The 57,671-nt window shown below is 44.3% G+C and carries 51 protein-coding genes and 2 tRNA genes (1 of these 53 running past the window's edge); 13 read left to right on the top strand and 40 right to left on the bottom strand.

Features of this window, described 5'->3' with window-relative positions:
- The 10 genes from leuD to dhaS all read right to left on the bottom strand — a co-directional run.
- A protein-coding gene (gene leuD, locus NOL38_RS05955) for a 3-isopropylmalate dehydratase small subunit (RefSeq protein ID WP_277941668.1) crosses the window boundary here: on the bottom strand, positions 1-537 show its 5' portion. It extends 57 nt beyond the left edge of the window; only the first 537 of its 594 coding nucleotides appear in the window; the start codon lies at positions 535-537; its stop codon lies off the left edge, out of view.
- Entirely contained in the window at positions 537-1,916 is a 1,380-nt protein-coding gene (gene leuC, locus NOL38_RS05950; RefSeq protein WP_277941667.1) for a 3-isopropylmalate dehydratase large subunit, read from the bottom strand. The genes leuD and leuC overlap by 1 nt, the downstream gene beginning before the upstream one ends.
- Positions 1,917-1,918: 2 nt before the next feature.
- The gene (leuB, locus tag NOL38_RS05945) at positions 1,919-2,965 is read right to left on the bottom strand and encodes a 3-isopropylmalate dehydrogenase (protein WP_277941666.1); all 1,047 of its coding nucleotides are present in this window, start codon (positions 2,963-2,965) and stop codon (positions 1,919-1,921) included.
- A gap of 8 nt (positions 2,966-2,973) precedes the next feature.
- The gene (locus NOL38_RS05940) at positions 2,974-4,536 is read right to left on the bottom strand and encodes a 2-isopropylmalate synthase (protein WP_277941665.1); all 1,563 of its coding nucleotides are present in this window, start codon (positions 4,534-4,536) and stop codon (positions 2,974-2,976) included.
- Between the two features lie 546 nt (positions 4,537-5,082).
- On the bottom strand, positions 5,083-5,316 hold the full coding sequence (locus NOL38_RS05935; RefSeq protein WP_002938398.1) for a GlsB/YeaQ/YmgE family stress response membrane protein: 234 nt from the start codon (positions 5,314-5,316) through the stop codon (positions 5,083-5,085).
- 59 nt (positions 5,317-5,375) lie between these two features.
- Positions 5,376-6,617 (bottom strand): aminopeptidase, encoded by a 1,242-nt coding sequence (locus NOL38_RS05930; RefSeq protein WP_014736428.1) that lies wholly within the window; start codon positions 6,615-6,617, stop codon positions 5,376-5,378.
- Positions 6,618-6,780: 163 nt separating this feature from the next.
- Entirely contained in the window at positions 6,781-7,383 is a 603-nt protein-coding gene (locus tag NOL38_RS05925; protein ID WP_277941664.1) for a nitroreductase family protein, read from the bottom strand.
- Positions 7,384-7,526: 143 nt separating this feature from the next.
- Positions 7,527-11,918, bottom strand: coding sequence for a PolC-type DNA polymerase III (locus NOL38_RS05920; RefSeq protein ID WP_277941663.1), 4,392 nt, complete (start codon positions 11,916-11,918; stop codon positions 7,527-7,529).
- 124 nt (positions 11,919-12,042) lie between these two features.
- On the bottom strand, positions 12,043-13,032 hold the full coding sequence (gene dhaQ, locus NOL38_RS05915; protein ID WP_277941662.1) for a DhaKLM operon coactivator DhaQ: 990 nt from the start codon (positions 13,030-13,032) through the stop codon (positions 12,043-12,045).
- Positions 13,033-13,042: 10 nt separating this feature from the next.
- Positions 13,043-13,588: a dihydroxyacetone kinase transcriptional activator DhaS gene (dhaS, locus tag NOL38_RS05910; RefSeq protein WP_044680587.1), complete on the bottom strand. Its 546-nt coding sequence runs from the start codon at positions 13,586-13,588 to the stop codon at positions 13,043-13,045.
- A 146-nt stretch (positions 13,589-13,734) separates the two neighbouring features.
- Between dhaS and dhaK the strand changes: the two genes are divergently transcribed.
- Genes dhaK through NOL38_RS05890 form a run of 4 tightly spaced genes read left to right on the top strand, consistent with a single transcriptional unit; the run spans position 13,735 to position 16,401 of the window.
- Positions 13,735-14,724 carry a dihydroxyacetone kinase subunit DhaK gene (gene dhaK / locus NOL38_RS05905; RefSeq protein WP_277941661.1) on the top strand — a complete coding sequence of 330 codons (990 nt, stop codon included), beginning with the start codon at positions 13,735-13,737 and terminating at the stop codon, positions 14,722-14,724.
- Positions 14,725-14,734: 10 nt separating this feature from the next.
- Entirely contained in the window at positions 14,735-15,310 is a 576-nt protein-coding gene (gene dhaL / locus NOL38_RS05900; protein ID WP_277941660.1) for a dihydroxyacetone kinase subunit DhaL, read from the top strand.
- Positions 15,307-15,681, top strand: coding sequence for a dihydroxyacetone kinase phosphoryl donor subunit DhaM (dhaM, locus tag NOL38_RS05895; RefSeq protein WP_002938758.1), 375 nt, complete (start codon positions 15,307-15,309; stop codon positions 15,679-15,681). Before dhaL ends, dhaM begins: the two co-directional genes overlap by 4 nt.
- 9 nt (positions 15,682-15,690) lie before the next feature.
- Positions 15,691-16,401 (top strand): MIP/aquaporin family protein, encoded by a 711-nt coding sequence (locus NOL38_RS05890; protein ID WP_205028984.1) that lies wholly within the window; start codon positions 15,691-15,693, stop codon positions 16,399-16,401.
- Between the two features lie 78 nt (positions 16,402-16,479).
- On the opposite strand, the gene NOL38_RS05885 is transcribed toward NOL38_RS05890, so the two are convergent.
- From NOL38_RS05885 to NOL38_RS05855, 7 genes are all read right to left on the bottom strand, one after another.
- Positions 16,480-18,342, bottom strand: coding sequence for a proline--tRNA ligase (locus NOL38_RS05885; protein WP_277941659.1), 1,863 nt, complete (start codon positions 18,340-18,342; stop codon positions 16,480-16,482).
- Between the two features lie 334 nt (positions 18,343-18,676).
- Positions 18,677-19,936, bottom strand: coding sequence for an RIP metalloprotease RseP (rseP, locus tag NOL38_RS05880; protein ID WP_277941658.1), 1,260 nt, complete (start codon positions 19,934-19,936; stop codon positions 18,677-18,679).
- Positions 19,937-19,945: 9 nt separating this feature from the next.
- Positions 19,946-20,752, bottom strand: a complete 807-nt coding sequence (locus NOL38_RS05875) for a phosphatidate cytidylyltransferase (RefSeq protein WP_014638692.1) — start codon at positions 20,750-20,752, stop codon at positions 19,946-19,948.
- Between the two features lie 9 nt (positions 20,753-20,761).
- Positions 20,762-21,517 (bottom strand): undecaprenyl pyrophosphate synthase, encoded by a 756-nt coding sequence (gene uppS / locus NOL38_RS05870; protein WP_012775352.1) that lies wholly within the window; start codon positions 21,515-21,517, stop codon positions 20,762-20,764.
- Positions 21,518-21,630: 113 nt separating this feature from the next.
- Complete coding sequence (gene yajC / locus NOL38_RS05865) at positions 21,631-21,954, bottom strand: preprotein translocase subunit YajC (protein WP_002940126.1); 324 nt, start codon at positions 21,952-21,954, stop codon at positions 21,631-21,633.
- A 96-nt stretch (positions 21,955-22,050) separates the two neighbouring features.
- Positions 22,051-22,386: a hypothetical protein gene (locus NOL38_RS05860; protein WP_202105444.1), complete on the bottom strand. Its 336-nt coding sequence runs from the start codon at positions 22,384-22,386 to the stop codon at positions 22,051-22,053.
- A gap of 41 nt (positions 22,387-22,427) precedes the next feature.
- Positions 22,428-23,717 carry an adenylosuccinate synthase gene (locus tag NOL38_RS05855; protein WP_277941657.1) on the bottom strand — a complete coding sequence of 430 codons (1,290 nt, stop codon included), beginning with the start codon at positions 23,715-23,717 and terminating at the stop codon, positions 22,428-22,430.
- A gap of 362 nt (positions 23,718-24,079) precedes the next feature.
- Here NOL38_RS05855 and gshAB point away from each other — a divergent pair, with 362 nt between their 5' ends.
- From gshAB to dusB, 4 genes are all read left to right on the top strand, one after another.
- On the top strand, positions 24,080-26,311 hold the full coding sequence (gene gshAB, locus NOL38_RS05850) for a bifunctional glutamate--cysteine ligase GshA/glutathione synthetase GshB (protein WP_277941656.1): 2,232 nt from the start codon (positions 24,080-24,082) through the stop codon (positions 26,309-26,311).
- Between the two features lie 556 nt (positions 26,312-26,867).
- Positions 26,868-30,002, top strand: a complete 3,135-nt coding sequence (locus NOL38_RS05845) for a DUF8508 domain-containing protein (RefSeq protein WP_277941655.1) — start codon at positions 26,868-26,870, stop codon at positions 30,000-30,002.
- 79 nt (positions 30,003-30,081) lie between these two features.
- Positions 30,082-30,948 carry an Hsp33 family molecular chaperone HslO gene (gene hslO / locus NOL38_RS05840; RefSeq protein WP_013730589.1) on the top strand — a complete coding sequence of 289 codons (867 nt, stop codon included), beginning with the start codon at positions 30,082-30,084 and terminating at the stop codon, positions 30,946-30,948.
- Positions 30,941-31,945, top strand: a complete 1,005-nt coding sequence (gene dusB / locus NOL38_RS05835; protein WP_277941654.1) for a tRNA dihydrouridine synthase DusB — start codon at positions 30,941-30,943, stop codon at positions 31,943-31,945. Before hslO ends, dusB begins: the two co-directional genes overlap by 8 nt.
- 95 nt (positions 31,946-32,040) lie before the next feature.
- Here dusB and NOL38_RS05830 read toward each other — a convergent pair whose 3' ends face one another.
- The 3 genes from NOL38_RS05830 to NOL38_RS05820 all read right to left on the bottom strand — a co-directional run bounded on the left by NOL38_RS05830 (position 32,041) and on the right by NOL38_RS05820 (position 35,565).
- Positions 32,041-32,532, bottom strand: coding sequence for an adenylyltransferase/cytidyltransferase family protein (locus NOL38_RS05830; protein WP_277941653.1), 492 nt, complete (start codon positions 32,530-32,532; stop codon positions 32,041-32,043).
- Positions 32,533-32,649: 117 nt separating this feature from the next.
- Positions 32,650-35,103 (bottom strand): ATP-dependent Clp protease ATP-binding subunit, encoded by a 2,454-nt coding sequence (locus tag NOL38_RS05825; RefSeq protein WP_277941652.1) that lies wholly within the window; start codon positions 35,101-35,103, stop codon positions 32,650-32,652.
- Between the two features lie 3 nt (positions 35,104-35,106).
- On the bottom strand, positions 35,107-35,565 hold the full coding sequence (locus NOL38_RS05820; RefSeq protein WP_002937810.1) for a CtsR family transcriptional regulator: 459 nt from the start codon (positions 35,563-35,565) through the stop codon (positions 35,107-35,109).
- Between the two features lie 269 nt (positions 35,566-35,834).
- On the opposite strand from NOL38_RS05820, the gene NOL38_RS05815 reads away from it, so the two are divergent.
- Positions 35,835-36,173: a DUF6568 family protein gene (locus NOL38_RS05815; protein ID WP_277941651.1), complete on the top strand. Its 339-nt coding sequence runs from the start codon at positions 35,835-35,837 to the stop codon at positions 36,171-36,173.
- A 347-nt stretch (positions 36,174-36,520) separates the two neighbouring features.
- Here the strand turns inward: NOL38_RS05815 and tsf are convergent, their stop codons facing one another.
- The 3 genes from tsf to NOL38_RS05800 form a co-directional block, all read right to left on the bottom strand.
- Positions 36,521-37,561 carry a translation elongation factor Ts gene (tsf, locus tag NOL38_RS05810; protein ID WP_014638702.1) on the bottom strand — a complete coding sequence of 347 codons (1,041 nt, stop codon included), beginning with the start codon at positions 37,559-37,561 and terminating at the stop codon, positions 36,521-36,523.
- A 267-nt stretch (positions 37,562-37,828) separates the two neighbouring features.
- On the bottom strand, positions 37,829-38,605 hold the full coding sequence (gene rpsB, locus NOL38_RS05805; protein WP_012775356.1) for a 30S ribosomal protein S2: 777 nt from the start codon (positions 38,603-38,605) through the stop codon (positions 37,829-37,831).
- A 197-nt stretch (positions 38,606-38,802) separates the two neighbouring features.
- Complete coding sequence (locus NOL38_RS05800) at positions 38,803-39,795, bottom strand: DUF4767 domain-containing protein (RefSeq protein ID WP_277941650.1); 993 nt, start codon at positions 39,793-39,795, stop codon at positions 38,803-38,805.
- A 164-nt stretch (positions 39,796-39,959) separates the two neighbouring features.
- On the opposite strand from NOL38_RS05800, the gene NOL38_RS05795 reads away from it, so the two are divergent.
- Positions 39,960-40,030: transfer RNA gene (locus NOL38_RS05795), tRNA-Cys, on the top strand.
- A gap of 163 nt (positions 40,031-40,193) precedes the next feature.
- Here NOL38_RS05795 and nusG read toward each other — a convergent pair.
- The 4 genes from nusG to pbp2a form a co-directional block, all read right to left on the bottom strand.
- Positions 40,194-40,733: a transcription termination/antitermination protein NusG gene (gene nusG, locus NOL38_RS05790; RefSeq protein ID WP_002940254.1), complete on the bottom strand. Its 540-nt coding sequence runs from the start codon at positions 40,731-40,733 to the stop codon at positions 40,194-40,196.
- A gap of 110 nt (positions 40,734-40,843) precedes the next feature.
- Complete coding sequence (gene secE / locus NOL38_RS05785; RefSeq protein ID WP_044774946.1) at positions 40,844-41,020, bottom strand: preprotein translocase subunit SecE; 177 nt, start codon at positions 41,018-41,020, stop codon at positions 40,844-40,846.
- A gap of 9 nt (positions 41,021-41,029) precedes the next feature.
- Complete coding sequence (gene rpmG, locus NOL38_RS05780; protein ID WP_002940258.1) at positions 41,030-41,182, bottom strand: 50S ribosomal protein L33; 153 nt, start codon at positions 41,180-41,182, stop codon at positions 41,030-41,032.
- A gap of 33 nt (positions 41,183-41,215) precedes the next feature.
- Positions 41,216-43,429 carry a penicillin-binding protein PBP2A gene (pbp2a, locus tag NOL38_RS05775; RefSeq protein ID WP_277941649.1) on the bottom strand — a complete coding sequence of 738 codons (2,214 nt, stop codon included), beginning with the start codon at positions 43,427-43,429 and terminating at the stop codon, positions 41,216-41,218.
- A gap of 152 nt (positions 43,430-43,581) precedes the next feature.
- Between pbp2a and NOL38_RS05770 the strand changes: the two genes are divergently transcribed.
- Positions 43,582-44,550: an NAD(P)/FAD-dependent oxidoreductase gene (locus tag NOL38_RS05770; protein WP_277941648.1), complete on the top strand. Its 969-nt coding sequence runs from the start codon at positions 43,582-43,584 to the stop codon at positions 44,548-44,550.
- A gap of 1 nt (position 44,551) precedes the next feature.
- On the top strand, positions 44,552-45,415 hold the full coding sequence (locus NOL38_RS05765; protein ID WP_277941647.1) for an RluA family pseudouridine synthase: 864 nt from the start codon (positions 44,552-44,554) through the stop codon (positions 45,413-45,415).
- Positions 45,416-45,717: 302 nt separating this feature from the next.
- Here the strand turns inward: NOL38_RS05765 and NOL38_RS05760 are convergent, their stop codons facing one another.
- The 10 genes from NOL38_RS05760 to rsgA form a co-directional block, all read right to left on the bottom strand.
- Positions 45,718-46,239 (bottom strand): hypothetical protein, encoded by a 522-nt coding sequence (locus tag NOL38_RS05760; protein ID WP_277941646.1) that lies wholly within the window; start codon positions 46,237-46,239, stop codon positions 45,718-45,720.
- Between the two features lie 67 nt (positions 46,240-46,306).
- Positions 46,307-46,804: a DUF3592 domain-containing protein gene (locus NOL38_RS05755; protein ID WP_277941645.1), complete on the bottom strand. Its 498-nt coding sequence runs from the start codon at positions 46,802-46,804 to the stop codon at positions 46,307-46,309.
- Positions 46,805-46,806: 2 nt separating this feature from the next.
- Complete coding sequence (locus NOL38_RS05750) at positions 46,807-47,346, bottom strand: hypothetical protein (RefSeq protein ID WP_277941644.1); 540 nt, start codon at positions 47,344-47,346, stop codon at positions 46,807-46,809.
- Between the two features lie 282 nt (positions 47,347-47,628).
- Positions 47,629-48,441 (bottom strand): pur operon repressor, encoded by an 813-nt coding sequence (gene purR, locus NOL38_RS05745; RefSeq protein ID WP_277941643.1) that lies wholly within the window; start codon positions 48,439-48,441, stop codon positions 47,629-47,631.
- 100 nt (positions 48,442-48,541) lie between these two features.
- Positions 48,542-49,408, bottom strand: coding sequence for an aminoglycoside phosphotransferase family protein (locus tag NOL38_RS05740; protein ID WP_277941642.1), 867 nt, complete (start codon positions 49,406-49,408; stop codon positions 48,542-48,544).
- The gene (locus NOL38_RS05735) at positions 49,408-50,349 is read right to left on the bottom strand and encodes a 3'-5' exoribonuclease YhaM family protein (RefSeq protein ID WP_277941641.1); all 942 of its coding nucleotides are present in this window, start codon (positions 50,347-50,349) and stop codon (positions 49,408-49,410) included. The genes NOL38_RS05740 and NOL38_RS05735 overlap by 1 nt, the downstream gene beginning before the upstream one ends.
- Positions 50,339-51,577, bottom strand: coding sequence for a DNA recombination protein RmuC (locus NOL38_RS05730; protein ID WP_029177988.1), 1,239 nt, complete (start codon positions 51,575-51,577; stop codon positions 50,339-50,341). The genes NOL38_RS05735 and NOL38_RS05730 overlap by 11 nt, the downstream gene beginning before the upstream one ends.
- A complete protein-coding gene (locus tag NOL38_RS05725) occupies positions 51,578-52,210 on the bottom strand; it encodes a thiamine diphosphokinase (RefSeq protein ID WP_277941640.1) in 633 nt (210 codons plus the stop codon).
- Positions 52,203-52,862, bottom strand: a complete 660-nt coding sequence (gene rpe, locus NOL38_RS05720; RefSeq protein ID WP_277941639.1) for a ribulose-phosphate 3-epimerase — start codon at positions 52,860-52,862, stop codon at positions 52,203-52,205. The genes NOL38_RS05725 and rpe overlap by 8 nt, the downstream gene beginning before the upstream one ends.
- A gap of 14 nt (positions 52,863-52,876) precedes the next feature.
- Positions 52,877-53,752 (bottom strand): ribosome small subunit-dependent GTPase A, encoded by an 876-nt coding sequence (gene rsgA / locus NOL38_RS05715; protein WP_002940273.1) that lies wholly within the window; start codon positions 53,750-53,752, stop codon positions 52,877-52,879.
- Positions 53,753-54,087: 335 nt separating this feature from the next.
- On the opposite strand from rsgA, the gene NOL38_RS05710 reads away from it, so the two are divergent.
- A tRNA-Leu gene (locus NOL38_RS05710) sits at positions 54,088-54,169 on the top strand.
- A 50-nt stretch (positions 54,170-54,219) separates the two neighbouring features.
- On the opposite strand, the gene NOL38_RS05705 is transcribed toward NOL38_RS05710, so the two are convergent.
- The 3 genes from NOL38_RS05705 to NOL38_RS05695 all read right to left on the bottom strand — a co-directional run.
- Positions 54,220-55,812, bottom strand: a complete 1,593-nt coding sequence (locus NOL38_RS05705; RefSeq protein ID WP_277941638.1) for an ATP-binding cassette domain-containing protein — start codon at positions 55,810-55,812, stop codon at positions 54,220-54,222.
- Between the two features lie 34 nt (positions 55,813-55,846).
- On the bottom strand, positions 55,847-57,424 hold the full coding sequence (locus NOL38_RS05700; protein WP_277941637.1) for an ATP-binding cassette domain-containing protein: 1,578 nt from the start codon (positions 57,422-57,424) through the stop codon (positions 55,847-55,849).
- Between the two features lie 51 nt (positions 57,425-57,475).
- Positions 57,476-57,671, bottom strand: a 196-nt coding sequence (locus NOL38_RS05695; protein ID WP_277941636.1) for a hypothetical protein, incomplete at its 5' end; no start/stop codon positions are given.

Genomic DNA, 57,671 nt, shown 5'->3' with positions numbered 1-57,671 from the left:
CTGAAGGGTAATCCCAATATCATCTAGACCGTTGAGTAATTTGTGTTTCCAGTCCTGTTCGATGTCAAATGGGAATTCCCCAAAAGGCGTCCGTATCAACTGATCTGTCAAGTCAACCGTGATTTCCTGATCTGGAGCCAACTGAGCTAGTTGGTCCCTGACTTCTTTGGGCTGGATAATGGGCAGAATGCCATTGTTGAGGTCATTGTTGTAATGAATATCCCCAAAGGAGCCTGCAATGATGACCTTGAAGCCATAATCTGCCAGAGCCCAAGCAGCGTGTTCCCTAGAAGAACCTGCTCCGAAGTTATCCCCTGTAATCAAGATCGTTGCCTGACGATATGGTGCCGTATTAAAGATAAAATCAGGGTCCTCAGTGTACTTGTTATCCAAATAACGCCACTCATACATGAGGTACTTGCCAAAACCCTTCTTGTCAATCAGCTTGAGAAACTGCTTGGGCAAAATCTGGTCGGTATCAATGTTGTCATTCATGAGCGGAACGGTCGTCCCAGAGTAGATTGTAAACTTTTCCATCAGACCACCTCCAATTCACGAACATCTACAAAGCGACCTGCAATAGCTGCCGCTGCTGCCATGGCTGGGCTGCACAGGTGGGTTCGTGATCCAACACCCTGTCGATCCTCAAAGTTTCGGTTACTAGTTGATGCACAGTGGACACCTGTCGGCACCTTGTCTGGGTTCATCCCCAGACACATGGAGCAACCCGGATCCCGCCATTCAAAGCCAGCTTCCAAGAAGATCTTGTCTAAGCCTAGTGCTTCTGCGGCCGACTTAACCGGTCTCGATCCCGGAACCACAATTGCAGTCACATGATCTGCCACACGTTTGCCTTCAACAATCTTCGCGGCCACCTGCAAGTCAGAAAGACGGGCATTGGTACAGGACCCCAGGAAAACATAGCCAATTTCGATGTCCTTTGGACTTTGTCCAGGCTGTAAGTTCATGTACTTATACGCTCGTTCATCATTCATATCGCGAACTTCAGGAAAGGTCTCATCAAAGGAGACTCCCATGGAAGGGTTGGTTCCCCATGTTACCATCGGTGCTAGATTCGAAACATCCATCTCGATGACCTTGTCATAAACTGCGTCCGGGTCGGATACCAAGGTTTTCCAATCAGCAACCGCCGCCTCAAAGTCTTTGGGGCGTTTTTCCTTGTCCGCTAGATAATCAAAAGTGGTTTGATCTGGGTTCATAATCCCCATCTTGGATCCGAACTCGATAGACATGTTGCAAATCGTCATCCGTTCTTCCATGGTCAGAGCTTCAATAGCCTCACCCACATACTCGACTACATAGCCAACCCCCAGTGCCACACCATACTTAGCAATCAATGCTAAGACATAATCCTTGGAGTATATCCCCTTTTTCGGCTTACCAGTAAACCGTACTAAGAGCTTTTTGGGTTTGACCTGCCACAGGGTTTGAGTCGCAAAGACATGCTCTACTTCTGTTGTCCCAATCCCAAAGGCAATAGCCCCGAAAGCTCCGTGGGTTGCCGTATGGCTATCTCCACAGACGATGAATTTCCCAGGCTGGGTCAAGCCAGTCTCTGGACCCACCATATGGACAATGCCTTGATTGGCAGATCCATGTGGCGCATGTGGAATACCAAATTCCACCACATTGCGAGCTAAGGCATCCATCTGTGCCTTGGAAATGACATCACGAATATCATAAACATTAACCGTTGGAACATTATGGTCAAATGTACCAAAGGTCAATTCCGGCCGACGGACCTGACGTCCAGCCTCTCGCAGACCATCAAAGGCTTGGGGACTGGTTACCTCATGGATATAGTGCTGGTCTACATAAAGGAGCTGGGGCTGACCTTCCTGCCCTGTAATCACATGGCGGTCCCAGAGCTTATCAAAAATAGATTTGCCACTCATATCTACCCACCTCCAATCTGGGCAATAATGGCCTCAGTCATTTCTTTGGTAGAGGCAGCACCACCTAGATCTTTAGTAAAAATCCCCTGTGTAAAGACCGCTTCAACGGCTTGGCGAATGGTTTGACCAGCTTGGACCAAATCAAAACTTTCTTCCAGCATCATGGCAACAGATAGAATCATACTGACAGGATTGGCAATGCCCTGACCGGCAATATCCGGTGCCGAACCATGGATAGGTTCGTAGAGACTAGGACCTGCTACCGCATGACTAGCAGAAGGCAGAACCCCTAGCGTTCCTGTTAATACGCTGGCTTCATCCGACAAAATATCTCCGAAAAGATTTTCCGTCACCAAGACGTCAAATCGACTAGGATTGGTAATCAAAAGCATGGCTGCACTATCCACCAACTGGTGCTCCAAGGTCACATCTGGGTAGTCCTTAGCCACCTCATCCGCTACCTTCCGCCACAATTTTGACGTCGCCAGTACATTTTGTTTATCAATGCTGGTGACTTTTTTTCGTCTTTTTTGGGCTAGGTCAAAGGCAGAGCGGACAACTCGTTCGATTTCCTCAGCTTGATAGGTATTGCTATCGCTGGCTTGGTCTGTTTCCAGAATATGCTCTCCAAAATAAATCCCACCTGTCAACTCCCGTACCATGACCAAATCCACACCATCCAGCCGGTCGGCTTTCAGAGGAGAATAGTCTTTCAGGCTATCAAAAATTTTGACCGGACGGATATTGGCAAAGAGACCCAATTCCTTCCGAAGTTGAAGCAGGCCTTGTTCTGGTCGAACAGCTGCATTATCATATTGAGGACTACCGATAGCTGCTAACAAAATCGCATCCGCCTGACGGCAGGCTTGTAAGGTAGCATCTGGTAGAGGATGGCCAGCCGCATCAATCCCAGCGCCACCAAAAGCTCTCTCCTCAATCTCATAATCAAATCCTACTTGCCCAGCAACAGCATCGAGGACTGCTAGGCCAGCCTCCATGATTTCAGGACCGATTCCATCACCAGCCAAGGCTACAATTTTTTTCGTCATATTTCCTCCTAGCTAGTTGGCAACTCTTTCTCAGATAGTTTCTTATCCATCTGTCCGCTATTTTCTTTCTGTACCATGACATTGGCATGAATATAGGCAATTGCAGAAGCTTTCAATACGTCAAAGTCAATACCAGAGGCGTTAAAGACGGTTTCTGTTGGCTTGTTTTCTACAGCGACAAGCACACGCGCCTGGGCATCAATTCCATCGGTAATGGCGTCGATATGGTAGCGTTCTAAGCTGATTTCCTGCTGGAAGAATTGGTCAATGGCATTAAAGACAGCCTCAATCGAACCCTTGCCTGACTCCACAACAACCACTTCTTCCTCATCTTGATTGATGAAGATGACCTGAGCCTGAATACTTCCGTCAGACTGACTATCCAAACGCAAATCTTTAAATTGGAAACCATCACGATTGCTGATTTCTGTCCCAGCTACCAAGGCACGAATATCTGCGTCCGTGATTTTTTCTTTCTTGTCTGCCAGGTTTTTGAAACGAGCAAACAAGCTAGCAACGTCTCCTTCTTCAAAATACAAGTCTAATTCTTTCAGCTTTTCCACAAAGGCGTGGCGACCAGATAATTTACCTAGTGGCAGAGAATTTTTCTTGACCCCTACCAACTCAGGTGTAATGATTTCATAGGTCAATGGATTTTTCAAGACACCATCCTGATGGATACCAGATTCATGTGAGAAAGCATTTCCACCGACCACCGCCTTATTGCGTGGAATGGCAATCCCAGAAAAGCGAGAGACCAATTCCGAAGTATTTAGGGTTTCCTTAAGAACAATCGGACTAGTCACATCATAGAAATCTTTCCGAATCTCAAGGGCAACAGCTACTTCTTCAAGGGCCGCATTCCCTGCTCGCTCACCGATACCGTTGATAGTTCCCTCAACACGACCGGCACCGTTTTTAATGGCTGAAAGGGTATTGGCAACAGCCATTCCTAGGTCATTGTGGCAATGTGGACTGAAAATAATCTCACGGTCCGATTTGACGTTTGTTGTCAAGTAACGGAAAATTTCTCCGTAGTGCTGAGGTGTCGTAAAGCCGACTGTATCTGGAATGTTGATATAGGTCGCACCAGCATCTACCGCTGTCTGCACAACTTCTAGCAAATAATCCAACTCCGTCCGCGTCGCATCCTCTGGCGAGAATTCCACCACCTCAAAACGCTCACGGGCATAGCTGACATGTTCAGTGATTTGCGCCAAAATTTCTTCTTTGGACTTTTGAAGTTTAAATTCACGGTGAATGGGGCTGGTCGCAATGAAAACATGGATCTGCGGATACTTGGCATCTTTCAGAGCCTCATAACAAGCATCAATGTCTGATTTGACTGACCGAGCCAAACCTGTCACAGCCGTCTTGGTCATCGCTGCCGCAATCTGACGAACCGCTTCAAACGAATCAGGACTGGCCGCTGGGAAACCCGCTTCAATAGCAGAAATCCCCCATTTTTCCAACTGCTTGGCAATGGTCACTTTTTCCTTGATAGAAAAATTCACACCTGGCGTCTGTTCACCATCTCGTAAAGTCGTATCTAAAAATTCAATCATACGCATAAGAATACCTTTCTAAACAATACAAACTTTAAATGACATTAGGTTCTCTTTCTTAGTTTTCAAAGTATACTAAGAAAAAGAAAACACCTCGAGGACTATTACCTGCGAGATGTTGTCAACAGCGCCCGCTTGGTAAGCCAAACAGGACTAATGCATTCTTTCAGCACTAGCCCGACCGTCGCAACAACAAAGCAAAGAATTTTGTAGTGACAGGTTTCATTTGACTTTTTCCTTTCAGTATTCTGGAACCGGTATTCACAGTTCAGCACTTCCATCTAAGGCTAGTATTTCAGCTACTCATCGTTAGTTTTTTTCAAAATACGTCAGTATTCCCTCAAAAAACTGCCTTGATTAGCGAAAAACTATCTCTTATATACAAGCACTTCACTTGTGAATACAGGTTCTTAATTGTTTACAATGATACCTTACTTTTTTTCACTTGTCAACAGAAAAATGGAAATTTTCTGAAAAATCCGAACAATACGGCAATTCGTACAAATCCAGATAATAGAAAACCATGCTCCAATTGAAGCACGGTTCAGGTGTTTAATTCCGCCTTGAGCTGCTAAAAATCGCCACCAGCAATACTGCTCCAAAGACTGACGGTACCAGGGCCATACCAGCAAACTGTGGACCCCAATCACCAAAGAGCAACTGTCCAATCCACGAACCAGCAAGTCCAAGGATGATATTTCCAAGACAACCACGACGGTCGTCTGATGAAGTAAGAGCGCCTGCAATCAAGCCAATAATGGCACCTGCGATAATACTTGTTAACATCTTGTTTTCCTCCTATTCTTACAAAATAAGACTGGTTGCCCAGTCTTATACATATATCATTAAATCGCCCACTCACCATCACGGAAGATTGGCACACGGGTACCGTCTTCGCGGATACCGTCAATGTTCATCTTGTTAGAACCAATCATGAAGTCCACGTGAACATCTGAGCGGTTGAGACCAGCTTCTTTGAGCTCTTCTTGGCTCATTTCCGTACCACCTTCGATAGAGAAGGCATAGGCTTGACCAATCGCCAAGTGGTTTGAGGCATTTTCATCAAAGAGAGTATTGAAGAAGGTCACGCCTGATTGAGAAATCGGACTCTTATCTGGCACAAGTGCAACCTCACCGAGACCGCGAGCACCAGCATTATCAAAGACCAATTTCTTCATGACTTCATCGCCTTTTTCAGCCGTTACATCCACGATTTCACCATCTTTGAAGGTTACCTTGATGCCTTCGATGATGTTACCGTTGTAGCTGAGTGGTTTTGTAGACGTTACGTAACCGTCTGCCACACGGTAGTCAGGTGCTGTGAAGACCTCTTCTGTTGGCATGTTGGCAATAAAGTGTTCACCTTGGGCATTGACCGAACCAGCCGCTTCCCACAAGTGATTCTTCGGCATACCGAGAACGAGGTCAGTTCCTGGTGCTGTGTAGTGCAATTTGACAAACTGCTCGTCGTTAAGCACCTTAGCCTTAGCCACCAAGCGTGCTTCGTGCTCTTCCCAAGCCTTGATTGGATCTTCCTCGTAGATACGGCAAGTCTTGAAGATTTGGTCCCAAAGGAGGTCCACTGCCTCTTCGTCAGACGCTGCATTTGGGAAGACTTTTTTGGCCCATTCCAAACCAGAGGCTGCACCGAGTGTCCAGCTGATTTTGTTAGCTTGGGATGCTTGCCGCATTGGGTTCAAAGCCTGGCTGAGTGCACGAGCGTTGCGAGACAATTTCTCTGGATCAACGCCATCGTAAGCACCTGGATCTTCTGACAAGACAACCAAACGGCTGGCCTTACGCTCCAAGAGATAGTTCATTTCAGTGATACGTTGTGGATGAACTTGTTCCAAGAGTTCCACATCAACATTGACCAAACGTTCACGCGCAATCACATCGTCCAACCAGTTGACCAAGACTTCCTTAGCACCGTGAGCGTAAGCTTCTTTGACAATCAAACGAGCCAACTCAGCCTGTTCTACACCGATAGTCAATTGAACCGTGTGACCAGGTTGGACATTGATACCTGTTGAAACTAAGAGTTTAGCGTATTTTGCAAGATTTTCTTTAAAATTTGGTAGTACCATTTTTTTCTCCTTTGTACTTTGAAATACCCTATTATTGTATCATATTTTGAAGCTAGACTGACAAAAAAACTTCCTGCTGATACAGGAAGTCTCAGATTCTATCCGACAGTCTTACACTCACCTGGACAGACTGACAACGGATATTTCCAATTTTCGCAGAGTATTAGTTACCAAAAACTTTTACACGGTCAGCATCCGCCATGTAGTCTTTGTCTGCTGCTGGAGCTGCAATGCTACCGAATGGTGCTTGGGCACGGAGTTTCCAGTTAGCTGGGATACCGTATTTTTCAGCAACTTGTGCATCAACCAATGGGTTGTAGTGTTGTACATTCATACCGATATTTTTCTCAGCGAAAGCCAACCATACTGCGTACAAGTTGATACCGTGAGCTTGTTCAGACCAGATTGGGAAGTTTTCAGCGTAAAGTGGGAAGCTTTCTTGCAAGCCTTTGACAATATCTTGGTCCTCGAAGAACAAGATAGTACCAGCACCAGCCGCAAAGCCAGCTAAGCGACCTTTTGTAGCTTCGAACGCTTCTGCAGGTGTTACTTTTTCCAATTCGCTGTAGGCAATTTCGTTCCAGAATGCGTCTGATTCTGCACCGAACAATACAACGGCCCGGCTAGATTGTGAGTTGAAAGCTGATGGAGCTTCTTTCATGGCTTTCTCAACAAGTGCGACCACTTCTTCATTTGATACTGGCAAGTCTTTACCAAGTGCGTAGATTGAACGGCGAGTTTCTTGAAGTTTTGCAAAATTTGACATATAGTTTCCTCTTTTCTTATTGTTACTACATAGTAGTTTTTATCACTATGTAGAGATTATATACCTATCAACAACATTAGTCAAGAGGTTTGACTTCATTTTTAAAAAAAATTCACTGCTTCCAAAAGAAACAGTGAACAAGTTTAAAACAAATCATCAAAGAGACTGAGCTGGTTGTCCTCTGGCATTTTACCGAGGATGCCCATTTCATCCATTTTTTCGACCAGTGTACCTGACAATCCACCACGCTTACGGAGTTCTGTCTTGGAGAGGAATTCTCCCTCTGCACGCGCAGCAACCACCTGCTTAGCAACGTTCTCCCCAAGGCCATCCATGGCAACAAATGGTGGGATGAGAGTATCATCTTCAATCAAGAAGTCGGTCGCATGAGACTTGTAAAGGTCCAATTTCCCGAACTTGAAGCCACGTTCCAGCATTTCATTTACCAATTCTAAGGTGGTGTAAAGGTCCTGCTCAACGTTCGAAGCTTCATTGTTTTTCTTCTTGAGGGCGATTTCTTCCATCTTGGCCTTGACTCGTTCCAAGCCACCTGACATGGTTGCCAAATCAAAGGCCTTGGCACGAATGGAGAAATAGGCACAGTAATAGTAGATTGGATAATGAACCTTGAAGTAGGCAACCCGCAGGGCCATCATAACGTAGGCAGCCGCGTGGGCTTTAGGGAACATGTACTTGATTTTTCCACAGGATTCGATGTACCAGTCTGGCACCTTGTTATCCTTCATGGCTTGAATGTAGCCATTTCGCTCTTCCTCAGAAATCTTGAGCCACATCCCTTTCCGCACCCGTTCCATGATGTTAAAAGCCATCTTGGGTGGCAAACCTGCGTGCATGAGATAAACCATGATATCATCCCGACAACCGATAACCGTGGATAGATCGGCAATTCCTGCCTTAATCAAGTCCTGGGCATTGCCCAACCATACGTCTGTACCGTGGGATAGACCAGACAGCTGCAAGAGTTCCGAAAAGGTGGTCGGCTTGGTTTCCTCCACCATTCCACGTACAAAGTTGGTTCCAAACTCAGGAATGCCTAGCATACCTGTCGGTGTCCCAATCTGCTCTGGAGTAACTCCCAGAATTTCCGTACCCGAAAAGAGGGCCATTACTCCCTTGTCGTCAGCAGGAATGGTCTGCGGATCGATACCTGACAAGTCCTGCAACTTGCGAACCATGGTCGGATCATCGTGTCCCAGGACATCAAGCTTCAAGACGTTTTCATCAATATCGTGGAAGTTAAAGTGGGTAGTCTGCCAGTTGGCCGTCACATCATCGGCAGGATACTGAACAGGTGTAAAGTCATAGACATCCATGTAGTCAGGGAATACGATAATTCCCCCTGGGTGCTGACCAGTCGTCCGTTTGACCCCAGCCGCACCAGCAGCCAAGCGTTCTACTTCTACATCACGGTAGAATTTGCCATAATCCCGCTCATAGCCTCGGACAAAACCATAGGCAGTCTTAGCAGCTACCGTACCTACCGTTCCTGCACGGAAGGCATTTTCTTCACCGAAAATATCCCGAACATCCAAATGGGCAGAAGGTTGGTCATCCCCTGAGAAGTTCAAGTCAATATCGGGAACCTTGTCTCCATCGAAACCAAGGAAGGTCTCGAAAGGAATGTCCTGTCCATCTTTTTTATACTTAGTCCCACACTTTTCACAATCCTTGTCTGGCAGGTCAAAACCTGAACCATAGGAACCATCTGTGATAAATTCACTGTGTTGACAATTTGGACAGACATAGTGAGGAGGCATAGGGTTTACTTCGGTAATCCCAATCATGGTTGCAACGAAACTGGAGCCGACAGACCCCCGTGAACCCACCAGGTAGCCCCGCTCGTTGGAACGGTGCACCAACATCTGCGACGCCAAGTAAATCACGGCGAATCCATTACCCAGAATGGACGTCAATTCCTTCTCAATCCGCAGGTCGATAATATCTGGAAGAGGATTGCCATAAATTTCAAAGGCTTTCTGATAGGTCAATTCCGCAACCGTTTCCTCGGCCTTTTCGATATAAGGCGTATAGAGGTCGGTCTTAACCACCTGAACATCTTCAAACCGATCCAGCATGGCATTGGGATTGGTAATGACAATCTCACGGGCCAGACTTTCTCCCAAGAATGCAAACTCGTCCAACATCTCGCTAGTCGTTCTAAAGTGAGCCTTAGGCAGTGGAGCTGGCTGAGCGTTTTCACCATTTCCGATGGTCCAGTTAATCGGTGCCCCTTGACCTAGAGCACGAACAATGATTTCCCGATAAATTTCCTCTTCTGGGTCAATATAGTGGACATTTCCAGTCGCCAGAACAGGCAGACCTGCCCTACGTCCTACCTCAATCAACTGCTTGATAGTCTCTTCAATCTCTGCCATGTCCTTAAACTGCTCCTTGGCAATCATGGGAGCATATAGGGCAGGTGGCATAACTTCGATAAAATCATAATAGGCTGCCGTTTTAACCGCTTCATCTATCCCTTTGGAGAGCAAGTCATCGAAGACCTCACCCTCTTGACAGGCTGTTCCCAATATTAAACCTTCACGATGGGCATTGAGAACGGTCCGTGGAATACGTGGAACTCCCTCAAAATACTTGGTATTGGAAAGAGAGACCAGTTTGAACATATTTTTCAAACCAACCTGGTTAATCACATAGAGCGTGGCATGCTTGACACGAGCCTTCTTATAGGAATCCTCCGCAATCAGCTCCGTATTTAGCTGGTTGAGATTGGTCAAATTGTGCTTCTCCAGAGCATCTTTTAGGAAGATGAAGAGCAGGCGCCCTGTCGCCTCCGCATCGTAGTTGGCCATGTGGTGGTGTTCAAGAGCAACACCAAACCGCTTGGTGAGAGGACCTAAACCATGACGCTTAAAGTCGGGGTAAAGGTTACGAGCAAATTCCAAGGTATCAATGACAGGCTGGCTAATAAGAGGTAAGCCTGCTCGTTCATAGTTGACATTCATAAAGCCAACGTCAAAGGTCGCGTTGTGGGCAACCATGACGGAATCTTGACAGAAATCTTGAAACTCACGCAGGACTTGTTCTAGAGGTTTAGAACCACGCACATGCTCATCTGTGATTCCTGTCAGATCTGTTGTAAATTGACTGAGCGGATGACCTGGATCGATAAACTCATCAAATTCTGCAATGATATTGCCCTTGTGCATCTTAGACGCCGCAATCTGAATCAGGGCATTGTTGACTGCAGAGAGGCCGGTTGTTTCCACGTCAAAGACCACATAGGTGGCATCAGACAGGACTACATCTGCTTCGTTGTAAGCAATGGGCACAGAGTCCTCGACAATATTAGCCTCCATCCCGAAGAGGGGCTTAATCCCAGCTTTACGGGCAGCATGATAGCCATGGGGGAAGGACTGGACATTGCCGTGGTCGGTAATGGCCACCGCCTTGTGTCCCCAGGCTGCCGCACGCGCCACCAAGTCCTCAACAGCAGGCAGGGCATCCATAGTGGACATGTTGGTATGGGCATGAAACTCAACCCGCTTCTCACCCTCAGGCATGAGATCTTTGCGAATTTCCTTCTTGACCTCTTGGACCTCCTGTACGTTCATAGTCAAATCTCGGGTGAAATTATTGGTTTCCACATTTCCACGTACCCGCAGCCAGTTTCCCTTTTTGACCATATCAAACTTCTGAGCCTCTTCCTCATTCTTAGCCCACTTCTGCAAGGTGAAGGACGAAGTATAGTCGGTCATCTTAAAGTTGATAATGACCCGCCCCGTCTTGGTCGTCTTCTGCTCGACCTCAAAGACGAGACCCTCAAAGACAATCCGATTCTCCTCGCTATCCACCTCAATCATAGGCGTAATCTCAGCCTTTTCAATATTGACCTTGGCCGGACGATTTTTCTTATATTCTGGGACAAATGGCTGAGCTGCCTCTGGTGGTGGCGCCATTTGAGCTAGTTGTTCAAGGGCCGCCAAGTTTTCTTCATTAGCCTGCTGGTAAATTTCTGCATTTTGCGCATGGAAAATCTCCGCTTGTTGCTGCGTCATTTCCTGGCAAACTTCAATGTCCACCGCAAGATTACCAAAACCAAATCGCTTGTATTGCTCCACAAGATTTGGCAGATGATTCTTCCGAAAATGATCTGTGTCAATGGTTTCAGGACCTTTTATCCACAAAACACCATCTCTATAAGCCACCTCTAATGGCTGAAAAAGAGCCTTGAAGCCTGCACTCTGGCACAAATCTTCCGTAAAAGCTTCTGGATAATATGCTTCTACCAAACCAGCTTCAAAAGCCTCCGCATCGCTGACAATAGAAAATTGAATCTTATTGCCCACCTTTTCAAACTCCGTCGCCAAACGAGCCTTGAAGAGTTGATAGTCCATGAGCGGCAAGGGGGTTTCAAAACGGAAGGTAAATTCCCAAAGTTTGCTAACCTTGTGCAAGACTACTTTCTCAATCGTTGCAGTCGAAAAAGCCCCTGATTGTCGTGCATCAAGAGGCATTCCGATTTGTTGTAGCAAGAGTTGAAACTTATCTGACATACTTATTTCCTTTGTAGTTCGTTAGAAACATTTTACCATAAATGAGGTATTTTTTCCTGAGTCAGGAAGAAAAAACTCTCAGGTTCATTTCCTGAGAGATCTGATTTCTATAGAAATTGGTAGCCTACCAAGCCGCAGCTTCTGTCGGTGCCTCTAAAAAGTCCAGCCATTTTTGATCCTTGACATGACAGAGGGTGACAGAAATTCCTCCCATATCAAGACTGGTCATAAATTTACCTGTTTTTATATAGGAAAGCTGTAAACCTTCTAGCTCTAGAAATTGGCAAATGTCATTCAAAAAGATTCCTTGCTCAACCTCAGACATAGATCCAAGATTATTGACCAGAAGAATATAGTCTTCCCCCTCCTTCCAGCGGAATTTTAATTTTAATTTGTTCACAATTTCGTTGGCTAACTGCTCAGAGGATTCAAAACGAACGGTCCGATAGCCTTCTTCTCCATGGATACCGATGCCGTAAGATATTTGTCCCTCCTCCAAATCAAACAAAGGCAGGGCAGCATTGGGCAAATAGGCCGACTTGGTTGCAAAACCGATGGTCGCAATCTCTGTTGCCAGAGACAGTCCCAGCTGTTCCAATTCATCCAAGCTATAGCCAGTAAGCGCAGCAGCTCCTAATATCTTATGAAGTAGAATGGTCCCTGCAAGCCCCCTATGCCGCATACGGAAATTATTTTTAGTATCGACCGAAATATCGTCATGGGATACGATGTACTTGACTGCAATTCCCTCCTGCCGAGCCAATTCGATAGCTTTTCTAAAAGAGACAAGGTCTGCCTCAAAGTTTTTTACAATCAGAAAAACTCCCTTGCCCTTATCTACTGCACGAATGGCTGCCAATACTTCTTCAGCGGTTGGGGGCGTAAATATTTCACCATATACTGCTGCAGTCAGCATTCCTTTACCGACAAATCCAATATGTGCCGGTTCGTGCCCCGATCCACCACCTGAAATAATTGGAACTAAATGGTCATCCTGCACTTTCTGAAGCACAATCGGAAGTCCCTTCACTTTCTTCACTTTAGGATTGGTTCGACAGAAACCATCCAAATAATCTTCAATAATTGTTGCCTGTCTATTTCTAATAAACACCATACATTAACTCCTACAAAATCAAAAACGACTTGCGAACAAGAGCCACCATTTGCTTCCAATAGCTGTGAATCTGACAAGGCGACTGCGTCAGTCCTTCCTTTATCAGTCCAATCCAAGCATTAGCATGATAGAGAATCAAAAAATGCTTATCCTGTTGGGAAATCATTTTACCCTCCTGGAGCTGGTACTCGTTGATAATTTTCTCCATCAAAACCATAAAGTAGCCTTCTAAATAGCTGACAAAATCATTTTGCCCCTTAATCTCAAAGAGTTGCCTATAGAAAGATTGGTTACTCTCGATGTAGTACAAGAGCTCATCCAGAAGCTTGATTCCACTAATATAGGTCAGATTGTCAGTTACCTGCTCCTGCAATTCTGTCTCAAATATCCAGTCTAGCAACTCATACTTGTCTAAAAAATGGTTGTAAAAGGTTTGACGACGAATCCCTGCTTCCTGCATGATGTCGACAACTGAGATTTTATCAAAGGATTTTTGGGATAGCTGTTTTTTAAAAGCCTTTGCAATCCTTTTCTTTGTAATCAACGAGGTTGGCATATGTCACTTCCTTTCGCTTCCTCTTTATTATACCCTATCATGCTTTTCTTTGGAACAAAAGGGACACTTTGGACAATCTGTCCCTTCCTTTTTTCTTTTGGACAATGTAGAATGAAAGCGCAAACAAAAAACAAAGGAGTTTTCTCATGAAAAAAATTATCAATCAACCCGAACATGTCGTTGATGAAATGTTAAAAGGACTTGTCTTTATGCACCAAGATCTTGTCGAGCGTATCGATGGATTTGATGTGATTATCCGCAAGGCTGAAAAAACTGGTAAAGTCGGCATCATCTCAGGAGGTGGCTCTGGTCACGAACCTTCTCATGCAGGCTTTGTCGGCAAGGGCATGTTGTCCGCCGCTGTATGTGGCGCAGTATTTACCTCACCAACACCAGACCAAATCTTGGAAGCCATCAAGGCTGCTGACGAGGGAGCTGGCGTCTTTATGGTCATAAAAAACTACTCTGGCGACATCATGAACTTTGAGATGGCGCAAGAATTGGCGGAAATGGATGGCATCGAAGTGGCCAGTGTCATCGTGGACGATGACATCGCTGTGGAAAATAGCCTCTATACCCAAGGTCGTCGTGGTGTAGCAGGTACCATCCTTGTCCATAAGATTCTCGGTCACGCTGCAGAAACGGGCAAATCTCTAGCAGAAATCAAGGAACTGGCTGACCGTCTCGTCCCACAAATCAAGACTATCGGCTTAGCCCTATCAGGTGCTACGGTACCAGAAGTGGGCAAACCAGGCTTCGTCCTTGAAGAGGATGAATTTGAATACGGTGTCGGTATCCATGGTGAACCTGGCTATAAGAAAGAAAAACTCCAACCATCTGCTAAATTGGCTGAAGAATTGGTTGAGAAATTGGCAGAAGGCTTTGATATTCAAGATGGCGAGCACTATGGTGTCCTTATCAACGGTCTCGGCGCAACTCCTCTCATGGAACAATATGTCTTTGCCAACGACGTTGCTCAATTGCTGGCTAAAAAAGGCGTGGTCGTTGACTACAAGAAAATCGGTAACTACATGACATCGATTGATATGGCTGGACTGTCATTGACCTTAATCAAACTAGAAGACCCAAGCTGGATTGACGCTTTACAGGCTCCTGTTGAAGTTGTCGCTTGGTAGGAGAACGCTTATGGATGCAAAACAAGCACTGCTCTGGATGGAGACATTCAACAAAAAAATTCAAGAAAACAAAGATTATTTGAGTGAGCTAGATTCTCCAATCGGAGATGGAGATCACGGAGGCAACATGGCGCGAGGAATGGCTGCCGTCATGCAGGAGCTATCTGAAAAAGACTATGAGACTGCTGACCAAGTCTTTAAGGTGGTTGCCATGCAACTTCTCAGCAAGGTTGGCGGCGCCTCTGGTCCTCTCTACGGCTCTGCCTTTATGGGTATTACTAAAGCCAGTCAAGCTGGCACTGATTTGGCAGACACGCTTCAAGCAGGTTTGGAGATGATCCAAAAACGCGGCAAGGCCGATTTGGGTGAAAAAACCATGGTGGATGTTTGGATTCCTGTTATTTCTGCCCTAAGAGAAAGCCAGCTGACAACGGAAATTATCCATAAAGCCGTTCAAGGGACAAAGGATATTGTTGCGACCAAGGGACGCGCGTCCTATGTTGGGGAAAGGTCTATTGGACACATTGATCCAGGCTCTTTCTCATCTGGACTTCTCTTTGAAGCCATGTTGGAGGTAGGACTATGACAAAGGTTGGTATCTTACTCGTATCCCATTCAAAAAATTTGGCCCAGGGAATCATCGACCTAGTATCTGAAGTCGCAAAAGATATTCCCATCACCTACTGTGGCGGACTAGAAGATGGTAGCATCGGTACCAGCTTTGAAATCGTACAAGAGCGAGTTGAAGCAAACCCTGCTGATACCCTCCTTGCCTTTTTCGACCTAGGTAGCGCCCGAATGAACATGGAACTTGCTGCCGATTTTACAGACAAACAAATTCTTATCCAAACCGTACCAGTCGTCGAAGGTTGCTATACTGCCGCAGCTCTCTTACAGGCTGGAGCTGACTTGGAGACTATTCTTGAACAATTAAAAGAACTGACAATCAATAAATAGGAGGGCATTATGAATCTGATTGGAGAATTACTTGGAACTTTCATACTAGTCTTACTTGGAAACGGTGTGGTTGCATCCTGCATCCTCTCTAAAACCAAGGCTGAAAATAGCGGCTGGCTGACCATCGTACTAGGATGGGGCATCGCTGTAACAATTGCCGTCTACGTATCAGGAATTTTTGGACCTGCCCACCTGAATCCAGCTGTCACTATCGCAATGGCATCTATCGGCTCCCTACCATGGGCTCAAGTCCCAGGCTTCCTACTTGCCCAATTTGCTGGAGCAATGTTGGCATCCATCATCCTCTATCTCCATTTCTACCCACATTGGCAGGAAACAAAAGATAGCGGAACAATCCTTGCTACTTTCTCTACTGGACCAGCTCTTCGTCACACAGCTTCAAACTTGCTCGGCGAAGCTCTTGGTACAGCTGTCTTAGTCATGGGAATCCTTGCAATTGGTCCTAACAATGTCAGCGCTGGCCTCGGCCCAATTATCGTGGGACTTATCGTATTTGCAATCGGCTTCTCACTAGGATCAACGACAGGCTACGCAGTCAATCCAGCTCGTGACTTAGGTCCGCGTATCATGCATGCCATCCTTCCAATTCCAAACAAGGGAGATTCTGACTGGTCTTATAGCTGGATCCCAGTTGCTGGCCCAATTCTTGGAGGAGTCGCAGGAGCTATCCTCTATAACCTCCTACTAAATATGTTATAAAAAAATAGGCTTGGGTGACTAGAACCAAGCCTATTTTATCAACAAAGACTTGGCTATCATCAACCAAGTCTTTTTCTGTTATTCATTTTCTGTTGTAAGGATTTGCAAGGTTTCAAGGAGTTGGTCCACATGGACTTCTACAGTATCACCTGTGCCCTTGATTTTCACTTCGACGATGCCATCAGCTGCTTTCTTACCAACAGTCACACGGATCGGCAAGCCAATCAAGTCACTGTCAGAAAACTTAACGCCGACACGCTCATTACGGTCGTCAGTTAATACTTCATAGCCTGCACCAACCAAACTTGCTTCGATAGACTGAGTCAAGGCCATAGCTTCTTCGTCCTTAACATTGACTGGAATCAAATGCACATCAAACGGTGCCAATTCTTTAGGGAAGTTGATCCCCCAAGCGTAACGGTATTCGCCTTTTGGTGTCTTGTTAACAAAGAGGCGAGCGTGTTGTTCAAGAACGGCTGACAAGAGTCGGCTAACACCGATTCCGTAGCATCCCATGATAATCGGCATAGAACGACCATTCTCATCCAAGATGTTGGCATTCATGCTGTCTGAATAGCGTGTACCGAGTTTGAAGATGTGACCAATTTCGATACCACGGGCAAAGTTGAGAACCCCGTGTCCATCTGGAGAAGGCTCGCCTTCCTTGACTTCGCGAATATCCACATACTCAGTCACTTGGAAATCACGCCCTGCATTGGCACCTGTGTAGTGGAAACCGTCTTCGTTGGCACCAACAACAGCATTTTTCACATCTTGAACCTTGCGGTCTGCAATAATCTTGATGTTTTCTGGCAAGCCAACTGGTCCAAGGGAACCAAAACCTGCACCGAAGATTTTTTCAGCATCCGCTGGGCCTGCTACATCAAAGAAATCTGCTCCAAGGTGGTTTTTCAACTTGACATCGTTAACTTGATCATTGCCGACGAGGAGGGCAACAACTGGCTCACCGTCTGCCATAAAGAGCATGGTTTTGATGGTTTGCTCTTCAGCGACATTCAAGAAGGCAGCAACTTCGTCGATGGTTTTAGCATCTGGTGTAGCAACTTTAACCAAGTCTTCTTCAACAACAACTGCTGTGCTTGGTTTGTACTCGCTAGTTGCCATTTCTAGGTTGGCAGCGTAGCCAGACTCGCTAGAGTAGGCGATGGTATCTTCACCAGACACAGACCAAGCCAAGAGTTCTGCCTTGATTGCTTCAAGAACATCCTCTGGGATTTCATCAAAAGAAGCAACCGACTTGTCCAAGACAACCCAACGGTCCAGGTCAGTACGGTCTGGTGTAATGGCCATAAATTCCTGGCTGTCCTTACCGCCCATGGCACCACCGTCACCGATAATAGCCTTGAACTCAAGTCCTGCACGAGTGAAAATAGCCTCGTAAGCCGCCTTGTAGTCATCGTAGGTCTGGTCCAAGCTCTCATAACTAGCATGGAAGCTGTAACCGTCTTTCATGATGAACTCGCGACCACGGAGAAGACCGTTACGAGGGCGTTTTTCATCACGATACTTAGATTGGATTTGGTAGATGTTAAGCGGCAACTGCTTGTAAGACTGGACCGCATCACGCGCCAAAAGAGTCACCGTTTCTTCATGAGTTGGTCCCAAGATAAAGTCAGAACCTTCGCGGTTTTTGAGCTTGTAAAGATCGTCGCCATAAGTTTCATAACGACCTGACTCACGCCAAATGTCCGCTGACAAGAGAGCTGGTGCCAAAAATTCAATAGCATCAATCTTATCAAACTCCTCACGCATGATGTTTTTTGCTTTTTCAATCACACGGTTAGCCAAAGGCAAGTAGCTGTAAATACCAGCAGAAATCTGACGGACATAGCCCGCACGTAACATCAAAGCGTGGCTAATCACCGACGCATCCGAAGGCATCTCCCGCAAAGTAGGGATAATCATTTTAGACTGTTTCATGTTAAGATACGGAGGTCGTAAAAAACGACTGAAAATTAGGAAACTGGCGCAATGTGCTTGCACATCAGTCAGTTTATCTATTTTCCGAGTTTTTAGACCGAGTTCAATTACGAACCTCCTTAATTCCTTTCATCATTGGTTGTTAGGAAGACACAGGTTTCAGCCCGTGTTCAGTTCCTTTCGTAGTTTACTTGATTGGAAGACAAAGAATTAACTTTTCAACCCCCTCGCTGATGCTCGAGTTCAAATCTGAAAACTCTCTGTTCCTTTCTTTTTCGTATTTTTCAGAACATCCTGCATTTAGCACGCATTCAATTCCTTTTGGAGTTTTTATTTAGAAGAATACACGCATAATATCATTCCAGGTCACGACCAGCATGAGGACAACCATGATTGCAACGCCTACCAGCGTGATATAGGATTCTGTTTCTGGTTTAAGTGGTTTTCTGCGAATACCTTCTAGAATGTTCATGACAATCTTCCCACCATCCAAGGCTGGAATAGGGATAAGATTGAAAATACCGATATTGATTGATAGCATAGCCATCAGGTTAAAGACTGAAACCCAACCATTTGCAGCAGCCTGATTGCTGACAGAATAAATGGCAACAGGTCCACCCAATTGCTTAACATCAAAATTGGCAATCAAGTTTTTCAAGGCAGTCACAACAATAACTGCTGTCGCACCCGCTTGCTGGAAGCCCCCAATAATCTTATCAAGGAAACCAGTTTTTAAAATCGGTGAAATTCCAATTCGGTAGCTATCGTCAACCTTCTCAGCAGTAACTGTGAGCGATTTTTCAGTCCCCTCATGTTCAACAACCAAATCAAAACTTGGAGCTGTAGAGGCTTCTGAGGCTGCCTGACTAATGATTGTAGCAATATCTGTGTAAGTATCCGTAGCTTGACCATTGACCGACAAGATTTTATCACCTGTCACCAGACCTACATTCTGTAAGGCACCACCGTCTGTAATACTAACGGCATTACTGGTAGGATCTGCAACCCCTCCTTGCGCAAAAATCAGCATAATAAAGACGAAAATACCTAAAATAAAGTTATTCATGGGACCAGCAAAGTTGGTTATCAACTTCCCCCAGACAGTCGCATTTTGATACTGAACATCAAGTGGAGCAATCCGAACTTCTGTTCCATCTTCCTCTACAATCGTGGCGTCGTGATCAACCTTATAGGTCTTGCTTTCTTCCAAGACCAAGCCTGTGATTTCCAATTTTTCCTCGAAGTCAAAACTGGTTACATTCATTGGCAAACTGAGACTATCCAGTTGCTTACCAGACAAATTAATCCGCGTCACAACACCAGCTTCATTCAGGCTGAGGCTGGCAGGACTACCTGTCTTAATCTCTGTCTTATCTTCACCCCATCCAGCCATTCGAACATAGCCACCTAGGGGAAGGATACGGATGGTGTAAAGCGTCCCATCCTTACCTGTATGAGCGAAAATTTTGGGACCCATCCCAATCGCAAATTCCCTCACAAGGATACCAGCTTTCTTGGCAAAGTAGAAATGACCAAATTCATGGACAACCACAATCACACCAAATATAAATATAAATGCTAAAATTCCCTTCATAGTACCTCCTTAAAATAATCCAAAGAAGTGCATGATTGGAAAGACAAAAATCATACCGTCAAAACGATCCAGGATACCACCGTGTCCTGGAATAATTTTTCCAGAATCCTTCACACCAAAATGGCGTTTAATAGCACTTTCTACTAAATCTCCGAATTGTGAGAATATCGAGAAAATCACAACTAACAACAACATCATGCCAAATGAATAGCCCGCCAACAAGGACTTATCGACAATCAAGAAAATGATAGCAACTACCACCGCAGAAAGAATACCGCCTACAAAGCCTTCAACCGTTTTATTCGGTGAAACCTTCGGCAATAATTTTCTCCGACCAATCTGACGACCGATTAAGTAGGCACCAATGTCTGTTGCCCAGACTAAACAGAGGGCAAAGAAGACTTTATTGAGCCCATCCATACGAGCCAGTATCAAACTATGAAAGCCGATACCAACATAGAAACTTGATGCAATTGGAAAGACTACATCTGAATAGTTGTAATGGCCGATATTAAAAACCGTCGAACCAAGCAGTAAAAATACTACAATGGCGTAGGCTGTGTAATTTCCATCCGTCGGTAAAAATGTCAGATAATTCTGGAGCGGAAGAGCCAAGACTAAACTGGCCAACATAGCTAAGACACCCTCGATAGAATTGGGTGCTAGGCGATGCATTTTAATCAATTCAGCCGTAGCAATGATGGCTAACAGGCCTACAAAAAATTGAAATGCCATCCCACCAGCCAACAAAAAGGGAATGAAAATAGCTAGAGCAATGCCGCCAAATATCACTCGTTTCTGTAAATCGTTTGTCATACCTTCTCCTTATACACCGCCAAAACGTCTGTGGCGACGGTTGTATTCTTTAATCGCTAATTTAAGTGCTTCTCCATCAAAATCAGGCCAAGCAATATCTGTAAAGTACAGCTCGCTGTAGGCTGTTTGCCACGGCAGGAAGTTGCTAAGACGAAGTTCACCACTTGTACGGATAACTAGATCGGGATCGCGTAACGTTGGTGATAAGGTTCCTGTATAGAGGTAATCCGCTATTAATTTCTCGTCAATATCTCCAGGATTGAACTTGGCATCCAAGACATCTTGCGCAATAGCCTTGACTGCGCGAGTCACCTCATCACGACCGCCATAGTTAAGAGCGAAGTTGAGAATCAAACCAGTGTTACCCTTTGTCTTTTGTTCGGCTTTATAAAGCGCATTGAGAGTCGGGACAGGAAGTTTTGAATGGTCACCAATCATCTGAATTTTGACATTATTGGCATGGAGTTCAGGAACATACTTATCATAAAACTCCACAGGTAGATTCATAATAAACTTCACTTCTTTTTCCGGTCGAGACCAGTTTTCTGTAGAAAAGGCATAGACAGTTAACACCTTTACTCCCAAATCAGAAGCCGTCTTGGTAACCTTTTGAAGTGCATCCATACCAGCCTTATGCCCCATAATACGTGGCTGCATCCGCTTTTTCGCCCAACGGCCATTGCCATCCATAATCACAGCGATATGCTTAGGGACTTCAATTGCTGTTTCAATGCTTTCTTTCTTTTTAAAATTAAATTTAAACATGGTATTTTCCTTATTGTATAATCGTTTCATTATACCATATTTTTACCTAGGATAGCAAAAATCAGGCAGGGCTAAAACAAGAGAAAACCAAGGTTTCCCTCGGTTTTTCATCCTTATTCTTCAATTGCAGCTTCTGGAGTTGCTTCTGTCGTTTCAACTGCCACTTCTTCAACAACTGCCGATGTAGTATCTGAACTTGCTACACGATTACGAATAGCACCACGTTCAAATGTCAAGTAAACACCATCAACATCGAGAACAACCTTCTTATCATCGATTTCATCGACAATACCAAATAGCCCACCAATGGTCACAATTTCATCACCTTTTTTGATTTGATTTAATGCTTCTTGACGTTGTTTTTGTTGTTTACGTTGCGAATAGAACATAAAACCAATCATGGCAACCATGACAAGGGGTAAAAACAATCCTTCCATTAGGACACCTCATTCATTTTAATAGTTTTGATTATACTAAAATTTTCCACCGTTAGCAAAGAGAAGACCCAATCTCGCAGCCTTTTCAACCAAAAATCAGTAAGAGTAAGTATCAACTATACCTTGATATAGCTGTACGAAACCAATTATTGAAATAATCAGCAAAACCACTCCAATAACCAATAGAACACTCCTCCCTTTTTTGGAAACTTGATTAGGTAGTCCATATCCTAAGGCAAATCCTGACAGTGGAAAAATCCATAGTCCTGTGAATTGAAAAAGCAAAGGTAATAAAAGAGCAACCAGTAAACAGATATAGCGATGAGTTTTATTTTCCAAACGAGGAAGTGACCAACCAACTGAGAAGGTGACAAAACTGATAAAAGCCGTCATTACAAACAGGATTAGTCCAAAAGCCAGTAAAAATAGCATGCTCTTCTCCTATTCTCTAATGCATGTGAAAAAGTGGTCTATTAGTTACTCCATACACTCTCAAGGATGTTGGTCTGTTCACGACCAGGACCTACTGAGAAGGTTGAGATACGAACGCCTACCAATTCGCTGATACGACGAACATAGTTGCGAGCCGCTTCTGGCAATTCATCCAAGCTACGCACGCCTGTGATGTCTTCAGACCAACCTGGCATTTCTTCGTAGATTGGTTTGCAGCGTTTGAGTTGCTCCAAACTTGCTGGGTAGTAGTCAATACGCTCACCATCCAAGTCATAAGCCACGCAGATTTTCAAGGTCTCAAGACCTGACAAAACGTCGATCGAGTTGAGGGACAAATTGGTAATACCTGACACACGGCGACTATGGCGCATCACCACTGAGTCAAACCAACCGACACGGCGTGGACGGCCAGTTGTCGTACCGTATTCTTTGCCGATTTCACGGATACGGTCTCCGATTTCATCGTGCAGTTCAGTTGGGAATGGTCCGTCACCAACGCGGCTAGTGTAGGCCTTACATACACCAACAACCTTGTCAATCTTGCTTGGGCCAACACCACTACCGATGGTCACACCACCAGCAACTGGGTTTGAAGAAGTAACGAATGGATAGGTACCTTGGTCAATATCCAACATAACCCCTTGCGCCCCTTCAAACAAGACACGTTTGCCTTGGTCAAGGGCATCGTTCAAAATAACAGATGTATCTGTTACATATTTCTTGATTTCCTGACCGTAAGCGTAGTATTCTTCAAAGATTTCGTCGAATTCGATTGGAGTTGACTCATACATTTTCTCAAACAAACGGTTTTTCTCAGCCAAGTTTGTTCTCAAACGCTCCGCAAAAATCTCCTTGTCCAAGAGGTCTGCGATACGGATACCGACACGAGCTGCCTTGTCCATGTAAGCAGGACCGATACCCTTGTTGGTGGTACCAATCTTGTTCTCACCTTTAGACTCTTCTTGCAACTGGTCCAATTTGATGTGATAAGGCAAGATGACATGTGCGCGGTCCGAAATCCGCAAATTATCTGTTGTCACACCTGAATCATGGAGATAGTTGATTTCCTTCACCAAAGATTTTGGATTGACAACCACACCATTACCGATTACAGAAATCTTTTCTGGGAAGAAGATTCCTGACGGAATCAAGTGCAATTTATACTTCGTGCCATCGATAACGATAGTGTGTCCAGCGTTATCACCACCTTGATAACGTGCGATTACTTCAGCATTAGCAGACAAGAAGTCTGTAATTTTACCCTTACCTTCGTCGCCCCACTGGGTTCCTACAACAACTACTGATGTCATATTCACTCTTTCTCTGAACTGGCTAACCAGCCCAGCCTTTCTTCTACTTCTGGCAGGAATCTCACCTGCAAGTTTCGTTTTACACACTATTTTATCAAAAAACGAACATTTTTTCAAGAAATTCCAATAATTTCATATATGGCGAATGTTTTTTTTTTTTAAAAGTATATTTCAAAAAAATCCGATTAAACACACGAGGTAGACATGTGTAAATATGCTTTTAACAGAGAAATCCGAAGTCTTTGTTTGCTTTCAGTGATTTTCCGTACATTTTTCACCAGAAACGTAGCAGAAATTTGTATTTGCCCTCCAATCTAGATAAAATTGGAATAAGACTTTGACAGAAATATAAAGGACTTAGTATGTTACAAAAATTATCACCAAACAGCCCCATTCTTCAGGCTACTTTTGGAATTGAGCGCGAATCACTTCGCATCAATTCAAGCCACAGAGTTGCACAAACTCCCCATCCTCATAAACTGGGTTCTCGTAGCTTCCACCCCTATATCCAGACAGACTACAGCGAGCCACAGTTAGAGTTGATTACACCAATCGCTCAGTCGACGAAGGAAGCTCGTCGCCTACTGGGAGCCATTACAGATGTTGCCGCACGTTCTATGGATAAGCAAGAATACCTCTGGCCCCTATCCATGCCACCTGTGATTTCAGAAGAAGAAATCCAAATTGCTCAACTAGATAGCGACTATGAGTACCAATATCGTGTCGGTTTGGGGGAACGCTATGGCAAGCTCGTCCAGTCTATGTCTGGCATCCATTATAATTTTGAATTAGGAAAAGACTTAACCCAACAACTTTTTGAATTAAGCGAGGAAACAGATTTTATCGCATTCAAAAATACCCTCTACCTCAAATTAGCACAAAACTTCCTCAACTATCGTTGGCTCTTAACCTACCTATATGGAGCAAGTAGCCTAGCCGAAAAAGGATTCCTAACCACGGAAGTCGGTTGCGTCCGTTCCATTCGGAATTCCAAGTATGGCTATGTCAACTCCGATGATGTTCATATTTCCTTTTCTTCTCTCCAACAGTACGTGGCCGACATCGAACAAGCTGTCCAATCTGGTCAACTATCCGCTGAGAAGGAATTTTACTCTTCCGTCCGACTACGTGGAGCAAAGACTAGCCGTGACTACCTCAGCAAGGGGATTTCTTATTTAGAATTCCGTTCCTTCGACCTGAACCCCTATGACCCGCTTGCTATTAGCCAAGAAACCCTTGATACAGTCCACCTCTTTATCTTATCTCTTCTTTGGCTAGACCAACTGACAGATGTTGATAACACCTTAGCAAAAGCAGATAAACTTAACAATCTCATCGCCCTCAGTCACCCACACACACCTCTACCTAGCGATGCCGATGCCACGCCAATCTTGACAGCCATGAAAGCCATAGTTCTACACTTTGGACTGGATGACTACTATGGCCAGCTCATTGCACATGCGGAGGCAGCACTTCAAGACCCTCGTTTGACCCTTTCTGGAAAAATAGCAGAGCAGATTGAAGATGGGTCTCTAGAAAAGTTTGGTCAGCAGCAGGGACAAGTCTTTCATGACTATGCTTGGACAGCCCCTTACGCCCTCAAAGGCTATGAAAACATGGAACTCTCCACCCAGATGATTCTCTTTGACGCCATTCAGCTGGGCTTGAACGTGGAGATTTTGGATGAAGAAGACCAATTTCTCAAACTCTGGCATGGTGACCATGTCGAGTACATCAAAAATGGCAACATGACCTCCAAGGACAATTACGTCATTCCTCTAGCCATGGCCAACAAGGTCGTGACCAAGAAAATCTTGGACCAGGCTGGTTTTCCAGTACCTGCGGGAGCTGAATTTGCAAACAAGACAGATGCCCTGCGGTACTACGGGCAGGCAGCCAGCTCTGCTATTGTTGTCAAACCAAAATCTACCAACTTCGGCCTTGGCATCTCTATCTTCCAGGAGCCAGCAAGCCTTGCGGACTATGAAAAAGCCCTTGACATCGCCTTTTCGGAAGATAGCCATGTGCTTGTGGAGGAATTCGTGGCGGGAACCGAGTACCGTTTCTTCATCCTTGATGGCCAGTGCGAGGCTGTCCTGCTCCGCGTCGCAGCCAATGTCGTGGGGGACGGTAGCTCAACCATCCGTGAATTGGTGGACCAAAAAAACCAAGATCCACTGCGAGGGCGTGACCACCGTTCACCGCTGGAGATCATTAACTTGGGCGACATCGAACTGCTTATGTTAGAACAGCAGGGCTACACACCTGATACAGTTTTGCCAGAGGGCGTTCAAGCCTTTCTACGTGGCAATTCCAATATTTCAACCGGTGGCGACTCCATCGATATGACCGACCAGATGGACGAGTCCTACAAGCAACTGGCCGCTGATATGGCGACTGCTATGGGAGCTTGGGCCTGTGGTGTGGACTTGATTATCCCCGACCGCACCAAGCCAGCCAGCAAAGACGAGCCCAACTGCACCTGCATCGAACTCAACTTCAACCCTGCCATGTACCTGCACACCTATACTTACGCAGGACCTGGTCAGAGCATTACGCCGAAGATTTTGAAAAAATTATTTCCAGAGTTATAGTTTCCCATTTTCCTTACTTTCTTAGTGCTTACTTCAAAGGTTCGTGGAACTTTTGAAGGCTGGAGATAGGGCAAAGCACATTCGCCTCAATATGCTAGAACATTCTAGGTTGGAAATAAGACTTGCCTCGCAAGTCACTTCTGTATAGTACGGCAAAGCGAGTTCAAAAAAACCAGTGGATTGTTTGAAGCAGGAAAGCCAGAAACAGAGTTCCTCTTGCGTCGAAGTAAAAAAGTCAACTTAAGAACTATATATCTGCTTTGCCCCCTTGTTCCTTCACAAAACCTCCCAACTAATGTTAAATAAAATGAATATGGCACCAAGATAATCATTTATATCTCGGTGCTTTTTATGAATCAATTCCCAGTATTCCACTATATCGTTCGTTATTTGTTTTGTTTTCCAATGTATTTTTACTACTTCATTTGAATTTTTAAAAATATCCGTATTATATACAAAAAAAGTATTCCAAACGACTCATTTTTTGTTAAACTATATGTATATAACAATCACAGACGTTTTGATAACGTCCATATATAACAAAAAGGAGTTTTATATGAAGATTAGAAACCGTTCTCTCTTCTATACCGTAGGTTCTGTAGCGGTAACAGCCGGACTCTTGTTTAGTCTTGCCACTTCGCCTATACCATCTGTGTACGCTACTGAAGTGGCGATAGAGAATTATCCGTCACTTGCAATAACCCAGTCGGAAGTCACGATACAAGGCTATCTTATTGCACCACTTAATAGTAGTGGAACCGCTTTTGACGCTACTAACAAAACAAATCTAGCCCTTGGTGCAAGCATGGATACTGCGGCAGCCGACACTATCCCTATTCAACTAAAAGAACCTCTTCGTAGCCAATTCAACCTCGTTGATCATCCCGAACTAGTCGGAAAATTGGTTCGCATCACAGGAACTAGCGATACATACATGAAGCGAGCTGGGATCAAGCCAGCTACAGCGATTGAAATCGTAGATTCATCTTCTACTAATGTTCAACCACCAACCAGTGAAAATACGACTACCGAGTCAAGTGACCTTGTTTCTACACCGATTGCTACTGTTCGCTCTGGTGCACAAGGAACAGAGTACACAGTTTCTGGTAAAATTATTAGCCTAGTAAACGGTTGGGGAGGAAATGGCTTTTACCTCCAAGATTCTGACGGTGCTGGTATCTATATCTATCCTGGGGCTGCCTTGGGCTATCAGCCTGGTGATACAGTCCAATTAACAGGAACATTGGGTGAGTATAAAGGCGAACTCCAACTAACCACAGTTAGCAACCACAAGGCTATATCTGAGCATTTCAACGCTCCCGTTACAGAAACAAATATCGCTCAGTTAGCAACTCAGGCACAGGCAACACTAGTTTCTCTAAAAAACTTGACTGTCGGAGATATTCAAAGCGATAGCTATCAAAATTCTACCTTTACCGTAACTGATTCCGAGGGACAGACTGTGGATGTGCGTTTAGATAGTCGAACAGGTATCAAAACGGCTGATCTTTTGAACCATATCAACAAGGGAGATAAGATTAATCTAACCGCTATTTTATCCACCTATAATGGAAAAATACAATTAAAACCATTTGACCTCTCTCATTTTGAAGTCGTTGAAAAGGCAACAACAGAAACAGCACCTGGCAAGACCGAAACTGTAACAGTCGGTCACATTCAAGGTGCAAGTCACCAATCACCTCTAACCAATCAATCTGTGATTCTTAAAAACGTCGTAGTAACCTACGTTACCTCTGCCAATAACTTCTACGTGCAAGATGTCACACCAGATGGAGACGTCAAAACATCTGACGGTATTAATATTTTTAGTGACAAATTAAAAACAAATGTCAAGGTAGGAGATCTTGTCACTATCGCAGGACGTGTAGAAGAATACCTCGGAAAAGGTTATACAGAACGTGGGGAAACAGACTTAACCATCACACAAATTCGAGCTACTGAAGTAACTGTGGATGGGACTGCACCTGTACCATCTCCTATAGTCCTTGGTCTTGATCGGACCATCCCATCAGATATTATTGACAACGACGGTTTGGCTCAATTTGATCCAGAACAAGATGCGCTCGATTTCTGGGAATCCGTTGAAGGTATGGTGGTTGCCGTGGATGATGCAAAAATCCTCGGTCCACTAAAAAACAAGGAAATCTATGTTACTCCTGCCACTAGTCAACTTCCTTTAAATAATGTTGGAGGCATCAACCTTCGCCCTGAAGGGAATAATACCAATATCATTCCACTCCTTTTGAAAAATGGAAAACAGATTGTCAAATCAGGAGACTATTTCACCGGTCGTATCGCTGGACCAGTTACCTACTCTTACACCAATTATAAAGTCTATGTAGATGATAGCACCCTTCCAACCTTGCACGAAGGAGCTACAAAACCAGAAACAACAACCATTATCCCAAATGATGACAAGCTGACTATCGCTTCTTATAACATTGAAAACTTTTCTGCTGACAGTAAGTCAACATCAGATGCTAAAGTCCAACGCATTGCCAAATCCTTTGTTTCAGACCTACATTCTCCAGATATTATCGGATTGATTGAAGTGCAGGACAACAACGGTGCTACAAATGACGGCACAACTGATGCTAGTAAGAGTGCTGAGCGCCTGATTGCAGCCATTCAAGCAGCCGGCGGACCAACCTATACCTATGTGGATATTGCTCCTGAAAACAACAAAGACGGTGGACAAGAGGGAGGCAATATTCGCGTCGGCTTCCTCTACAACTCAAAACGTGTCAGCCTATCTGACAAACCAATCGGTACCGCAACACAGGCAATTGCATGGGAAAACGGCGAACTCAATCTCAGCCTGGGCCGAATCGACCCAACCAACCCTGCTTGGGCAGCTGTCCGCAAAACACTTGCAGCTGAATTCGTCTTCAACGGCGAGAAAGTCGTTGTCCTTGCCAACCATCTCAACTCAAAACGCGGTGACAATGGTCTCTACGGAAAAATCCAACCTGTCAGCTTCAAGTCCGAAGAAAAACGCCACATACTAGCACAAACTATCGCTGACTTTACAAAAGCAGGCTTAGCTCAAAATCCAAATGCTAATATCGTTATGCTAGGCGACTTCAATGACTATGAATTTACTAAAACCATAGAAATTTTAGAAACAGGAGGAATGGCTAACCTCGTTAGTCGTCACGATGCATCCGATCGCTTCTCTTACTTCTATAACGGGAACAATCAGTCTCTTGACAATATGCTAGTATCAACTAACTTGTTGGAGCGCTATGCCTTTGATATGGTCCATGTCAATTCAGCCTTTATGGAAGAACATGGCAGAGCTTCTGACCACGATCCACTATTGGTACAACTGGATGTGACAAAGGCACAAGAACCAACTCAACCAGAACCAACTCAACCAGAACCAAGCGACAAGCAGACAGATGACTCAGGAACAGTCAATAATAGTGATGACAATGGTACGACCAACAATAACAAGCCAACAAATCTTTCAACTTCTAATCAAACAGCTATAAATGCTGATGACCGTTCTAGCGCTACAGACAAGGGACAAACAACCGTGACCCCTACTGCCAAAAACAGTCAAAAGAAAATCCTTCCAAAGACAGGAGAAGAAACAAGCTTTGTACTTATCACAATCGGTCTCGTAATCTTGAGCGCCTGCCTTGTCAAAAAACAAAAAGAATCCTAATCATTTTTTGAGCTTGAAAGCATGACTTTCAGGCTCATTTTTCTACTGCTCCACCTCCACTTGTGCTATAATTAAAGTTATGGATAAAATTATTAAAACACTATCAAAGAGCGGGCATTTCCGTGCCTTTGTGCTAGATAGCACAGAAACCGTGAAAACAGCCCAAGAAAAACACGATACTATGGCGTCGTCCACCGTTGCTCTGGGTCGCACCCTCATTGCCAATCAGATTTTGGCTGCCAATGAAAAAGGCGACACCAAGATCACCCTGAAAATCTTGGCCAGCGGTGCTGTTGGGGCTATCATCTCCGTTGCCAATACCAAAGGTCAGGTCAAGGGCTACATTCAAAATCCTGACTTGGACTACAAACGGACCGCGACTGGTGAAGTCATCGTTGGACCTCTTGTAGGGAACGGACAATTCCTTGTAATCACAGATTACGGAACAGGTCATCCTTACAACTCCATGACACCCTTGATTTCTGGTGAAATCGGTGAAGACTTTGCCTATTTCTTGACAGACAGTCAGCAAACACCTTCTGCGGTGGGGCTCAATGTATTGCTGGACGAGGAAGACAAGGTCAAGGTAGCTGGCGGATTCTTGCTGCAAGTTTTACCAGGTGCGACTGAGGCTGAAATTGCCCGTTTTGAAAAACGCATCCAAGAAATGCCTGCCATTTCAAGCCTGCTGGCTTCTGAAAACCACATAGAAGCTCTGCTATCCGCCATTTATGGCGACGACGACTTCAAACGCCTATCAGAAGAAGAAATCGGCTTTGTCTGCGACTGCTCTAAAGACCGCTTCCTCGATGCTCTGGCCAGCCTACCCAAAACGGACCTACAAGAGATGAAAGAGGAGGACAAGGGCGTGGACATCACCTGTCAATTCTGCCAGACCCATTACCACTTTGACGAAAACGATTTGGAGGAACTCATCAATGGCTAATCTCAATACCCCTTTTATGATTGGTGATGTGGAAATCCCCAATCGCTGCGTGCTGGCCCCAATGGCCGGCGTGACCAACTCGGCCTTCCGTACCATTGCCAAAGAAATGGGTGCAGGTCTGGTCGTTATGGAAATGATTTCTGAAAAAGGCCTTCTCTACAACAACGAGAAGACCCTCCACATGCTCCATATCGATGACAACGAATACCCTATGTCTATCCAGCTTTTTGGTGGCGACGCCGAAGGACTGAAACGGGCCGCCGACTTCATCCAGAAAAACACCAAGGCCAACATCGTAGATATCAACATGGGGTGCCCTGTCAACAAGGTCATCAAGAACGAGGCTGGTGCCAAGTGGCTCAAGGACCCCGACAAGATCTACCACATCATCAAGGAAGTGACCTCGGTCCTCGATATTCCCTTGACCGTTAAGATGCGGACCGGTTGGAACAATACCGACCTGGCGGTCGAAAATGCCCTGGCCGCAGAAAGTGCCGGTGTGTCTGCCCTGGCCATGCACGGACGGACCCGCGAGCAGATGTACACAGGAACGGTTGACCTGGAAACCCTCACCAAGGTGGCTGGCAGCCTGACCAAGATTCCTTTCATCGCAAACGGCGACATCCGCAATGTAGAAGATGCCCGCCAGCGGATCGAGGAAGTCGGAGCCGATGCCGTCATGGTCGGACGAACTGCTATGGGAAATCCATACATCTTCAACCAAATCAACCACTATCTTGAAACAGGAGAAGTCCTGCCCGACCTCTCCTTTGACGACAAACTCAATGTCGCCTTCGACCACCTGACCCGATTGACCAATCTCAAAGGCGAATCCATTGCCGTACGTGAATTCCGTGGTCTTGCCCCTCACTACCTCCGTGGTTCAGCAGGTGCTGCCAAAATCCGTGGAGCCGTTGCCCGAGCAGAGACTATCGAGCAGGTCCAAGAACTCTTTGACCAAGCACGAGAAGCCTATCAAGAACGGATTGCTAAATAAGATAAACTGGCAGGTTAAAACTCGCTAACAATGAAACAGAAAAACGCATAAAGCCAAGATGATAACTTGATTTTATGCGTTTTTTCTATGTTGTTTTACAGTCTTTCCTTTCCAAAAAAGGCAAGAAAGGCTGGAGCAATGTAATCCTGATATTGTTGAGGTTGTTCACGAATGAGGGTGGCTGAAATACCAAATTTTCTAGGACTATAATGTGCTTGATAGCCTCGCCTATGCAGTTCCTGAGCGTATTCTTCCTCAGACACATAGAAGACTGGCACTTGATTTTCAGACAAGTCCAACAAACCAAGCAAACGTTCTAACCAAAGGTCCCAACCATCTGGATAGGCTGGCAAGTCGGTTTCATCAAGCGCACAAACTCTCACCAAATCATCTTCCTTAAACTGCTCTTGAGCAAATTGAAATCGTTTGGTCAGGTCTAAACCTATCCTATCCCCACGATCCCTATCATAGCCTGAAACCACCACACAAACCTGACCGCAAGCTAACTTTGCTCGTTCAATCAAATCCAAGTGTCCCTTGTGCATGGGGGCAAAAGTTCCGAAAACAACAGCTATGGTTTGATTCATAGATTTCCTTTCTACTTGCTAAAGAGGCGAGCAAGCTCACCTCTTCAACTATTTCATCCTTTTTTAAAACGGAAGAACAATTCTGCATCTGGAAAGGATAGCAACAACAAGCACTCCTTATCCCTTTACCACATCAAACTTGAGCTCTTCACCCTTGACCCCAACCTTCAAGGTCGAACCAGTAGCCAAGTCACCACGAAGTAACATTTCTGCCAACGGATCTTCCAACTTGGTTTGTAAGAGTCTACGAAGAGGACGAGCCCCCATTTCTGGGTCATAACCTTGTTTAGCCAATAACTTAAGGGCTGACGGTTGCAGTTTAAGGGTAATTCCTTTCTCAGCTGTTACAGCCAACAAAGGTTTAATCATGACCTTGACAACATCCTGCATATGAGTTTCCGTTAGGCTATGGAAGACAACTTTCTCGTCAATACGGTTGATAAATTCTGGACGATAGGCTTTTTTCAATTCCTCAAAAATGCGCTTCTCCACTTCCTTATGGTCCTTAGACAAATCAAGGGCACCAAAACCAACTGTCTTATCATCACGAAGGGCTGTTGCTCCAAGGTTTGACGTCATGATAATAATAGTATTTGAGAAATCAACCTTACGTCCCTTACTGTCCGTCAAGACACCATCATCCAAGACCTGCAAGAGAACATTGAAAATATCTGGATGAGCCTTTTCAACCTCATCAAAGAGGAGAACAGAATAAGGTTTGTTACGAACTTTTTCCGTCAATTCGCCACCTTCTTCATAGCCCACGTAGCCTGGAGGCGCTCCATTGAGACGGCTGGCCGCAAATTTCTCCATATACTCAGACATATCAAAACGGATAAGAGCAGATTCATCATCAAAGAGAACCTCCGCCAAGGCTTTAGCAAGCTCTGTCTTACCGACACCAGTTGGTCCCAAGAACATAAAGGAACCAATCGGTCTGCGACCTGTACGAATACCTGACTGATTGCGACGAATAGCTCTGCTAACTGCAGAAATAGCTTCTTCCTGCCCAATCACACGCTTGTGCAATTCTGTTTCCAGATTCAGATACTTCTTAGTATCTGATTGGCTAAGTTTGGCTACTGGGATACCTGACAAGCGGCTAAGTGTTTCTAAAACATCTTCTTCTGTTACTTCAAGGTCATAGTTTTGACTAGCCTCGGCATCTTCTTTCGTTTTAATCAACAGCTTGCTGACAGTCTTATATTTTTTATCCATCAAGGCCTTGTCTATGCTCGTCAGTCCTGTTTCCTCAGCCTGCCCTTTCACTCGATTTTGTACCGTTGCACTGGCTTCATCCAGCAAATCAATAGCTGAATCTGGCAGGTTTTTACTGGTCAAATACCGCTTAGCGTAGGTCACAGCAGTCTCTACAGCTGCTTGTCCAATACGGACCCTGTGGTATTTTTCAAAAGTACCTTTTAAACCAGTCAAAATGGCAATGCTATCTTCCACTGTCGGCTCTTCAATGGTCACTTTGGCAAAACGACGAACCAGGGCTGCGTCTTTCTCAATATGCTTTTGGTACTCTGTCTGAGTCGTCGCTCCGACCGTACGGAGGGTGCCACGAGCAAGAGCTGGTTTGAGGATATTGGCTGCATCCAAGGTCGAATCAATCCCTGAGCCAGAACCCATAATGGTATGCAACTCATCGATGAAAAGGATGACCTGACCATCTTCCTCGATGTCGTTGATGATATTATTCATCCGCTCTTCGAAATCACCACGGAAACGAGTTCCAGCGATAACGTTCATCAAGTCAAGTTCCAAAACCCGCATCTTAGCCAAGCTGACAGGGACATCACCTGCAGCAACACGTTGAGCAAGACCCAAAGCAAGCGCAGTTTTTCCGACACCAGCATCACCAACTAGAACTGGGTTATTCTTGGTTTTACGTGATAGAATTTGGATCATCCGTGCAATCTCAGCGTCTCGACCGATGACAGGTTCAATCTTCCCTTCACGCGCCAAAGCTGTCAAATCACAAGTGTAGTCTTCTAATCCACCACTTTGAGGTGCTGGGGGCATTCCCATCATCTGTCCCATATTGGTAGGTTTGGCTTTGCCACCCTTCATCACACTGCGGATAGCTTTAAGGTCCTCTTTGGTAAATCCCGCACGTGCCTCCAAGTTTTTACGCAAATCCAAGAAACGAAACTTATCATCTGAGTCTTCAAAACAAAAACCTACCTTGTCCAAAATCTGACTAGCTGTTGACCGCTTGTCCAACAACATAGCCATAAATAAATGTTCCGTTCCCAGCTCCTTAGCCTTGACGACTTCTGCAATTTTCTTGGCAAAACTAGCCGTTTCATCCAAACGTTTAGAAGATGGTAAAATACGAAAACTATCCAACTCTTCACGATAGACCTTGTCGGTCACAACAAAAGTTGCATGTTCATAGTCGGAAATTGAAATAGGATATTCTGCCAAAACAGCGCCGGCGACTGTATCATGGTTGATAACGAAAGACAAGAGAACATGCCAGGTTTCCAAGTAATCACAAGCATAGCGTTGGGCCACTAACTGGGCATCTTCAAAAACCCGCTGTAAACCAGTTGAAATTTTCATGAATTATTCCTCTTTCCTATCTAAACGTCGTAGTATTTGACGCATCATGCGTGCTCGAATAGTACTTGCATCTTTTCCTAATATTTCATCAGATCCTGTGGACAAAAAGAGATTGCCTTCTCGTTCTGTCATCAATCCTTCATCAAAAAGGAGCTGTAAAATATCCGCATAAACCGTCGCAGACAACTGCTCACCCATATTGTTTAACAAATCATGGACCAGTTCGTGCTTATCCGAAAAGGTAATCCGCCCAATTCGGATATAACCACCACCACCACGCTTACTCTCAACAATATAGCCACGGCTGGCTGTAAAACGGGTTTTAATGACGTAGTTAATCTGACTTGGCACCACTTCAAACCGACTGGCCAATTCACTTCGACGCAACTCAGCTACACTGACTTGGTCCAAGATGGCTTTGATGTGCTCTTCTATATAATCCGATGTATTCTTCATCGCCATAGTATCGCCTCTTTCTTTGACTATCTTTGACCATTATACCTTAAAATGACGAATTTTGAAAGCAAAAGCCTAGCAACTAGCGTAGCAGAATTTTGAAATCTGCTCTGCTTTATCCTATAATAAAAGAAAAAACAGAAAGGACTAGGGCTTCCGTATTTAGTTGAACTGAATACTGGCTACGGACTAGGCCAAAAAGATAAACGAGAACTAGTCGTCGTTCTGTTTCCTATTTTTTCCGTGTCCGCTTAAGGCCCTTTATATCTTATACCATGAACTTTCAAGATTACATTCAAGACTTTACAAGTGTGACTGTGGAGCAGGCACAGAACCTTCTAGCCGCCAAAGAGGGGGCTGTTCTCTTCATCGGACGAGCAACCTGTCCTTACTGCAACCGCTTTGCACCAAAACTCCACAAAGTCTACCAAAACAAGGAAGTGACCGTTCACTTCCTTGACTCCAGCCAAATCAGTCCAGAACTCCAGACCCTTCGCGACCACTACCAAGTTCCTACCGTCCCAGGCCTTCTCGTCGCAAAAGCAAACGGTGTCCAAGTCCGCTGCGACTCCAGCATGACCGAAGAAGAAATTGCGGCTTTTATTCAAGACTAATGCATATCAGACAAAAAGCACCGACCACAAGGCCGGTGCTTTTTAAGGAGATTATGAAAAATATTTAGGATTGATATCAGTATATCCGATATTGTCTTTTCAGACATCCGCCCTAAGACCGATTTTACCAAAAAAGAACTCCCTGTCGGAAGTTCTTGAATTGTCGAGTAGTCTTTCAGTTTGCTTTTAGTACACGCTTCAAAGGTTTGGGGAACCTTTGAAGGCTGGATATAGTGCGAACCAAGTTCCCCTCAAAAAGAGCCGTACAGCTTGTAAAGCAAGTCACATTCGTGAAGTACAGCTCTCAATATGAAAAGAACCCCCTTTCGGAAGTTCTTGACTATTCATTATTTACCAAGAGCTGCTGCCATCGTAGCTGCAACTTCTGCTTCAAAGTCGTTTGAAGCTTTCTCGATACCTTCACCCACTTCGAAACGAGCAAATTCTACAACTGAAGCGTTCACTGAGTTCAAGTAAGCTTCAACTGTTTTGCTGTCGTCCATGATGTAAACTTGAGCAAGAAGTGTATAAGCTTGGTCAACTTGAGTGTTGTCAAGCAAGAAGCGATCCATTTTACCTGGGATGATTTTGTCCCAGATTTTTTCTGGTTTGCCTTCTGCTGCCAATTCTGCTTTGATAGCTTCTTCAGCTGCTGCAATCACTTCGTCAGTCAATTGAGCTTTTGAACCGTATTTCAACAATGGCAATGCTGGTTTGTCAACCATTGCACGGCTTTCGTTGTCTTGCTCGATTTTGTGGTTGATTTGTGCCAACTCATCTTTAACGAATTGCTCATCCAATTCAGTGTAAGAAAGAACAGTTGGTTTCATCGCAGCGATATGCATTGAGATTTGTTTTGCAAGAGTTTCGTCGCCACCTTCAACAACAGAGATAACACCGATACGACCGCCATTGTGTTGGTATGCACCAAATGCTTGAGCATCTGTTTTTTCAACCAAAGCAAAGCGACGGAATGAGATTTTCTCACCAATTGTTGCAGTTGCGTTTACGTATGCTTCTTCAAGAGTTTCACCTGAAGGCATAGCTAATTTAAGAGCTGCTTCGTTGTCAGCTGGTTTGCCTTCTGCAATTACTTTAGCAGTAGTGTTTACCAATTCAACGAATTGAGCGTTTTTCGCAACGAAGTCTGTTTCAGCGTTCACTTCAACAACTGCTGCTACGTTACCGTCAACGTAAACACCTGTCAAACCTTCAGCTGCTACACGGTCAGCTTTCTTAGCTGCCTTAGCCATACCTTTTTCACGAAGCAATTCAATTGCTTTTTCGATATCGCCTTCTACTTCAACCAATGCTTTTTTAGCGTCCATAACGCCAGCACCTGATTTTTCACGCAATTCTTTAACGAGAGCTGCTGTAATTTCTGCCATGTCTATTCTCCTTGTTTGTATTTATAAAATAGAGGAGCGGGCTCAGCCCTGCCCCTCTAGGATTGTTTTTGTGTTTGATAAATGATGTAGAATGTACTCGGACTAAAAAGCTAGAATTTAGATAAATCTAATGCTTTTCTTAACGTCTTCGTTACTTATTTAATTGTACTCAGGCTAAAATCTTAGTGAAAAAGATAAACTTCCTTGTATGCAAGCATACTGCGTCAGTTTCCTATTTTCATACAGATTTCTAAACGCCTTCGTTACTTATTTTCCTTCTACAACTTCAACCAATTCTTCGATTGATTCTGTAGATGCTGGCTCAGCTGCCAATTCAGCTTCAACTGCTGCTACGCTGTCTTCACCTTGGTTGCCTTCGATGATAGCGTCAGCCATTTTAGCTGTAATCAATTTAACAGCGCGGATAGCGTCATCGTTTGCTGGGATGATAACATCGATGTCATCTGGATCAGTGTTTGTGTCAACCATCGCTACAACTGGGATACCCAATTTCTTAGCTTCTTTAACAGCGATTTGCTCTTTGTGTGGGTCAACGACGAACATTACATCTGGAATGCGTGGCATGTCAGCGATACCGCCCAAGAATTTTTCAAGACGAGCACGTTGCTTGTTCAACAATGCTACTTCTTTCTTAGGAAGCACTTCGAAAGTTCCATCTTCTTCCATACGGTTGATTTCTTTCAAACGAGCGATACGTTTTTGGATTGTACCCCAGTTTGTAAGAGTTCCACCCAACCAACGGTGGTTGATGAAGTATTGACCAGCGCGGATAGCTTCGTCTTTAACAGCTTCAGCAGCTTGTTTTTTAGTACCTACGAACAAGATAACTGCGTCGTTTGCTGCAGCGTCACGGATGAATTCGTAAGCTTGGTCAGCCAATTTTACAGTTTGTTGCAAGTCGATAACGTGGATACCGTTACGCTCTGTGAAGATGTATTTAGCCATCTTAGGATTCCAGCGACGAGTTTGGTGACCGAAGTGTACACCAGCCTCAAGAAGTTGTTTCATTGAAATTACTGCCATGAGTATTTCTCCTTTTTGTTTTTTCTCCTCTCCCGAACTTCGACTTGCAGCCCAACCTTTCGGCAACAAGACCACAATTGGTCCGAGATGAGTATTTGTTGCACAGCAACTCTATTAGTATATCAGAATACCTGTATATTTTCAAGTAAAATAGCAGAGAAATTCATGAAAATCTGCCATCAATCCGATTCCTGATTTTATTCAAAGTAGGTTTCAGCAACTACTGCATAGGTCCCTGCAACAACATCCATTTTTTCTAACTGACCGTTAGCATTGATCCTGTAAAAACCTGCTGATGGGGCTACATTAGGATCGGTCCCTTTCATATTTGGACTGCTGTGGTCTTCTCTAACCTCAATGTAAACCAATCCATCGGATGACTGAACATTTGTAACCACGTGTGATAGAAAATCATCTTTCGTAAAAGGTACGCCATATCTTGTAGCTGCATGTGCCTTAGCCCAATTTGCTGCCTGTTCGACTGTCAAATTCTTGGTGTCTACAGATGTATTAGGAACAGTTGCTGAGCTAGTTTCAGTTGCCACTGCTGAACTTTCACCGAGAACCAAGTTTTCAAAGAAAGCTTGTAATTCCTGGTTTTTAGTCGGTCGGAAATACAAACGCTTCTCTGGGTTGCCTTGGTTTTGCTCGGTAATCCAAGCAATCAACTGACCATCTTTAATCGTAAAGAGATACAGATGAGCCAATTGTGATTTTGAAGCTTCAATATCCGAATAGATCCCAACTACTGCTGTTTTTCCTGCCTCTACTTGACCAGTTTCACTCCAAACTAGGTCAGGAGTTTCTCCTAGAAAATCAGGCGTCATTTGCTGCCCTGAACCACTGAGAACACCTGAGGGCAAGGTCACACCAAAAAAGTCTCCCGTACGACTTGGGCTATAGGATACATAATTTTGGGGAGGCGAGAATGAAGGTCCCCACTGGTCAACCACAAAATTCCTCAAAGCCTCTGCCTTGCCAGCATCCCAAGGTCCGACCTGACTACTTGAACTGCTGGACGTAGATGTTGTGGAACTTTTAGTTGATGTACTGGAACTAGTACTTGTCGAGCTAGAGCTAGCCCTTTCTTTAGATGAGGACACTACCTCCTGCTTCTGATTTCCGCAAGCTGTTAACATACTTGCAAGAACCATCACAACAAAACTTGATGCGATCAAATTCCGCTTCATTTCCTATCTCCTTTTTCACACTAATCATCCACGCGGTAGAAGTTTTTGACTAACGCCTCTAGCACTTATGGAGTTCTGGACATTTGCTTGTATTTACATTATCGACAAATGTTCATTTTCTACTTGACCAATTTCACTATTTAAGGTACAATATTCTTTGTTATGGCGGTATAGCCAAGTGGTAAGGCACGGCTCTGCAAAAGCTTGATCGTCGGTTCAAATCCGTCTACCGCCTTTATTATAGGATTTTATCCGAATTTATACAAATCAAAAGCCCGATTTTTTGGGCTTTTTTGTTTTGTTATTTGGTAAAATTCGGTTAAAACAGAAAAAGATTTTGGACACCCAAAATATCAACAAACTCCCCATAGCTTGTCGCTATGAGGAGCATGGATATATTACAACTCAGCAATCTGGCTCAAATTAACTTCAGCAATGGTATCATTACCAAACATAGAGATAACCATCTTAACCTTGTTGTTGTCGATTTCTGTAATTTTACCTGTGTAGTCTGTGAAGGCACCGTCAATGATACGAACAGTGTCGCCAACTTTGACATCAATATCAAATTCTTGAACGGTTTGTCCCATAGACACCAAGATTTGACGAATTTCTTCTTCCAAAAGTGGAGTTGGTTTTGAACGGTTACCGTGTGAACCCACGAAACCTGTAACGTTTGGTGTGTTACGAACCACAAACCAAGCTTCATCGGTCATAACCATTTCAACCAAAACATAACCAGGGAAACGGTTTTCTTCCACTTCCTTGACCTCACCGTTCTTTTCAACCTGAACAGTCTGAGTTGGAATTTCTACACGAAGGATATTTTCCAACATGTTATAAGTGTGGGCACGTTGGAGCAAGTTTTCCTTGACCTTATTCTCATATCCTGAATAGGTTTGTAAAACAAACCAGCCTTTATCAAAACTATCGTACATTTTAACTTCCTTTCTTTGGAAACACTGCATTTTTTAGACGCTAAAAAAAGCCCGAAGGCTTTCGCTTTTCTTTATTATATCACTTCCATTTTACAAATGGCAAGTATTTTCTAGAAAAGATTGATCAAGCTCATGATTCCTCTTGACAAAATTAAGTCAAAAAGGTAAACCACTGCTACGAAAAATGCTGTATACTGCACAACAGATACGAAATCTTGCCAGCTCTGCTTACGAGTTGGCCAAGACGTATCTTTCAAAATACGAATAATATCTTTGAAAAATTTCACGCGCGACTCCTATCTGGTTTCCTTGTGAACGGTGTATTGTCCACAATGTTTACAAAATTTATTTACTTCTAACCGTGTTGGCTTGGGATTACTCGAAAGACTAATCGAATAGTTTCGAGAACCGCAAACAGTACAGGCTAGGCTTGCTTTTTTTAGTGCCATATAGCCCTCCATCTATATCATTCTATCACGTTTCTACGGATTTGACAACTCCCCAAACCAAGACGTGATATTATCCCACAAGGTCTTTGCTCGCTCTGGCAACTGTGCATCAATCAAGTTTTGCTTAGTCTGCTCAATCAAGTTTCGCGCCTGGTCAGAAATCTCCTGCACCTGCTTTTGATTGATTCCAAATTCAGACTGTGTTACGGACTCTTCAGCAACCTCTACAATTCCATTTTGAACATAGGCATTCTCTACATCAAACTGTGTCCCAGCTGTGTAAGGCAAGATCGAATTAGCAACCGTTTGAAAGACGGCCGGTGCCATCCAGTAGCCACTGCTATCAATGTAATGATTCTCATCCGTCTGTTCAAAACCAACCCATTGACTGATAACCAAATCAGGTGTATAAGCAATATACCACTGGTCATTAACAAGATTTACATCAAAACTTGTTTCGGTTGTTCCCGTTTTTCCTGCAAGATAGTAATTCGTCGCATCTGCAGATACACCTAAACCATTCGTATAGGTCCCAAGCATCATAGAGGTCATTTTATCTGCAACCGAGCGGTCAATTACTTTTGTACTTGTCTCGCGATGCTGAGCCAATACCTTTCCACTCGCTGTTTCAATACGTGTAATTAGATGAGCATCCTTCATTACACCATCATTCGCAAAAGCACTATAGGCCTGAGCCATTTGCAAGGGGTTCGTTTCCACACCTGATCCGATTGACGCACCAAGTACCTTTTCAACATTTTCCATATCAAGACCAAACTTTTGACCAAATTCAAAAGCTTTGTCAATCCCAAAGGTATTTACAATATATGCAACTGGCAGATTGTAAGATAAAGCTAAAGCTTGGTACATTGGAATGGTATCCGAAGTTGAATAGTCATAGTTGTGTAAGGTATAATCCCCATAGGTTTCTGTATGGTTATCCAATGGTGTATCAATTGCCCAGCCCGCCACTACTGCTGGAACATAGGCAACAAGAGGCTTGATTGTTGAACCAGGACTGCGCTTGGCTTGTGTCGCAAAGTTGAAAGTCCGAAAGACCGCATCCTCTGAACTGTTGACTCGACCAACCAAGGCGCGAACTCCACCAGTCGTAGGATCAAGGGCTACGCTGGCAGCCTGAGCATGGGTACCATCAAAACTTGATGTTGGGAACATAGTCTCATCATTAAAAATCACCTGCATACTGGCTTGAGAATTTTGATCCATCTCTGTGTAAATCCTATAGCCGTTATTAATAATGTCTGATTCTTTCAGTCCGTATCGCTCAATCGCCTCAGCAATCACAGCATCAAAATAGGATGGATAGGAATAATTGCTTTGTTTCCCTGTATAGGTATCTGAAAGCTGACTGGCTAGGTCTACTTGGAAACCTGCATCTGCAGTCGCCTGATCAATATAACCAGCATTGACCATATTTTGCAGGACTGTATCCCGACGATTAACTGCATTTTCTAGAGAATAATAAGGATTATAAATCTCAGGACCTTTGAGCATACCTACAATGACGGCCGCTTGCTCAAGAGTAAGATCACTGGCTGGAATACCGAAGTACTTTTGGCTTGCATCTTCCACTCCCCAAACACCGTTTCCAAAGTAGGCGTTATTGAGATACATGGTCAAAATTTCTTGCTTGCTGTACTTTTTATTGATTTCCAGAGCCAAAAAGAATTCTCGAGCCTTTCGACTGATGGTCTGATCCTGAGTTAGAAAGGCATTTTTTGCCAATTGCTGGGTAATAGTTGAACCACCTCCAGACCGACCTAACGTCAAGGCAGCCAAAATAGTACGCTGGTAATTAATGCCCGAATTTTTGTAGAAGCTCCGATCTTCTGTAGCGATAACGGCATTCTCTAAATTATCAGAGATAGCATCCAGCTCTACATAGGTCCCCTTCTGACCAGACAATGTCCCAGCTTCCGCACCATCTTTATCGTAAATAATCGTTGTAGCTTTTAGCGCCTGCTGTAAATCACCAACATTAGCTGTCTTTGCAAGGAAAAATAGATAGCCACCTACTGTAAGAACTGTCAAGACCATAAAAATGATCAAAATTTTAGTCAGTTGATAACGGCGCCAGAATTTGCGAATCGGCTCTGGAATACGTGATTTTTTCTTTGGTTTATCAACAGAGCCACGATTTCCCCTGCGGCGACGGCTAGGTCGGTCTTCATGATCAATTTGGAAATCTTCTGGAACTACAATCGGCTGATGTTGCAAATCGTCCATACTTTACCTCTTTCTAATGAATTTTGTACCATTATACACCATTTCCTAAAAACTAGCAGAAAAAAGCCTGCGATAACTTGTGACAACAGACAGGGAATTTTTTCTAAAAATATGATAAAATAGGGTCATTCTGAACAAAGAAGAGGATTCCCATGACACAAGTATATGACATTACTATCATCGGTGGCGGACCAGTCGGTTTATTCGCCGCCTTCTATGCCCACCTCCGTCAAGCCAAGGTCAAAATCATTGACTCTCTGCCTCAACTGGGTGGCCAGCCAGCCATTCTCTATCCTGAGAAGGCCATTCTGGACATTCCGGCCTTTCCAAGTCTGACCGGACAGGAGTTAACCGACAACCTCCTTGCCCAACTGGCACCCTTTGATACAACTATCTGCCTCAATGAAACCCTGACCGCCATTGAGCCAGGGGAGGTCATTACCCTAACGACTAACAAAGGCAGTCACCAAACCAAGACCCTGATTATCGCCATGGGTGGCGGGGCCTTCAAGCCTCGTCCACTGGAGATTGATGGTGCTGACAGCTTTGACAACGTCCATTACCACGTGTCTAATATCCAGCAGTATGCCGACAAGGACATCGTCGTCTTGGGTGGCGGTGACTCTGCGGTCGATTGGTCCCTAGCCTTTGAAAAAATCGCCAAGACCACCCAGATCGTCCATCGTCGCGACAACTTCCGTGCCCTCGAACACAGCGTAGAAGAGCTCAAGCAGTCCAGTGTTACCATTCACACACCTTTTGTCCCTAAAGGGCTTTCTGGGGAAAATGGCAGAGCTTCTGCCATTGATTTTGACAAGGTGAAGAGCGAGGACAAGCTAACCCTGTCTTTTGACCACCTCTTTGTCAACTACGGTTTCAAATCATCTGTCGGCACGCTAAAAGAATGGGGATTGGAACTCAATCGTCACCGCATCGTGGTCAACAGCAAGCAAGAAACCTCTGTCCCTGGCATCTATGCTATCGGTGACTGTTGCTTCTACGAGGGCAAGATTGACCTGATTGCGACTGGACTAGGAGAAGCCCCAACTGCTGTTAACAATGCCATGAACTACCTCAATCCAAACGAAAAAGTGCAACCAAAGCACTCAACCAGCCTATAAGATGAAAATTGACATTCGCATTCCCCAAGCCTTTCCCCAACTGACTGTCAAGGAAGCCTTGGAAGATTATTTTCTCATTCCCAGAAAAATCCGCCACTTCCTCCGCACCAAGAAGCATGTCCGTGTCAACGGTGAGCTGATTAACTGGCAGAGCCCGATTACCGCAGGCGACTTGTTAGAATTGACCTTTGACCAGGAAGATTATCCTGAAAAAAACATTCCTCTGGGACAAGCGAACTTGGTGGAGGAACTCTATCAAGATGAGCATTTGATTATCGTCAATAAGCCCGAAGGCATGAAAACCCACGGCAATGACCCGACAGAAATTGCCCTGCTCAACCATGTCTCTGCCTATGTGGGACAGACCTGCTATGTGGTCCACAGGCTCGATATGGAAACAAGCGGAGCCATTCTCTTTGCTAAAAATCCTTTTATCCTACCCATTCTCAATCGGCTCTTGGAAGACAAAGTCATCTACCGTGACTACCTAGCCCTCTGCCAAGGCCAGCTAAAAAAGGCTGACTGGATCATTACCGATAAAATTGGACGGGACCGGCATGACCGCAGAAAGCGGGTGGTCGATAACCGCAAGGGGCAGACAGCTCTTACTCAGGTCCGCCTCTTGAAGACCCTTGGTAAAAATAGTTTGGTCTCTTGTCGCCTCCAGACAGGACGAACACATCAGATCCGAGTTCATCTAGCCCACCACGGTCATGCTCTAATCGGCGACCCACTTTACAGTCGAGTCGCTGCCCCACGCCTTATGCTCCACGCCCAAAAACTCAGCCTGACCCACCCGCTGACACTCGAAGAAATTAGTGTAGAAGCAAGGTCGGAGAGTTTTGAGAAGGTGATGAGAAAATAAGATAAACAAAAACACCCCCAGAGTTCCCATGCTCTGAGGGTGTTTTTATGGTGAGTATCTCTATTAAGAAGTAAATAATTGACATGACAAGAAGCCAAACTACAAAGATTAGTATAGTTAGATTACGGAAATAATGTATCGATCCTGCATACCGCTCAACATAGGCCAATTTAGGATTTTTGGGGTTATAGTAAACTGCCATAGTCGAGCCAATAGGCCAATGTTTTTTGTAATTGTAGCTGTACTCGAATTTCCACAAGCTGTTAATAAGAACATGCTTGCGATTCATGTGTTCAATAGTTTCATTTTATATTTAAATAAATGATTAAAAAAATTACCATAAAAAACAACCAAGCAAAACCTGAAAGGAGCATTCCGTTCCTATAATAATTTATAAATCCAGCATATCGCTCAACGAAACTTAATTTGGGTTTCTTCGGATGATAATAGACTGTCATCTCAGACCCTATTGGAAACAATTGTTTGAATTCATAACCTAAATATTTATTATATAGGACAAATCTTGGTTTCAGAATCTCTCTTTTGTATTCATCTTCATTTTGAAAATGAAAAACCTCATGGCTTCTATTTTCTCCTAGCGGGAAGTATTTGAGTCTCTGCTTGTATCTCCGATTATTGATAGAATATTCTACAATTGGTGTCTCTAAACGTGTTGCAGTATAGTATCCAATGACAGTCCCTTTAGTTACCATAGTACAGCCATTTTTAATAGTAATTTCACGACGCCAACGGAACAAAAAGAGAAAAAACCAAAATAAAATATAAACGGATACGACGATAGTAGCAAGCAATAATTTCTCCATCAATAATCCTCCACATAGGCAAAATTTGAAACTGACATTCATTTACAATATGCATAATTTTATAGTACTATAAAAACAAGAGTGAGCAAAGAAAGAACAAGACTACTATATGGAATAAACTGATTACTCTAAATAGTGACTCTCCTCCCGCATAACGTTCCACATAAGCTAACTGAGGTTGCTTCGGGTTGTATCTCACTGTCATTTCATATCCAATAGGGAATAGTTGGTACATATTATATGGCATTAAACCAATGTTGTATAACTTCTTACTTTCCAACATATAATTTCTGAGTTCTTCTATATCATGAGGATATGAAACATCTTTTGGACCATAAATAACCCATGAGTATTCTAGGGCTCTTCTATACATTGTACCATCTACCTCGTACTCTATGATTGGAGGACGAAGTGAAATCCATTCTCTATGTGCAACAACTTTACCTATAATCGTAGAAGTACTATATTTTCGAATAATATATTCCCTTCGCCAATTATAAAGAAAAAAGCATAAAAGTACCACTACTGGCAATAAGATTAAAAGATATAACCAAATCCTATTCATTTTTACTCCACATAAGCCAAATCTGAAATCGTGAGTGAAATTTTGCTATTATCTGTCATATTTTTTACAACATCAACACTCTCATCAGGGAGAGGTAGGAAGATAATGGCTGTCGTATTGGGCTCCAGCACCCCATATTCATCAGGCTCATACAGTACTTTTTGATTTTCATAGATGACCGTTCCATCATAGGACCAGTTAACCGTAAAATCAAAATTCTGTTCAATCCTCTCTGTCGTCCTATTCGTTACTAAGAACAAAGCGTAGGTAGTGGTTCCATCTGAATTTGTTGCATCCGCATAATTTAAGCTAATGGCCTTTTCTGCTCCTAAATCCGGATTCTTTTCAAGCAAATCCTCAACATATTGAACAACTTCATCAGATTGAGTTGTGTTTTTCCCATGTACTAACGTCAAGGCCTTATCCTCCACTGAACTACTTGTACTACTTTCAACACTTGATTGTGTTTCTGTATTTGTACTCGAATTTCCACAAGCTGTTAATAAGAACATGCTTGTGACGATAACAATTATTTTCTTCATATCTTCTCACTTTCTAAAAATTGAGATTAACCTAGGTAGCACTACGATCACTAACAAATCACCTATAAGTCCACATCAAACAGCGCTTCTGAATATACACCGCTGACTTCTACATAATACCTATCCATTATACCAAAATTCTAGATAAGATGGCATATTTAAAAATGTCGTTCAGATATGAGTTTGAAGCCACCAAAAAAAGCTGAACACTCAGCTTTTTTAATGCACGAATAATCTAAATAGAGACTAGCTTAGCTCTCTTTGAGCGCAGGTTGGTAAATGTTACTCAAAAATATTCCCCAACTCTACATCGACTCGGTTTTCCTTGACATTGATGTCGGTCACAGCGAGCAGAGACTTGTAGTTAGCTACGCTACGGTCCCCTTTTTGGTTTTCTGCAAAGACAGCCACGCCTACCAAGGTTGAGTCAAACTCAGACAAGAGGCTAATCATACCATTGATGGTGCCCCCATTTTTCAAGAAATCATCGACGATCAAGACACGACTTCCTGCCTTCAAACTACGCTTGGATAGGAACATTTTCTCAATGCGGTCGCTAGATCCTGACACATAGTTGACAGAAACGGTTGAACCTTCTGTGATTTTCAAATCACGACGCACAATAACAAACGGTACATTAAGGACATTAGCAACAGCATTGGCCAAAGGAACACCCTTTGTCGCAACTGTCATGACCGCATCAATCTTTTCATCTTTGAAAGCATCTGCAATGATACGACCGACATTTTTCAAAATATGTGGTGTAGACAGCAAGTCAGAAGAATAGATATAACCGCCTGGCAAGATACGATTACTTTCGGCCATCTGATCACGAAGGGCCTGCGCAATTTCGACAGACTCTGCCTTAGAGATTGATGGAGTAAAAACAACTCCTCCACTGGCACCAGTAATGGTTTCAATCTGGCCAATCGAACTTTCTTCAAAAGCTTTTTTAATAATAGCAATATCTTCTGAAATTGAAGACTTGGCAGACTCATACTTTTCCGCAAAGGTATTCAAGCTTGTTAATTCGTAAGGGTGATTGATGAGGTAGTTGGAGATAACAACCATTCGTTCACTTCTTCTTAATTTCATATCGTTCTCCTTTTGGCTTTTTACTATTATAGCACATTCTATGCAAAAAGCGAACTTTTTTATTTTAAAAAGCCCGCTTTTTTCGTATTTTGTTCATTTTTCACAAATACCATAATGGTTGAAGCCTGCTATAGCCTTGATACCAAGTCCAAACAGCATCAGCCTGTTCTTTCATCAAAGGGATTTGGAGTGGATCCACCTGCTCCGCCCAAGAAAGAGTCCCCAGACTGTTCACGGTCAGATAAAGGGCTAAAAGCCTCCAAAATTCCTCTGGAATAGCGCCGTCAAAATAGGCATCTACCTGACCACGCGCAAAGGCTGAAGACAAATCTGCCGTGAAAATCAAACGGTTGAATTCTTCCCAGGGGTCTCCTATGTCGTAGCGATCAAAGTCTAATATTTTCAGTTTTCCATCCGCACCCAGTAGGAAGTTACCTGTGTGAAAATCTCCATGATGGTAGACAATCGGTCTCCCTTCAAGCAAGTGACGATTGGCCTGAACAAAGTCTATCATGGCTTGACCATTTGGATAGGAATGACTAGCTGCTTGGTAGGCAGCTAATTTATTGTCAATCTTAGCCTGATAAAAACTGTTCCAGTCCCGTTGACTTTGGTCAATCGGCAGACCATGCAGAGCGCGTAAAAACTTTCCAGCCTGACAGCCCAAATCATATAAGACAGAATCAGGCAGGCTAGAAGCTACTTCATTCATATCCTGACCTTCCATCCATTCATAAAGGGTGTAGACTGACAAGTCATCCGCCCAAAGACTTAGTGGCACTGCCACAGGCAAACCTAGACCAAACAGGTTTTCAACTAACTGAAACTCTAATCGCTTAGCCTCATAGGCTGGCCGCTCTGCTATTCTCAAAAGACCAAGGCGACCATCTTCCAGCTGGACCTTGTACTTTTGGTCCGTGGACCAGCCTTTGGTGAGGGGCTGTCGAGACACTATCCTAACTGCCATCAGTCGATGTTGGGCTTATAGAAGGCGCGGTTATCCATGGCAAAGATGCGGTTGGTCATCTCGCCTGGGCCAACCTTGTCCAAGGCCGATAGCATCATCATCATTTCCGCATCGATGTTGTCAATCATGTGGAGGATTTCCGCCTCCATAATCTGCGGACGGACAGGGCTTCCATACTCCAAGAGGCCATGGTGGCTGAGGATAACGTGGCGCAGAACAGTCACTTCCTCCAGACTGTCATCGATGCCCAATTCCATCAAGACCTTGGTAATCTCTTCATCAATCAAGGAAATGTGCCCAATCAGATTGCCACGGACAGTGTAGCCTGTGTTATCAGGGCCTGTCAGTTCAATCACCTTGGCTAGGTCATGAAGCATAATTCCTGCAAAAAGCAAACTCTTGTTGAGCTGGGGATAGATGTCACCAATTTTATCCGCCAAGCGTACCATGGTCGCCGTATGGAAGGACAAACCTGAATAGAAGGCATGGTGATTGGTCTTGGCTGCTGGATAGGAATAAAATTCCTTTTCATATTTACCGTACAGAGCACGGACAATCCGCTGCCAAGTGGCATTTTCAATGCGGAAAATCATCTGGCTCAGATATTCCTTGGTGTCCTTGACATCCACAGGTGGTTTTTCCTTGAAATCAGCAGGGTCGTTGGGCTCGCCTGCCTTTGGCAAACGAAGAACCAGTTGATTGACCTGGGGGGTGTTGTTGTAAACCTCACGGCGTCCCTGCATGTGAACAACAGTTCCAGCAGTAAAGTCCTTGATTTTCCCTGGTTGGGCATCCCAGACCTTGCCTTCAATCTCACCCGTATCATCCTGGAAGGTCAGAGCTAGGTAGTCTTTGCCAGCTCGTGTTTGACGGACTTCAGCAGTCTTGATGAGATAGAATCCTTCGAAGAATTCATCTTTTTTCATTTGGTTAATTTTCATTATCTTCCTCATCTAATGGGGACAGGCCAAGCAGTCCCTTGGTTTGGTCATCTTCGTACAGGTCAATGGTACGAAGACTACGCTCGATGGCGTTGGTGCGAGTGGTTAGGAGTTTGTCAATATTGCTGCTGGCTTGATTGAGCTGTTTCTGAGCCTTGACCAAGAGGTCAGAAAACTTGCCAAATTCCAGCTTGACATTGCCCAAGACCTTGGAAATATCATCGGCCGACCGTTGAATGTTAAGGGTCTTAAAGCCGACGGAGAGGGAATTGAGCAGGGCAGAAAGGGTAGTGGGTCCTGCTACTACGATATTTTCCTGACGGCGAAGCTCATCAAAGAAAATGGGATTGCGGACCACTTCTGAATACAGCCCTTCGGTTGGCAAGAACAAGACGCCAAAGTTGGTGGTTTCAGGCGGATTGAGGTACTTGCTCTGAATGTCCTTGGCAAAACGTTTGATAGCTGCCAGGAGATTTTTGCGATGGAGGTCAATCTGGTCCTTATCCCCACTTTCGTAGGCATCTTCCAAGCGATAATAGTCCGCCAGCGGAAACTTGGAGTCAATCGGCAAGTAGATATAATCGCCTTCAGTCCGTCCTGGTAGCTTGACCGCATACTCCACGCGCTCATTCGAGCCTGAAACCGTGGCAAACTCTCGCTCATATTGGCTAGGTGTTAAAATATCCTCGATAATCTGTCCCAGCTGTAACTCACCCATGATGCCACGGGTTTTGGTGCCAGACAGCACCTTGTTAAGACTACCCACATCACGCGCCACCGTCTGCATTTCACCTAGACCACGATTGACCGATTCCAATTGCTTAGACACCGTTTCAAAGGAGGCTTGTAGGCGGGTTTGCAGGGTTTTCTCCAGCTTTTCCTCAACCGTCTGCCGCATTTCTTCCAGGCGTTTTTCATTTGACTCCTGAATAGCCTGCAAACGGCGGTCGGTGGCATCTCGCGTTTCCAAGTGGCTCTTATTCAGCTCTTGACGGATGTCGGTTAGCTGTTGGTAAAGCTCCGTGCGGAGTCTTTCCACCTCCTGATGAATGACCTGCTGCTGTTTGAGGGTTGCATTTTCTAGTTGATAGCTGAGCTGGTCAGATAAGTTGTCTGCTGTGTCTTCTGCCTGATCTTGCAAAAGCAGGGCCAAGCTCTGCCATTTTCCATAAAGAAAAACTAAGGCAAGCAAGACCAGTATCAGCAAAATAAGTAATACAATATCCATCTAATCCTTTTCCTTACTGTAGATCAGGACCACGTAGCCCTGATCCAGTTGAATGTCTATGTCTCTATCTATAAATTCGTTAGAAGCATAGCATTTTTTGAAAAAATAATTGCTGGCATCCAGCGGGTACTTGGCACGACGAATTGTCAGGCGACTCTGGTCCGACGGCATAAAGGAAATGTACTTCATACCAGCAATCGGTGACAAACGGTGCCTACCTGCTGGCCGAAAACGGATGATGTTCTGACTGTCCACCAATTCAATCTGCTCCATAAAGGCAGCCAAGTCGGGTTCAGCTGGTAAAAAGAGATTGCTCATCATGTGGTCCATGCGACCACCCAAGGCTCCGTATATGCGAACCTGGGCCTGCGGATAGGCCTTGAAGATTTCCTTTAAAGCCAGCTCCAAGTCTGTATCATCTTTTTCAGCAGGAGCTTGCAAACAACGCTCTGCTAGATCCTTTATCCGCCCTAATTCTTCAGGTGTCACCGAGTCAAAATCACCGATAGCCCAGTTAAGTGGCAGGGAATGGTCCAGAAGACGAAGAGAGCCTGCATCTACCCCCACATAGAGGTCGGCAGGCTCAGGAAGGCAGTCAAAGGAACCGCCTGCAATGACAGCAATCTTAATCATTGAGGGCAGCTCTCAATTTGGCAACGTTGGCATCCAGATCGCCTTTGAAGAGGTAGGAACCAGCCACAAAGACATTGGCACCCGCATTTTTGGCTGAATGAATGGTCTTGTCGTCAATTCCGCCGTCCACTTCGATGTCAAAGTTCAAGCCCTTGGCTTCACGGAGTTTGACCAAATCCGCAATCTTCTCAGCCACTTCTGGAATGTAGGCTTGTCCACCAAAACCTGGGTTGACCGTCATGAGCAAAACCTGATCCACCAAGTTGAGCACAGGCTCAATGGTCACAAGAGGAGTGCCTGGATTGATGACCACCCCCACATTCATACCAGCAGCACGAATTTTTTGGAGGGTCCCATGCAAGTGAACCGTTGCTTCTGCGTGAATAGTCAAGATATCCGCACCTGCTCGAGCAAAGGTCTCAATATGATTTTCAGGATTGGACACCATGAGATGGCAATCAAAAACCAACTTGCTATGAGGACGCATAGCCGCAACCACATCCGCCCCAAAGCTAATATTTGGCACAAAGTGACCGTCCATGACATCAATGTGCACATACTCCACACCTGTCTTTTCTAGACGCTTGAGCTCTTTTTCAAAATTTGCATAATCTGCCGCCAAAATAGACGGTGCAATCTTATAATGTGACATACAGAACCAACTTTCTATTTGAATTTCTTACTTACCTTGGTATAGGTTTCACGCTGATTTTGGATTTCGCTGAGGAATTGGAGATAGTTATCAAAGCGACTTTGGGAAATGGCAGAGCTGGCAACAGCTTCTTTGACCGCACAATCCGGCTCATGGGTATGGGTACAGGTCCTAAATTTGCAGTCCTGACTGCTTTCCGCAATCTCTGGGAAACAATCTGTCAGAGCCTCCGCCTCCTTGACTTCATAGTCTAGAGATGAAAAACCAGGCGTATCCGCAATTTTCCCACCGAAAACATTGTAGAAGCTGACCGCACGAGTGGTATGGCGACCACGCCCCAGACTATCTGAAATAGCCCCTGTTTCCAAGGCTAATTCTGGCGCAATGCGATTGAGAAGAGTCGATTTCCCAACCCCTGTCTGCCCCATAAAGACCGTCACCTTATCCTGCAATAATGGCGTCAATTCCTCCAAACTATAGACAAAAGGATAGCCAATTTTCTCATAGATTGCCTTGAAGGCATCCATCTCCGCCCGTTCTTCTACCAAGTCCATCTTAGAGATATAGATAATGGGATCCATGTCCTTCTGTTCCAAAAGAACAAGGAAACGGTCTAGTAAATTGGCGTTAAAATCAGGTTCCTTGGCCGACATGATAACCACCGCCTGATCGATATTGACGATAGGAGGGCGAACCAAACTATTCTTTCTCTCGTGAATCTTTAAAATATAGCCTTCTGAGTTTTCCTCCGCAGAAAAATCTACAAAATCACCCACGTAGGGCGTTTGTCCCTTCTTACGAAAATTTCCTCTGGCTCTGGTTTGATAAATCTGTCCATCCGCCTCGACATAGTAAAAACCAGCCAAGGCCTTGATAATTCTTCCTTGCAATGAAGACTCCTTTGTGTGTACTTGCTCCTATTATACCAAATTTCCTAAGAAAAAAGGAGCAGGAAAGAACTTCGAACGTTAATGAAAGAGTTCGTTTTCCCGCCCCCGCACAGTTGATTAGGTTAGATTTGGAGTGTTAAACACGAACTGCTGAGATTTGCTTTGCAAATCTTATCTCCTACCTTTAACAGTCTCCCAGACTGTTAAAGCCAATCAACCACTGCGCTGAGATGTTGACACTAACCTTATGAAGTGGGATGGTCTTTTACCCAGACTCTGAGATTTTACATTTTACTCTAGTCATTTCAATGTAAAAATAGTATAATAATAAACAAGCGGAGGTGGTGGAACGGCAGACACGCATGCTTCAGGCGCATGTGCCCATCGGGTGTGAGGGTTCAAATCCCTTCCTCCGCATTATTTATAAAGGATAACCCCAAGTCAAAATTGATGACTTGGGGACATTTTTATATCTTCTCACGCAATTTCCCATCACGCAATTCCAAAACCACATCAAACATGTCTAGGATGACTGGGTCTGATTCATGCAAGATGGTGATGATGAGTTTGTCCTCCAGCTGCAAGAGGTTGGTCAAAACCTGCTTGGTCAGGGCAGGGTCTAAATGGGCGGTCGGTTCATCCAAGAGCAATATCTCCTTACCACTCATCAAGGCACGGAGCAGGCACAGGACATTTTTCTCGCCTCCACTTAAGAGACTAGGATTACTTGCGGTCATCAATGTGTCCTGCAAACTCTCTGGCAAGCTCCTTAACAAGCCAAGCATGACATCTCTTCCCTTCTCATAGGTCCCAAAAACAGACACATTGTTTTCAAAATCGGTATGGTAAAGATGCTCAAACTGGCTGAGATAGAAGGCGGTAGCTGCTTCCATTCCATGTGAAACATCATGTTCCAGATAGGAGACACTTCCCTTGTCCAGAACCAGTTCCCCTGCCAACACTCGTAGAAAAGTCGATTTCCCGCTAGCTGACGGGCCAATGATGGCATACTTTTTCCCCTTGTCAAACCGATAGGAAAAATCTGCTACCGCTAATTCTCCCACATGATAAGCTACATCTTTCACTTCCAAGGCTGTCACATTGGGATAGCTTGGCACTTGCTCAGACAAGACCTGACCAGCAAGATAGTCTTCTAAATTGGCGACCGTTTCCTTGGTCGAATGGATATAATTGACATCCAAGAGGATGTATTTCATAGGATAGATGAAATTTTCAACATAGCTAAAAGTCGCAATGGCCGCTCCAATGGTCAACTCTTTTTGTAGCAAGAGGTAGCCGACCAAGCCAAAAGCTGTTAATTGCACCAAAAACATGGAAAATCCATTGACAACATTAGCCAGGGTCTTGAATTGCCCAAAGCGAAAACGAGCATGCTCACTTTCTTCTACTGACCGATGGTGGACACGGCTGATGGAGCCGAAAGTTTCACTATTAACGCGATTCTTAGCAGAAAAGAGGTCTGTCACCACCTGAAAATAACTTTCCAAACTCTGTAAAAATGCCCGCTGACGCTGAGAAAGAGGACCAGAAATCAACTTGGGAATGAAGACTGCCAGAGCAGAAGACAGAATAATGCCCACCGCAACCAGCGGATGAACAAAGAGAAAGAGGGAAACTGCATAGATGAGCATGCTCAAACTAGAACGGATAATGTCCATGAGAGGACTCAGATAACTCTCCTCAATGGTTCCCAAATCGTTGTCAAAAATGGACAGATAGGCAGAGACATTCTTCTCTGAAAATTTGGCTAAAGGCTGTGATAACAAGCTGTTTGCCAGACCTTTTTTAGCCGTGACATAGAAACCCTGAGACACCTTCCACTCATAAACCTGGGAAATGTACTGAAAGACTGAATTGGCAATGATGGCCAAAGTATAAGCCAACAAGAGCCAGACAAGCCCTGTCCAGCCCATCTGAAAAATATGGTCAAAAAGATACTTATTTAACTCCGGCAAAACAACATTGGTCAAACTATATAAGATATGGAAAACCAACTGAATGGCAATAACAAACCGCAATTGATAGATGATTTTTTTCATAACTCCTCCTAGATAGGAACAATCTGACAAAAAATTAATTGCTCTCCCCAATCCGTACCACCCCATCATAGCGAGAAAGGACCTCATCGGACACACGGTGGGAAATATGAATGAGCGTCTTATCAGCTAGTGAGGTGAGGTAATCTTCAATCACTGCATAGGTTTCCTGATCCAAGGCAGACAGACTTTCATCCAGCAACAAGATATCCTTATCTTGTAGCAAGGCACGGATCAAGAGCAGGCGTTGCTTTTGTCCGCCAGACAGTCCGCTATCATCACTAATTTCCTCGCTCAAAGAAGCATAACTTTGGAAACGACTGTCAAGGTTCATGGTCTTAATGAGAAACATCAGCCTATCTTCTGAAACATCCTGTCCCATGGTCAAGTTGTAAAGAACCGTATCATGGAAAAGGGCTCCCTCTTGTGGCAGATAGGCAATCTTGTCTTGAATGGCTTGGTAGGACAAGTCTGAAAGAGAGGTTTTATCAAAGTAAATATCCCCTGCTTGAAGTTGGCTATTCTTGGTCAAAATAAGAGCCAAGGAAGATTTGCCAGAACCACTTTCCCCAAGAATTAAATACTTCTTGCCACGTTCAAACGCTACGGTCAGGTCTTCAAAGACCCGTTTCTCACCGATGGCATAACTAGCCTTGACCAATTGCATGTTCTGGAAAGCTGAAGCTAGTTCCTGTCCCTTCGTTTCTTGACCAAAAGTAGATAGCTCAAACTCTTTCTTCAATTCCTGAACGGCATGCCTGTCCAAAAAGGCTGCCGCAATGCTATTAATGGGATCCACCAACTGCTCTGAAATGGTCAGAATAGCTGTCAAGCCACCGATGGTCAAGGCCCCAGATAAAACCTGAAAACCACCGATAAAGATAATCGAAAGCGTGGTCAGATAAAAGACGAAACCGACTAAGAGCCGCATGGTTACTGTCGTTCGATTGGCCTGATCGACCTTGTCATTGACTGCTTGATAGCGATCATTCAGCCCATCTAAAACTTGCTGTCTTTGGCGGCTATTTTTCACTTGCAAATAACTCAGAAAGACATCTGAAACCCTTGTATTATAGACCTGCTGACTGTCCGAAATCGCTTCTTGATTGAGCCTTCTCCGCTTTTTAAACAAATAGGGAATCACAACTGGCAAGAATGAGATCAGAATCAAGAAAATAGCTGTCAGACCATCCAAGCTAAGCAAGGCTAGACTGGCAATGCCAAAGGTACAAGCACCTTGAAAAATCGTAAAGAAAGCGTCGTAATAATCTTCTTTCACCGTCTCCAAATCATTATTGAGCTGAGAAATATAGGCCCCTGCCCCCTGCTCAACAAACTGCCTAAAAGGTAAATCAAACATTTTCCCAATAAAGGTCGCCTGCAATTGGAAACCTACTTGATTGAGATAGCTGACATTGGCAATCTGACGAATGTATTCAAAGACCAGCATGATAAGGACAGTTAGCCCCATCAGCACAAAATAGGACACAAAGGCCTGTCTATCTCCAGCCGCTATAGCATCAATAATATAGCGATATTGGTACAGAAAGCCAACATTGAGCAGGGCTACTGCAAAAATACAAGATAAGGTTAGCCAAAAATTCCTCTTTTTCATTTCTCCTCCACCGTTTGATAGATTTCTAAGCAAAGCAATAAAAAATCTGCATCAAATACCGTTATTATACCACAACTTCCTATGTTTGTGTATGTTTTCACATAAATAATAAACCAAGCCAGCTATCTGACTTGGTTTATTTTTAGGCTCTATAATTTCTGTAGTGGGTAAATCCACCATGGAAATTATGGAGCCTTTTTGAGTATAGAAAAAAGTCCCATATGACCTATAATGAAAAGTGTTCAAC

Source organism: Streptococcus suis (genome assembly GCF_029616525.1).
GTDB lineage: Bacteria > Bacillota > Bacilli > Lactobacillales > Streptococcaceae > Streptococcus > Streptococcus suis_AF.
This window is presented reverse-complemented; position numbering and strand designations above follow the sequence as displayed.

Excerpts from the sequence above, each read along its gene's own strand:
- leuC (WP_277941667.1), bottom strand. The coding sequence starts at position 1,916 with ATGAGTGGCAAATCTATTTTTGATAAGCTCTGGGACCGCCATGTGATT.
- leuB (WP_277941666.1), bottom strand. The coding sequence starts at position 2,965 with ATGACGAAAAAAATTGTAGCCTTGGCTGGTGATGGAATCGGTCCTGAA.
- NOL38_RS05940 (WP_277941665.1), bottom strand. The coding sequence starts at position 4,536 with ATGCGTATGATTGAATTTTTAGATACGACTTTACGAGATGGTGAACAG.
- NOL38_RS05935 (WP_002938398.1), bottom strand. The coding sequence starts at position 5,316 with ATGTTAACAAGTATTATCGCAGGTGCCATTATTGGCTTGATTGCAGGC.
- NOL38_RS05930 (WP_014736428.1), bottom strand. The coding sequence starts at position 6,617 with ATGGTACTACCAAATTTTAAAGAAAATCTTGCAAAATACGCTAAACTC.
- NOL38_RS05925 (WP_277941664.1), bottom strand. The coding sequence starts at position 7,383 with ATGTCAAATTTTGCAAAACTTCAAGAAACTCGCCGTTCAATCTACGCA.
- NOL38_RS05920 (WP_277941663.1), bottom strand. The coding sequence starts at position 11,918 with ATGTCAGATAAGTTTCAACTCTTGCTACAACAAATCGGAATGCCTCTT.
- dhaQ (WP_277941662.1), bottom strand. The coding sequence starts at position 13,032 with ATGGTGTTTATTAGAAATAGACAGGCAACAATTATTGAAGATTATTTG.
- dhaS (WP_044680587.1), bottom strand. The coding sequence starts at position 13,588 with ATGCCAACCTCGTTGATTACAAAGAAAAGGATTGCAAAGGCTTTTAAA.
- dhaK (WP_277941661.1), top strand. The coding sequence starts at position 13,735 with ATGAAAAAAATTATCAATCAACCCGAACATGTCGTTGATGAAATGTTA.
- dhaL (WP_277941660.1), top strand. The coding sequence starts at position 14,735 with ATGGATGCAAAACAAGCACTGCTCTGGATGGAGACATTCAACAAAAAA.
- dhaM (WP_002938758.1), top strand. The coding sequence starts at position 15,307 with ATGACAAAGGTTGGTATCTTACTCGTATCCCATTCAAAAAATTTGGCC.
- NOL38_RS05890 (WP_205028984.1), top strand. The coding sequence starts at position 15,691 with ATGAATCTGATTGGAGAATTACTTGGAACTTTCATACTAGTCTTACTT.
- NOL38_RS05885 (WP_277941659.1), bottom strand. The coding sequence starts at position 18,342 with ATGAAACAGTCTAAAATGATTATCCCTACTTTGCGGGAGATGCCTTCG.
- rseP (WP_277941658.1), bottom strand. The coding sequence starts at position 19,936 with ATGAAGGGAATTTTAGCATTTATATTTATATTTGGTGTGATTGTGGTT.
- NOL38_RS05875 (WP_014638692.1), bottom strand. The coding sequence starts at position 20,752 with ATGACAAACGATTTACAGAAACGAGTGATATTTGGCGGCATTGCTCTA.
- uppS (WP_012775352.1), bottom strand. The coding sequence starts at position 21,517 with ATGTTTAAATTTAATTTTAAAAAGAAAGAAAGCATTGAAACAGCAATT.
- yajC (WP_002940126.1), bottom strand. The coding sequence starts at position 21,954 with ATGGAAGGATTGTTTTTACCCCTTGTCATGGTTGCCATGATTGGTTTT.
- NOL38_RS05860 (WP_202105444.1), bottom strand. The coding sequence starts at position 22,386 with ATGCTATTTTTACTGGCTTTTGGACTAATCCTGTTTGTAATGACGGCT.
- NOL38_RS05855 (WP_277941657.1), bottom strand. The coding sequence starts at position 23,717 with ATGACATCAGTAGTTGTTGTAGGAACCCAGTGGGGCGACGAAGGTAAG.
- gshAB (WP_277941656.1), top strand. The coding sequence starts at position 24,080 with ATGTTACAAAAATTATCACCAAACAGCCCCATTCTTCAGGCTACTTTT.
- NOL38_RS05845 (WP_277941655.1), top strand. The coding sequence starts at position 26,868 with ATGAAGATTAGAAACCGTTCTCTCTTCTATACCGTAGGTTCTGTAGCG.
- hslO (WP_013730589.1), top strand. The coding sequence starts at position 30,082 with ATGGATAAAATTATTAAAACACTATCAAAGAGCGGGCATTTCCGTGCC.
- dusB (WP_277941654.1), top strand. The coding sequence starts at position 30,941 with ATGGCTAATCTCAATACCCCTTTTATGATTGGTGATGTGGAAATCCCC.
- NOL38_RS05830 (WP_277941653.1), bottom strand. The coding sequence starts at position 32,532 with ATGAATCAAACCATAGCTGTTGTTTTCGGAACTTTTGCCCCCATGCAC.
- NOL38_RS05825 (WP_277941652.1), bottom strand. The coding sequence starts at position 35,103 with ATGAAAATTTCAACTGGTTTACAGCGGGTTTTTGAAGATGCCCAGTTA.
- NOL38_RS05820 (WP_002937810.1), bottom strand. The coding sequence starts at position 35,565 with ATGGCGATGAAGAATACATCGGATTATATAGAAGAGCACATCAAAGCC.
- NOL38_RS05815 (WP_277941651.1), top strand. The coding sequence starts at position 35,835 with ATGAACTTTCAAGATTACATTCAAGACTTTACAAGTGTGACTGTGGAG.
- tsf (WP_014638702.1), bottom strand. The coding sequence starts at position 37,561 with ATGGCAGAAATTACAGCAGCTCTCGTTAAAGAATTGCGTGAAAAATCA.
- rpsB (WP_012775356.1), bottom strand. The coding sequence starts at position 38,605 with ATGGCAGTAATTTCAATGAAACAACTTCTTGAGGCTGGTGTACACTTC.
- NOL38_RS05800 (WP_277941650.1), bottom strand. The coding sequence starts at position 39,795 with ATGAAGCGGAATTTGATCGCATCAAGTTTTGTTGTGATGGTTCTTGCA.
- nusG (WP_002940254.1), bottom strand. The coding sequence starts at position 40,733 with ATGTACGATAGTTTTGATAAAGGCTGGTTTGTTTTACAAACCTATTCA.
- rpmG (WP_002940258.1), bottom strand. The coding sequence starts at position 41,182 with ATGGCACTAAAAAAAGCAAGCCTAGCCTGTACTGTTTGCGGTTCTCGA.
- pbp2a (WP_277941649.1), bottom strand. The coding sequence starts at position 43,429 with ATGGACGATTTGCAACATCAGCCGATTGTAGTTCCAGAAGATTTCCAA.
- NOL38_RS05770 (WP_277941648.1), top strand. The coding sequence starts at position 43,582 with ATGACACAAGTATATGACATTACTATCATCGGTGGCGGACCAGTCGGT.
- NOL38_RS05765 (WP_277941647.1), top strand. The coding sequence starts at position 44,552 with ATGAAAATTGACATTCGCATTCCCCAAGCCTTTCCCCAACTGACTGTC.
- NOL38_RS05760 (WP_277941646.1), bottom strand. The coding sequence starts at position 46,239 with ATGGAGAAATTATTGCTTGCTACTATCGTCGTATCCGTTTATATTTTA.
- NOL38_RS05755 (WP_277941645.1), bottom strand. The coding sequence starts at position 46,804 with ATGAATAGGATTTGGTTATATCTTTTAATCTTATTGCCAGTAGTGGTA.
- NOL38_RS05750 (WP_277941644.1), bottom strand. The coding sequence starts at position 47,346 with ATGAAGAAAATAATTGTTATCGTCACAAGCATGTTCTTATTAACAGCT.
- purR (WP_277941643.1), bottom strand. The coding sequence starts at position 48,441 with ATGAAATTAAGAAGAAGTGAACGAATGGTTGTTATCTCCAACTACCTC.
- NOL38_RS05740 (WP_277941642.1), bottom strand. The coding sequence starts at position 49,408 with ATGGCAGTTAGGATAGTGTCTCGACAGCCCCTCACCAAAGGCTGGTCC.
- NOL38_RS05735 (WP_277941641.1), bottom strand. The coding sequence starts at position 50,349 with ATGAAAATTAACCAAATGAAAAAAGATGAATTCTTCGAAGGATTCTAT.
- NOL38_RS05730 (WP_029177988.1), bottom strand. The coding sequence starts at position 51,577 with ATGGATATTGTATTACTTATTTTGCTGATACTGGTCTTGCTTGCCTTA.
- NOL38_RS05725 (WP_277941640.1), bottom strand. The coding sequence starts at position 52,210 with ATGATTAAGATTGCTGTCATTGCAGGCGGTTCCTTTGACTGCCTTCCT.
- rpe (WP_277941639.1), bottom strand. The coding sequence starts at position 52,862 with ATGTCACATTATAAGATTGCACCGTCTATTTTGGCGGCAGATTATGCA.
- NOL38_RS05705 (WP_277941638.1), bottom strand. The coding sequence starts at position 55,812 with ATGAAAAAAATCATCTATCAATTGCGGTTTGTTATTGCCATTCAGTTG.
- NOL38_RS05700 (WP_277941637.1), bottom strand. The coding sequence starts at position 57,424 with ATGAAAAAGAGGAATTTTTGGCTAACCTTATCTTGTATTTTTGCAGTA.